Source organism: Microbacterium sp. IEGM 1404 (assembly GCF_030056775.1).
GTDB lineage: Bacteria > Actinomycetota > Actinomycetes > Actinomycetales > Microbacteriaceae > Microbacterium.
Map to the genome: position 1 here is coordinate 394,392 of NZ_JASHKP010000002.1, position 57,671 is coordinate 452,062.

A 57,671-nucleotide genomic window follows, 5' to 3' on the forward strand; every position below is an offset into this window, starting at 1 on the left:
GCCTGGGCGTCGATCGTCGCCTCCGCCAACGCGCCCCGGACGAACGGTGTCGTCGCCCCCGTTTCCGTCAGCGCATCGACCGCCGACACCGTGTACTCGTCGGCCACGGCGATCCGTCGCGCCGCCGCGTCCGCGGCATCCACGTCCGACGGCGGACGCACGGCCTGCGTCGCCGCGAGCACGGGCGACACGCGCGTGTATCCGACGAGAGCGATGCCGAGCGCGGCCCACCCGCGGTCGTCGGGAGCTCGTTCGACCAGCTCGTCGCGCGCGCGGGCGAGGGCGAGCGCGCGCAGCGCCGCGGGGTCGGCCGCCGCCACGCGCGCCTCGGCGGCGTCGACGTCGATGCCGTCGGCGTCGGCGCGCGCCGCGATCACCCGTGACCGATACGCGTCGCCCGCCGCGATACCCGCCCGCCGCAGCAGCGAGGCCACCCCGTCGAGGTCGGCGTCGCCGACGAGTCGGCCACCGCCGCCCGCGGGCAGTCCGCTGACGGCCTGAGCCGTGCGGAGAGACGACCGCGCGAGCGCGGCGGCGGTGGTCGCGGCGGGGACGGAGGAGTCGTCCACCGGTTCGGCGGACATGTCCTCGGCGTACCGGGCGAGGGCGTAGGCCTCGGTCGCGGCGGTCGCGGCACGGAGGACCGCGTCGAGATCGTCGAGGGTCTCGGGCGACCGCTCGGCGAGGCCGTCGAGAAGCCCCCCGGCGGCCTCGCGCACCCGCGCGGAATCCGCCGTCGCCTCCTCGGCGGGCGCCTGCGCCGATGCGGCGAGGGCCGCCGCGTCGGCGGCCGTCGTGGCAGCAGCGAACGCCGCTTCGGTCTCTCCCCCCGCGCGCAGGGCCGAGGCGTTGGCGAGCGCGGTGCGCGCCGGGTCGGCGAGCGCCGGGTCGGTCGCGGTCTCGAGGGACGCGGAGGCGGCCTCCAGGATCGCGTCGACGGCGGCGCCGAGCGGCCCGTCGTCCTCGGCGACGTCCACGGCCGTGGGGAGGGGCGATGGGGAGGGCGGCGGCGTGGGGAACGCCGCCTCCGGAAGGTCCTCCCCCGTCATCACGGCGTAGGCGCCGGCGATGTCGGCGACCTCGGTCACCGTCATCCCGCCGGTCGCGGCGAGCTGGTCGAGGTCGACCGTCTCGCCCTGCGCGTTCCGCACCATCCGCTGACCGGCCGGAACGAGGATCGTGTCGATCCCTCCGGCCTCGACGGCCGCGGCGACCTGCTCCGCCAGCCCTGCGACGGGTCGGATCGCGCCGAACGGGGTCACCGCTCCGGACAGGGCGACCCCCGACTGGATCTCGGTGCCGTAGTACAGCGCGAGGACGCCCACGGCGGTGACGGCGCCCGCCGCCGGGGTCGCGAGGCGCGTGTCGAAGCCGAACGTGTACGCGGTGTCCGGCCGCGCGCCGGTGAGCAGCGTCGCGGCGGTGACCGCCGTCCAGGTCGCGGACTGCGTGACCGGATCGACGCCGCTGACGTCGTTCTCGGTGATGTCGACGCTGAGGCCGGCGCCGTCCGCGGAGGACGCGGTGATGCGCTGGGCGGCGAGCACCCCTTTCTTGCCGCTCGCGTACAGCACGGGCACGGTGATCTCGCTGCCCTCGAACCGGCCGTCCGACCCGGTGCCGAAACCGAGGGAGAACTGGAGCCCGCACCCCGAGAGGACGAGGACGGACACGAGAGCGACGGCCGCGGCGGCGGTGCGTCTCACGACGGCCGCTCCGAGACGAACAGCGCGCACGTCGTGTCGTAGTAGTCGTCGGTCTCTCCGGCCGGCCGCATGCCGATGCGCTCGGCGACCGCCTGCGAGGCGCGGTTGTCGGGGTGGGTCACGGCGACCACGCGAGGGATGCCGGTCGCGTGGGCGAGCGCGAGCACCGCCGCGGCGGCCTCCGTCGCGTACCCGCCGCCCTGGGCGTCGGGGTGGAAGTGCCAGCCGATCTCGATGTCTTCGACTCGCCCGTCGCCCACACCGGCGGACCACGGGATCGGCTTCAGCAGGATCGCGCCCAGCCTCCGCCCGTCGGTCCGCGTGACGGCGCGGACGCCGAGGACCCCGTCGCCGCGGTCGCTCCACCGATCGAGCAGGACGTCGACCTCGGTGGCATCCGTCATCGTCCGACCGTCGCCGATGTACCGACGCACCTCGGGCCGGCGGTACATGTCGAACAGGAACGTCCGGTCGTCTTCCGTGCGGGTCCACTCCCGGAGCACGAGCCGCTCGGTGGCGAGGTGGGTGCGCCGCATCGGCAGGTGCGGGATGCCGTCCTCGGCGAAGGGCTCGCCGGAGACGACGAATCCGAAGCGGCCGTACCACTCGGCGAGCTGAGCCTGGGCATCGAGGAGGATCGGGATGCCGGGGGCCTCGGCATCCAGGATCCCCACGGCGACGCGCATCAGTTCGGCGGCGAGCCCCCGGCCCCGCGCGGACGCGGCGGTCGCGACCCGCCCGATGCGGGTGTTGCGGCCTTCGCGCAGCACGCGCAGGGTCGCGAGCACGGCTCCGGATTCGTCCTCGGCCCAGAGCAGCTCGGCACCGGGCTCGATGTCGCGGCCGTCGATCTCGGGGTACGCGGCCTCCTGCTCGACGACGAAGACCGACACCCGGAGCCACAGCAGACGGTAGAGGGTGAGCGGGGCGATCTCGGCGACGGGTGCGCGGTGGAACGTGACGGCCATCCCTCGACGCTATCGCGCCGTCTCGCTAGCCTGACCCTCGAGCGCCGGGCGCCCACCGCCCCACCGCCCGCCACCGAGACAGGAGTGCCGATGTCCTTCCAGGCGTACCTCGACGCGGTCGAGAAGAAGACCGGGCTGACGCCGCGCCAGCTCGTCGATCTCGCGACGGAACGCGGATTCGGCCCCGACACCAAGGCGACCCCGATCCTGGAGTGGCTGAAGACCGACTACGACCTCGGACGCGGTCACGGCATGGCTCTCGTGCACGTCATCACGAAGGGCCCGCGGATCAGCGCTACCCACGTCGGCTCCGGCGGCACGCACAGCGACCCGACCGACACGCTGTGGCTCGACGGCGCCGCGTCGAACCCGCACCGCTGACCGGACGGCTCAGCCGCCCCCGAACCGGCGCGAGGCGGCCATCTGCTCGGCGACCCGACGGAGGGCGAGAATGAGCGGTTCGACCAGCACGGTGCCGAGGACGACGTAGCGGACGGCCTCTTCAGCGGAGTCCGCGGGCGTCGCCTCGAGTTCCGCCTCGCCGATGGCGGCCAGATGCTCGACGTACGCGGCGAGCACGGGTTCCGGAACCGCGAACCCCGCACGGTCGAGCGCGTTCAGGGCGCGGGCGACGGCGGCGACCTGACCCGGCGCGCACTCGTCCGGCTCACCGCCGAAGCGGGCCACGAGCGCGCGCGCCGGCTCCAGGTCGAGGTGGGCGTCGTCGTCGGCCGGGTTCACCGCCGAGCTCGCTGCTCCGAGGAGCGCGCCGGGCGCCTCCGGGGGGTTCTCGAGCACGGCGATGACGTTGCGCACCCCGGCGATCCCGACACCGGCGGCGACGAGGGCCCGGATGACGCCGAGTCGGCGCAGGTGCGGTTCGCCGTAGGTCGCCTGGGTCGGTGACGTCCGCTCCCCCTCGGGCAGCACGCGCTCGCGGAGGTAGTACTTGATCGTCGCCACGGAGACGCCGCTGCGAGCGGACAGTTCCGAGATGCGCATCGATCCCCCCTTGACTGGATAGTTCTACTATCCAACACTGGATAGTGACACTATCCAGTGAGGACGGGCCCATGGCATCCATCAATCCGGGTCGCATGACCCACCAGCACGACGGCGAACTCGTCGTCTTCCACATCGGCATGACCGTCAACCGGTGGTGGCGGCCCGACCTGTGGCTGCCCATCTCCGCCGAGATGGGGCCGATGCTGCGTGAACTCAGCACGGACCCCGAGTCGGGACTCCTCGGGTTCACGATGCTCATCGGAGCGCGCGGCCCGTACCTGGTGCAGTACTGGTCGTCGCTGGAGAAGCTGTACGCCTATGCGTCGGCGCCCGCGCAGGCGCACCGCCCGGCCTGGACCCGATTCAACAAGCGCGCGCGGAAAGCGGCCGGCGCCGTGGGCATCTGGCACGAGACGTACCTCGTCGACCGCGCCGAGTCGATCTTCGTCGCGACGCCCGCGATGGGGCTGCCGAAGGCGACGGCGATCGTGCCCGTCGGCTCACGGCACGACCGAGCGGCGGCCCGCGCGGCCGACGGGCGCACGTCGGCGCGCCCGCCGGTCGAACCCGCGCAGTGACCGGACCGGCTCAGTACCCGCTACCCGGGTTCAGGATGCCGACCGGATCGAACACCCGCTTGATCTCGTCGTGCAGCCGCACGGCGTCCTCGCCCAGTTCGCGCCGCGCCCATTCGCGCTTGAGTCGGCCGACACCGTGCTCGGCGGTCACCGTCCCGCCGAGCGACAGCGCCAGAGCGAAGATGTCGTCGGCGGCGCGGACGGCGGTCTCGGGCAGGTCGCCCTCGCCCGGCTCGACCACGATGATCGGATGCAGGTTGCCGTCGCCGGCGTGACCGAACACGAAGATCGGCACCCCGTGACGATCCGCGATCAGACGGATGCCGCTGATCGCCTCGGCCAGCCGGCTCCGCGGGACCGCGATGTCCTCGATCAAGGGGCGACCGATGCGTTCCAGTGCCGGAAGCGCCTGACGCCGCGCGGACAGGAGGTCGGCGGCGCGCTCGGCATCCTCGGTCCACTCGTGATGGGTCGCGGTCGGAGCGACCGCCGCGAGGACGACGGCCATCTCCTCCTCGGCGCCGAAGCCGTCGGTCTGCGCGAGCAGCAGGGCCTCCCCCTGAGCGCGCAGCGCCGTCCCGGAGGCGGCGTCGATCGCCCCGAGCGTCGCGCCGTCGAGGATTTCGAGCACCGCCGGGCGCGCACCGCTCACCGCGATCGCGGCGACCGCGCGCGCCGCGTCCTCCAACGTCGCGAAGAACGCGGAGGCCGTGGCCACCCGCTGCGGCGCCGGCAGCAGGCGCACGCGGGCCGCGACGACGATGCCGAGCGTCCCCTCGGACCCCACCACGAGGCCCGCCAGGTCGTACCCGGTGACGCCCTTGATCGTCGGCCGACCGAGGCGGAGGAGCGAACCGTCGGCCAGGACCACGTCGACCGACAGCACCGCATCGCGCGTCACGCCGTACTTCGCGCCGCGCAGGCCCCCCGCGTTCGTGGCGATGTTGCCGCCGACCGTGGAGATGCCGACGCTGCCCGGATCCGGCGCGTACATCAGGCCGCGGGTGCGAGCCGCGGCATCCAGGTCGGCCGTGATGACGCCGGCCTCGACCTCCGCGGTGCCGTCCACCGGGTCGATCGAGCGGATGCGGGTGAGGCCGGAGAGATCGAGGACGATCGCGCCCTCCCCCGCGACGGCCCCGCCGGCCAGACCCGAACCGGCCCCCCGGGTGATGAGGGGGGTGCCGGCGGCCGCCGCGCGCCGGACGGTCTCCTGCACCTCGGCGACGTCGCGGGCCACGACGACCTCGGTGGGCGCGCCCACCGGTCGGAGTCCCGAGCGGTCGATCGCCCGGTCGATCTCGGTCGCGGGAGCGGTCATGCACGGACCTTTCGTTCGGCTCGGAGAGCGGGGAGGACGTGCTCGGCGATGTCCTCGAGCAGGCGCGTGCTCTCGGTGAGACCGAACTCCGGCGGGAGGAACGCGATGAGGTCTTCCGCCTCGGCGACGGCGGAGTCGGCCTCGAACGGCACGCGGGTGTGGAAGCCGACGTGCAGACCGCGGGCCGACGAGCCCGCCGAGGGGGCCGAGACCGCGAGCGCGCTCACGATGCCACCCCCGCCCGCGCGGCGTGGGCGATCTCGGCCGGCAGCGGCACGCTGCCCGGACGGTCGCCCCGGGCGGCCAGGATGCCGAGGGCGTGCTGGATCGCCTCGGCGAGCGGGACCGTCCGGCCTGAACCCCGGGCGAGCAGCACGATGTCGCCGACGAGGTAGTCGCTCTCGACGCTCGTGCCGCGTTCGAGGCTCTGCCACGTCGACAGCCGCCCGGCCACGTGGCCCGGGACGTCCTCGACCGGGAGGAACCCCTGCTCGGCGGGCGCCACGGCCAGGTCGAGCCGCGCGAAGAGCGCCTCCGCCTCGCGACGCAGCGCGTCGGTCGCGGCATCCCGCTCCGCCGCGTCGACGTCGAAGACCTCCACCACGTTGCGGAGATTGGCGAGGAGCTTCCGCCGCTTCGTGGCCGCGATGTCGTCCACCACGGATGCCGCGAAGCCCGCGCGGGCGAGATCCTCCCGCACGGCCTCGACGAAGGGCGCACCCGCGGCCGTCGCCGCGCCCACGCGCGCGACACCGATCGTCGGCCACGAGGGCGAGACGACCTCGCCCGGGCGCAGGTGACTGGCGGCGATCCCGACGGAGACGCCCACCACGGCCGCCGAACGCCGCGACGCGACGGCTTCGGCGGAGAGCCCGTTCTGCAGCGTCACCACCGGCAGATCCGCCACCGCTCCTCCCCCGGCGAGGGGGCGCCACGCGACGGAGGCCAGCGCCTGCTCGGCATCCTGCGCCTTCACCGCGAGGACGACGGAATCGCCCTCCGCCGGCTTGGCGGCGTCGACCGATCCGACCACGTCCACGACGACGGTCTCGTCGCCGTGCGGGCGGCGGACGGTCACGCCGCGCTCACGGATGACCTCGAGCGCCGCCCCGCGCGCGACGAGCACGGCGGGCACGCCCGCGGCCCGCCACTGCGCGGCCAGGAGGGCGCCCAGGGCTCCCGCCCCGACGATGAGCCGGCGTCCGGTCACGCGACGTTCCGCCGACCGAACACGACCTCGGGGTCGATCCCGCGCCGGGCGACCTCTTCGCGCACGAGCGGGATGACCAGGCGCCCGGCATCCACCGCGTCGTTCAGGTCGCCGAGCGTCGGGAGCGAGACGATGTCGGCGCCGAGCTCGACGTACCGGACGATGGCCTCGGCGATCGTCTCGGGCGAGCCGACGAGCAGCGACGATGCGCCACCGGAACCGGCGACGCCGCGCGGGGTCCACAGGACGCCGCCGTCGTGTTCCTCGGACTGCTCCGAGAGCTCGCGCAGACGCACCGAGCCGACGTTCGTGCTGTTGATGTCCTTCACCTTCTCGTAGAAGGGGCGGGCGGCCTCGAGGATGGCCCGGGCCTTCTCGCGGGCGAGCGCGTCGGTCGCGGCGACCACCGGGCGGAACGTGACCCAGAACCGGAGGCGGTCGGTGCGCCCCGCGGCACGGGCGTGGGCGTAGACCCGGTCGATCTGCTCGGCCGTCTGCGCGAGGGGCTCGCCCCACAGCGCGAAGATGTCGGCGTGCGCGCCACCGGACGCGTAGGCGAATTCGCTGGACCCCCCGAGGGACACGGGGAGCGCGCCGCCGGAGTGGGTCGCGTATCCGGGCCCGAAGCCGTCGAAGCGGTAGAACTCGCCCTCGTGCGAGAACGGCTGCTTCTCCGTCCACACGCGGCGGAGGACCTGGATGAACTCGGACGAGCGGCGGTAGCGCTGCTCCTTGTCGAGGTAGTCGCCCTGGCGGGCCTGCTCCTGGTCGCTGCCGCCCGAGATGATGTGGACGAGCGCCCGCCCGCCCGAGAGCTGGTCGAGCGTGGACAGCCCCTGGGCGGCGACGGTGGGGAACGCCGAGTTCGGACGCACCGCGACAACGGTCTTGAGCTTCTGCGTCGCGGCGAGGACGGTCGCGGCGAGCGCGTACTGATCGGCGCTGGACGAGGCGTACGGGATCAGCGTGTAGTCGAAGCCGTAGGCCTCGATGGTGCGTGCGTAGTGGCGCAGCCAGTCCACGTCGATCGGCGTGGTGAAGGTGTTCCCGCCGGGAGCCGAGGACCCGGGGGGACGACTGCCGACCATGTTGACGAATTCGACGGGCATGGGAGTTCCTTTCGCGAGAGACGGAGGTTCAGACCGTGGCGGGCACGGAGGATCGGATGCCGCGGGGATCGGGGACGGCGGCGACGAGGGAGCGGGTGTAGGGGTGCCGGGGCGTGTCGAGCACCTCGGCCGCGGTGCCGTGTTCCACGACGCGGCCGTGACGGAGGACGGTGACGGTGTCCGCGATCTGGCGGACGAGCGCGAGATCGTGCGAGACGAACAGGTAGGTCAGACCCCGCTCGACCTGCAGTCGCGTGAGCACGTCGAGGATCTCGGCCTGGACGGTGACGTCGAGCGCGCTCGTGGGTTCGTCGAGCACCAGCACGTCGGGCTCGAGGACGAGGGCACGGGCGATCGCGACGCGCTGGCGCTGGCCGCCCGAGAGGGCCGCGGCGCGGCGCCGCCACAGGTGCTCGCGCAGCCCGACCGCGGTCAGGGCGGCGCGGGCCGCCTCGCGCCGCGCGCGCCGGTCGCCCACGCGATAGCGGTCGAGAGGCTCGCGGACCAGGCTCTCGACGTGCCACGACGGGTCGAGCGACGTGAAGGGGTTCTGGTACACCAGCTGCAGATGGCGCCGCACGGTGCGCAGCTCCTTGCGGGAACGCCCGCGCACGGTGTCACCCGCGACGCGGAGGTCGCCGGCATCCGGAGTCTCCAAGCCCAGGAGGAGGCGGACGGTCGTCGTCTTTCCGGAACCCGATTCGCCGACGAGTGCGTGGGTGCTTCCGGCGGCCACCTCGAACGAGACGTCGTCGACCGCGCGCAGCTCCTCCCCGCCGACACGAAAGGTCTTCACGACGTCGGACACCTGCACGGCGGGGCGGGCGGGGTCGATGCGCCGTTCCGCCAGCACCGCCCGGTAGCGGTCGGGCGAGAGCGCGGGGACATCGGCGCGGAGCGCGGCGGCGTACTCGGAGCGCGGCGAGGCGAACACCTGCGCCACCGGCCCCGCCTCCTGGATCACGCCGTCGCGCAGCACGACGAGGTCGTCGGCGCGTTCGGCCGCGAGCGCGAGGTCGTGCGTGATGAGGAGCAGGCCGATCCCGAGGGATGTCCGGAGGTCGGTGAGCAGGTCGAGGATGCGCTTCTGGATCGTCACGTCCAGGGCGCTCGTGGGCTCGTCGGCGACGAGGAGCGCCGGCTCAGGAAGCACCGCGAGCCCGATCAGCACGCGCTGGAGCATCCCGCCGGAGAGCTGGTGCGGGTACGAGCGATACACGCGCTCCGGATCGGCCAGGCCCACGCGGTCGAAGATTTCGAGGATGGCGGCGTGGCGGCGCGCGGTATCCCGCTCCCCGGTCAGGGCGGCCGCCTCGTGCGCCTGGCTGCCGATGGTCCGGACGGGGTTGAGGGCCGACGCGGGGTCCTGCGGCACGAACCCGAGACGGCGTCCGCGCAGGGGGCGGAAGCGGGCGAGGGGCAGGCCCAGCACGTCGTCGCCCTCGAGTAGCACACGGCCTTCGGCATGACCGGAGTCGCGCGGGAGGAGCCGCAGCACGGCCTTCGCGATGGTCGACTTGCCCGAGCCGGACTCGCCGATGAGGGCGAGGCTCCGGCCGCGCCGCAGATCGAACGAGACGTCGGAGACGACCCGGCGGCCGCCGTACGACACCGACAGGTCGCGCACGGAGAGGAGGGTGTCCGTCATGGTTCAGTCCTTCGCTCGCAGCCAGCGGCTGACGCGGTTGATCGACAGCACCACGACGACGATGACCGCCGAGGGGGCGTAGACGAGCCAGGGGCTCGACACGAGGTAGTCCTTGCCCGCCGAGACCAGCAGGCCCCAGTCGGATGCCGGGGGCGGGTCGCCGTAGCCGAGGAACGCGAGTCCCGCGATGACCAGGATCGACACCCCGAACTGCAGGACGGCGAGCGACAGCACGGATCGCGAGGCGTTGGGCAGGACGTGCGTCAGCAGCACGTGCAGGCGCGACCCGCCCTGCAGCTGCGCGGCCTCGACGTAGACCGTGCCGCGCACCTTCAGCGCCTCGGAGCGCATCACCCGTGCGAAGACGGCGACGGCCGAGACACCGGTCGCGATGGCGGCGTTGATGGTCTGGAACCCCAGCGAGCTCACGACGACCACGGCGAGCAGGAAGCTCGGGATCGCCAGCAGCACGTCGACGACGCGCGCCGTGAGAACGTCGACGAGGCCGCCGAAGAAGCCCGCGACGAGCCCGAGCAGTCCGCCGACGAGCACGGCGATGCCCACCGCGATCAGGGCGCTCAGCACCGACGAGCGGGTGCCGTAGACCACGCGGGTGAAGACGTCGCGACCGAGGTTGTCGGTGCCGAACCAGTGCGCGAAGCTCGGGGCGAGGAGCTTCTCACTCGTGTCGCCGACGACGGGATCGGACGCGGTGAACACGGAGGGCGCGATCGCCCAGGCGGTGACGATGACGATCACGAGGATCGCCAGGACGACGGCGACCGGGATGCCACGACGTCGAGCGCCGAGCGCGTCCGAACCGGACAGCGCGGGGGTCAGGACAGCGGTCATCGGACGCTCGCTTTCTCGGGAAGCGCCGTGTCCGCGATCGGGGCCGGCACGGCGGTCCGGCGCGGCTGCAGCAGCGACACGCGCGGATCCAGGACGGGGTAGAGCAGGTCGGCGACGAGGTTCACGGCGACGAACACGACCGCGGCCAGCGCGACGATCGCCTGCAGGACGGGGAGGTCCTGGGTCGCCACCGCCGTCTGGACGACGCTGCCGATCCCCGCCCGACCGAAGACCGTCTCGGTGATGAGGGCGCCGCCGAGCAGCTCGCCGACGGTGAGCGCGATGATCGTGACGACCGGGAGCGCCGACGGCTTGAGCAGGTGCGCGAAGAACAGGCGCGCCCGCCCGAGCCCCCGGGCGTAGGCGACGACGGCGTAGTCCTCGCCGAACTCGTGATCGAGTCCGGTGATGAGCACCTGCGCGATCTGCGCCGATACCGGGATGCCGAGCGCCACCGCCGCGAAGAACGTGGCCACCGGGCTGTCCGGCTCGATGACCGAGAACAGGCTCAGCTGGAAGGCGAAGACGTTCAGCAGCAGCAGGCCGATCACGAAGTTCGGCACCGAGAGGAACAGGGCCGGAACCGAGCGCAGCACCTGCGCCGCCCGGCGCGGGAGCACCTGGGTGCCGTACGCGAGGGCGAAGGCGAGGACCAGGGCGACACCCAGCGCCGACGCCGCGAGAGCGAACGTCGACGGCAGGGCGTCCCCCACGATCGTGGCCACCGGCTGGCTGGACCTCAGGGAGACCCCGAGGTCGCCGCGGACGAAGCGCCCCAGCGCCTCGACCAGCTGCACCCAGACCGGGCGGTCCAGTCCGTAGAACTCCACCATTCTCTGGATCTGGTCTTCGGTGAAGCCGTTCTCGGGGTTGCGCAGGGTGCTCGTGAGCGGATCGCCGGGGAGCACGCTGATCACCACGAAGGTCAGCACGTAGGCCAGCAGCACCACGACGACCGCTTGGCCGAGGCGCTTGGCAGCGAAGATCAGATAGGCGGAGTTCATATCGGGAGTCCTACTTCTGCAGGTACGCGGTGGCGTAGTCGGCGATCGCGACGCCGTTGTAGGTGACGCCCTGGAGCTTCGGGCTCTGGACGTAGATGCGCTGCACGATCTGGGTGATCGGCACGAACAGCCCCTGCTGGAGCACGTACGTCTGCAGCTCGTCGACGGCCGCGGCGCGGTCGTCCTTGTCCGTTGCGCGGGCGATGCGGTCGCGGAGACCGTTGAGCGTGGTGTCCGTCTCGCCGAGGCCGAACCAGTCTTCGCCCTTGTTGGCGTTGGTGAGGATGCCGGCGACGGTCCCCACGTCGATGAACGACCGGGTGACCTCGTACAGCGGGGTGTTGGCACCGATCTTGACCTTCTCACCGAAGGTCGCCACGTCGTAGGTCTGGACCGTGACGTCGAAGCCGAGGTCGCCGAGCTGCTGCGAGACCAGTTCGTCGATCGACGCGGACGTGGCGAGGTACGGGTTGGCGTACAGGGTCACCGCCAGGGTCTGCCCGTCCTTGCTGCGCTTGCCGTCGGTTCCCTTGACCCAGCCGGCCTCGTCGAGGAGCGCGGCGGATGCCTCCGGGTCGTACGCGAAGTCGGCGGAGTGGTCGGTCGACTCGGGGACACCGCTCTGGATGAAGCCTTCGGCGGCCTCCCACCCGTCGGTGTAGACGGTGTCGAGGATCTGCTGGCGGTCGATGCCGTGCTGGAGCGCCTGACGCACCTTCACGTCGCCGAACGGAGCGGCCTGCACGTTGACGGCGTACCCGTTGGTGAAGCCCAGGTACCGCGGGAGGCCCGCGACGAAGCCCTTGTCGGTGAGACCGGCGATCTCGCTCGGCTGGACGTTGTAGATGACCTGCGCCTGGTTCGAGCTCAGTGCGCCGATGCGGGTGCTGGACTCGGCGACCTGCTTGTAGGTGAGCGTGTCGAGGTAGGCGGGGCCGGTGTGTCCGAGGGCCGCGGGGCCCCAGTTGTAGTCGGCGCGCTTCTCGAGCACGACGTCGTCGCCGTCGGCCCAGCTCTTGATGGTGAAAGGACCCGAGCCCGAGAAGTTGTCGAGGTTGCCCTGGTCCTGCTTGCTGAGCGCCAGCGTCTTCGGCGAGACGAGGATCGAGCCGTGGTAGCCGAGGGTCGGGATGAACCCGAGCGTCGAGGCGGAGAACGTCACCGTGACGGTCGCGGCGTCGACGGCCGTGGCCTTCTGGTACGTCTTCGGGAACAGGCCGATGGGGGCGATGCCCTTGTCCGCGCTGCCGAACGCCCAGTAGTCGAGATTCGCCACGACCGCGGCGGCGTCGAGCGGCGTGCCGTCGGAGAACGTGACGCCCTCCTTCAGGTGCAGCGTGAACTCGGTGGCATCCGTGTTCTGATCCCAGCTCTCGGCGATCCAGGGCGACACCTCGCCCTTGTCGTCGACGTAGACGAGCTTGTCGGTGACCTGGCCCCAGATGTTGCCCTGGTAGCTGGAGATCGAGCTCTCGTTGGGCACCCAGCTGGTGCCGAGCGAATTGATCAGGAAGACGACGTCGCCACCCTCGGTGGGAGCGGCGTCGGTGGGGGCGGCCGCGGTCGTGGAGCCGGCGCAGCCGGCGAGGAGGGTCAGGGACAGGGCGAGGGCGGCGCCGAGGGCGGCACGCCGTCGACGCTTCGGGGATGAGGACATGGTTGTGATCCTTGGTCGGGGACGACCGCCGGGCGCGGTCGGGAACTCTCCAGCGAGTCTCAGCGGGCCGTGGGCGAGCGTCCAACGACGACGACCGATCGGAAACGATCGGTCGTCGTGATGGATGCCGAAACCCCCGGGATCCGCAGGATTCCGGGGGTTTCGAGGTGTGGAGCGTGGATCTTGCGCCGGCGGCGGGGCCGGCGCGCATGACGCCGTGTTGCGTCAGACTCCGAGGACCCGTCGTCCGGCGGTGAGGAGCGCCTGGTCCTCCTGGGGCGGGTGCACGCGCGCGGAGAAGACGTCGCGCAGGTGGCGCTCGAGGGGGTTCGTGCGGCTGAGGGCCGGGTTCCCGAGCGCGGCCACGGCCGCCTCGACGGCGGCGATCGCCGCGCGGACGATCAGGACCTTCGCCAGCGGAACGCGCGCGACGGCTTCGGCGTCGCCCGCCACGGCCTTCTCGGTCACTCCGTACAGCAGCGTCTCGGCCTGGACGAGCTGCGCCTCGATCTCGCCCGCGACGGTCTGGATGCGGTCGGTGGTCGCGATCGGACGCCCGAGCCCCGCGGGCACGCGATCGTGGGCGAAACGGGTGAAGAAGTCCTGCGCCGCGCGGGCGACGCCGACGTACAGCGCCGCGTGCGTCAGGCCGAGGGCGCTGGCCTGCGCCGCGGGGTCGCGGTACACCCCCGTGAACGGGATCTCGAGGAAGTGGTCCGCCGGGGACTCGACCCCGTCGTAGACGACGTCGTGGGTGGAGCTGGCCCGCAGGCCCAGGTGGTCCCAGGTCGGGATGATGGTGATGCCGGGCGCGTCACCACGGACGATGAGATGTCCGACCCGCGGCTCGGGGTCGTCTGTCTTCGCCCACACCAGGTGGTAGTCGAGGCCGGTGCTGGCGGTGACGTAGGCCTTGCGTCCGGTCACGGCCCAGCCGTCCGCGGTGCGCCGGACCGTGGTGGCGGGGAGTCCGCCCCGTGCGGGCGCGCCCAACTCGGGCTCGGCGCGGGCGGTGTTGATGGAGACCGGACGCTCCGCGGTCTCGGTGACGACCTTCTCGTACAGGTGAGCCGGCCACACGTCGTGATCGATCTGGGCGACGTGGGTGGCCACGGTGTTCGCGACGATGAGGGCCACGGAGGGGTCGCCGCGACCGATCGCCTGAAGGATGCGGAGCCGCTCGAGGGCGTCGACCTGATCGCCGCCGAAGCGTTCCCCGAGCACCGCCTGGAAGACTCCCGCCCGGTGGACGGCCGCGAGACCGTCGGTGGGGAAGTCGCCGGAACGGTCGTAGCGTTCCGCGGTTTGGGCGACGGCGGCGGTGAGGGCGCCGAGGTCGACGCGCGAGAGGGTCGGAGAGGCAGTCATGCTCCCCATGCTCCGCGCGCGGGGCCACGGGCGTCCAACAGCGATCCCCGAACCGCACTCATCGGGCATTCCGATGGTCGGGGATCACGCCGATACGGCGTGGATGTGACGTCGGACGGCGAAGAACCCGTCGAGGGATGCCATCGCCGCCTGCTCCACGTCGGGTTCGAGCCCGCGCCGCGTGATGAGCCGCACGAAGATCCGGCCGAGGTCGGGGAAATCGCGGCGCACGACCAGTCCCGCGGGCGCGCGGCCGGCAGTGGGCAGGACCGCGATGCCGAGTCCGGCGCGGGCCGCGGCGATCACGCCCTCGAGGCTTCCGGACTCGGCCGCGATGTCGACGCGGGCGCCGATGTCGCCCAGCTCCTGGAGCGCGCGCTGTCGCATGCCGCACGGCTCGATGTAGGCCACCAGCGGCACGGCCTCGCCGTGCCCGGGCGGCTGCCAGGAGGGCGACGCATACCAGTTCAGGGGCAGCTCGCCCACCTCGACGCCGGCGACGGTCGAGCCGGTGTCGAGCACGACGGCGAGGTCGATCGTGCCCTTGGTCACGGCATCCGTCATCTTGGTGGAGCGGTCGATGTGGAACTGCACCTGGCGGTCGGGGAACGCACGACGGAGGGTCCCGAGGAGCTCGGGCAGGATCTGCTCGGCCGCCGTCTCGGTGGAACCGACGACGATCGTGCGGGCGCGGGTGACGTCCAGGCGCGCGAGGGCTTCATCGTGGACGGCGAGGATGCGCCGGGCCTCGGCGAGCAGCTTCTCGCCCGCAAGGGTGAATCGGGCGCGGCGGCCGTCGCGCTCGACGAGCGGCTGCTGCAGCCGCTTCTCGAGGGAGCGCACGTGCTGACTCACCGTGGGCTGCGACATGTGCAGGGCCACGGCGGCACGACCGAATCCTCCGCACTCGTCGATGGCGACGAACGTGCGGAGTTGGATGATGTCCAGAGTCTCGGCCATTCCTGGACGATAGACGGCCGGATGCCGCCCCCGCTCGGCGGCGGTCACGCGCGTTCACATGGCATCCATCGGGCGCGACGATGAGTGCTCATCACAGACCCGGCATTGCTGACCGCCGGGCGGCCTTCCTAGGCTCGGACGGTGCGCCATCCGACCGGCGCCGCCACGAGGAGTGAGAGATGAGCGACTTCTTCGACCGCGAGGGAGACCGCGCCTACACGCGGGACTACAAGGAGACGACGCCGGACGTGCTGGCCGCGTTCACGGCCTTCAACGACAGCGTGTTCGCCCCGGAGGGGCGCGAGATCCCGCTGAAGTTCCGCGAGCTCATCGCCCTGGCGGTCGGGATCACGACGCAGTGCACCTACTGCATCGACGGTCACTCGCAGGCCGCCGTCCGAGCCGGCGCCTCGAAGGCCGAGCTCGCCGAAGCCGCGTGGGTCGCGACCGCGATCCGCGCCGGCGGCGGGTTCGCACATGGCCGGCTGGCGTTCAAGCTGTCCGGCATCCACGACGCCGAAGCGGTGCACGCGCATGTCTGACGTCCTCGTCACCGCGACCGAACTGCGCGACGCCCTCGCCGCCGGTCGATTCGCCGACGGCGGTCCGGTCCGGGTGCTCGACGTGCGCTGGCGCCTCGACCGTCCCGACGGGCGGCCCGAGTACCTCGCCGGACACATCCCCGGCGCGCAGTACGTCGACCTCGACCACGACCTCGCCGCGCACGGCGAGCCCACCGAGGGGCGGCATCCGCTTCCGCCCGTCGAGGCGCTGCAGGATGTCGCTCGGCGTTGGGGCATCGACGATGGCGACACCGTCGTCGTCTACGACGACCTGAAGAACCTCTCGAGCGCGCGCGCCTGGTGGCTGCTGCGGTACGCCGGCGTTGCCGACGTGCGCCTGCTCGACGGATCGCTGCGGGCGTGGACCGACGCCGGCTTCGAGGTGGAATCCGGGGATGCCGTCGCCCCCGCGCCGGGATCGGTGACCCTGGCCTACGGCGCTCTGCCGGTGCTGCCGCTCGAGGACGTGCCCGGTTTCGCGGACGGGTCGCTCCTGCTCGACGCGCGCGCCGGGGAACGGTACCGCGGTGAGGTCGAGCCGATCGACCCGCGCGCGGGGCACGTTCCGGGAGCCGTCAGCGCGCCGACCACCGAGAACGTGGGGGCCGACGGGCGGTTCCACGATCCGGAGGCGCTGCGCGAGCGGTTCGCCGCACTCGGTGCCGCCCCGGGGGCCGAGGTCGGCGTGTACTGCGGGTCCGGCGTCACGGCCGCGCACCAGGCGGTGGCGCTCACCCTCGCCGGGTTCACGCCGCGCGTGTTCCCCGGCTCATGGAGCCAGTGGTCGAACCACCCCGAGCTCCCCGTGGCGACCGGTCCCGAGCCGCGCTGACTCAGGTCCAGAGCTCCTCGATCGGCACCGCGCGGCCGAGCACGTTCTCGGCGGCGCGGTGCCCCGACAACAGAGCGCCGGGGACGGTGGCGGGATCGTCGCCCCACGTCGCTTCGCCGGCGAGGTGCAGGACACCCCCGACGGGTACGGCGAGGTCGTCGTGGTCGGGGCCGACCGAGCCGGGCTTCATGTAGCTGTACGACCCGCGCGAGAACGGGTCGTCCTGCCATCGGGTGACGACGACGCTCTCCGGCTCGGGAATCGCGTCGCCGTACAGACGGCGCAGCTGCGTCATCGTCGAGGCCGTGATCTCCTCGTCGCTCCAGTGCCGGGTGGCGACCGCTGCGGGACCGGCGGCGAAGGTCAGCAGGGCCGCCTCGTCGTGGATCCGCCCGAGGTCGTACCAGGAGTGCCACCACTCCCCCTCGTCGCCGAACTGACGGATGCCGTAGACCCCGGCATCCCAGAATCTCTCGGGGAAGCGCAGCACGACCTTCTCGAAGGCATTGGATGCCAGGACCCCGAGCACCCGCTGGTGCGTGTCCGGCAGCGGCGGCGTGATCGTGACGTCACCGGACTGCAGGACGCCGATGGGGAGCGTGACGACGGCGCCGGCACCGTGGAAGGTTCCGTGGTCCGTGGTGACGGTGACGCCCTCACCGGACCAGTCGACGGCCGTGACGACGTGCTCGAGGCGGACGTCGAGAACCTCGGCGAGGTGGGTCGCGAGTTCGTCGTACCCGCGCGGGAAGACGACTTCGTCGCCGTTGACGGTGTCGTCGTCGAGTCCGTGCGCGCCGAGCACCGTCATGTGGACGCCGTACTGCTCCTCGGCGCGGCGGCCGTTGTACTCGCGCACGCGCTGCGCCCGTTCGGGCGCCCAGTCGCGTCCTGCGAGGGCCTCCTCGACGACGTCGGCGTACGTGGCGTCGGGAGCTGACCGGGCGATGATCTCGACGAGGTCGGCGTTCAGGGCGCGGACGTCGTCGGCGAAGGCCTGCACCTCCTCGGGTGCGAGGCGGGCGGCATCCGGACCGAAATAGATCAACGGACGGCTGTCGGGCTGGTACCCGCCGACCGTGAACTCCGCCATCGGCATGCCGAACGCGCGCGCGGCCGCCTCGACGGGACTGTCATTGATGCCGTGGATCCAGGACGCCCCGCGGTCGGTGACGCGGTGCCCGTCGCGCTGCGAGTGGACGCGACCGCCCACTCGGTCGCGGGCCTCCACGACGACGACGCGTTTGCCCTCGCGAGCGAGGAGACGGGCGGCGGACAGACCCGCGATTCCCGCTCCGACGACGACGGTGTCGAACTGCTCCTGCATGACGGCTCCCTCGAGTAGACGACCGTGTCACGAGAGTAGTCCGAGCGGGGGTCTGGCGACGTTAGTGTGAGCGCATGATCCCGTGGGAGAACCTGGTGGCCTTCGCGCTGGCCTCCGTCGTCATCATCGTGATCCCGGGGCCGAGCGTGCTGTTCGTCATCGGCCGGTCCATCGCGCTCGGTCGCCGCGCGGGCGTGCTCAGCGTGGTCGGGAACGCCCTCGGAACGATCCCGGCCGTGCTGGCGGTGGCGTTCGGCGTGGGGGCGATCGTAGCCTCGTCGATCGTGGCCTTCACGGTCATCAAGATCGCCGGCGCGGTGTATCTCGTCTGGCTCGGCATCCAGGCCATTCGGCACCGTCGAGACGCGGCGACAGGTGCCGTCGGCGGCCCCCGATCGTCGTGGACCCTCCTGCGCCAGGGCATCGTCGTCGGCATGACGAACCCGAAGACGATCGCCTTCTTCGTCGCCGTGCTCCCCCAGTTCGTCTCACCCGCGGCGGGACTCGTGTGGGCTCAACTGCTGTTGCTGGGGCTGCTGTTCCAGGTGCTCGCCCTCCTGTGCGACAGCACGTGGGCGCTCGCGGCGGGCACCGCGCGCGAGTGGTTCGCCCGCTCACCGAAGCGCATCGCGGCGCTCTCTGGTGCGGGCGGCGTGATGATGATCGGGCTCGGTGGGACGCTGGCGCTGACGGGCGCGAAAGCGTAGGTCGGGCCCGCCCCTTCCGCTCCGCGAGCAGGAGCGGTCGTACGCCTTCGCGCTTCACCAGGGCGGGACGTCGGATGCCGAGCGCGGGGGCACGTCCGCCGACCCGTCGTCGGGGAGGAATCGCACGCGGGGCGCGGTGGCGTGGGGACCCTGTTCCGTGGACGGGCTTCGTCGGTGAGTGACGCCCGCCGAGGGGTAGGGATCGGGGGTGTCCGTGTACGTGCGGCCGGTCGGGGAGGTCCATTCCAGGACCCCCGCGTCGCCCTGCCGCACGGTCCATCGCGTGAACTGCTTCTGGGTGCGGTGCCGCTGGCACAGGTGCGCGAGGTTGGACACGCGGGTGGCGCCACCGAGGTGGTGGTCGAGGGTGTGGTCGACCTCGCTCCGGATCGCGGGAGTGATGCATCCCGGCCACCGGCAGTGCCGGTCACGGGCGCGGAGGTGCCGGTCGATCGCGGCGGTGCGCGCGTAGGTGTCGGTGTGCAGCACAGCGCCCGAGACGGGGTGGGTGATGACGCGGTCCCACGGCACGCTCGTCGCGTCCGCCAGATCTCTGGCCAGGGCAGTATCGATGGGGCCGCGCCCCACGAGCTCGGCGGGGGCGGTGGTCTCGCGCGCGGGGTCGAGAACGGTCAGCGCGGGAACCACGACCTGAACGCGGGCACGGATCCTCCCGAGGGTCCCCGGACCGTCGCCGATCCGCGTCGGATCGATCGCGGGATCAGCCGTCAGGAGCATGTCGGCGAACACGTCCGCGCGCACCTGGTCCACCGACCGGGTGTCGGGTGCCTTCGCCGAACCGCTCGAGCCGACTGAGCCCCGCGCGGCCGGGCTCCGGGGCGTCGTCGCCCGAGCCGTCGCCGCCTCGTCGGGGCGGGCGTCGACGATCACGCGGGCTTGCTGCGTCAGCCGGTCGAACACCGCCTCGGCCAGCACCGTCGGCAACGTCGCGATCAGATCCGACATCCCCTCCGCCCCGGGCACGATCCGCACACACCGCCCTTCCCGCGCGGCCCGATGACGCTCGGTGATGGTCCGCGGCTGCAACGCCTCGGACGCGATCGTGAGTCGGGACTTCAGACGCCCGGGGCTGGACACCTCGCCCGCCAGCGCGGCGGCAAGGGCATCGAACTCGGCCCGTTTCTCCGCGGGGAGCTGCACCCCGACCTCGGCGATCACCCGCACGTGCCGCCGCGACACGGCCCCCGCTTCCCACGCGGCCACGACCTTCGGGAACGACTCCACCAGGGTCATCGCCTCGTCCACGTCGCGCTGCACCGCCCGGTCCGACACCCGGCACGCCGCGGCGATCTCGGACGCGACTTCTCGCAGAGCCATCTCCGCCGCACGCCCCGACGCCCGCGTTCTCGACGACGACTCCCGCGCGAATCGTCCTGCCGCCGCCAGAGCACGCACGCGCGCGACCTCGGCCGCCGCGACCACGGCCTCGGCCCGTACGACCTCCGTCACCAGGACCGACAGCACTCCCACATCCCCCGACGGGCCTGTGTCTGCGGGCGCACCCGCGAGGGGACCCGTGGCCCCGGGCGGCGGGGCGCCCGCGGACGGTCCGGCCGCAGAAGCTGCGCGGCCTACCGGCGGTTCGGCATCGCCCTCGGCGGGGCCTGACGAAACATTCGAAGACATGTTCTAAGAATAGGCCGCGACGCCGACATTCCCCAGACCAGAGGATATATCTGTGAACAACTCGCGGCGACCGACGCCTGTGTAGGAGCCGTCGACGCGACGCGGATCGCCCACGGAAGACGTCCCGACGAGTCCCCCGCCACCCGCCCCGCGCTCGCGCTCCGGAACGGTCGAACGGGCCGCCGCACGCGCGGCAGTAAGGTCGAACGGCCCGCCGCGTCCTCTCGACGCATCCCCCTCTGGAGGCTCGTGGACGTCGTCACCTCCATCGCCGACCGATACGGCACGGTCGTCGGGGTCACCGTCCTGGTGTGCCTCCCCCTCGGCATCCTCGTCGCCGTCCTGCTCGCTCGTCGGAGGATCCGACGCGGATGGTCGCCGCGGTGGGCACGCCGCTCCGCCGCCGCCGAGGTCGGGATGGTGCTCGGGACCGCGCCGTGGGTGTGGATGATCATGACGCCCACCGGCGGGGCGGGCGGCATCCGTCTCGCGCCGTTCCGAGACCTCGCTGCGGTTCTGTCGGGCGGCGACGCCGTGATCCAGGTGGTCGGCAACCTGCTGGTGTTCGCCGCACTCGGCGCACTTCTCCCCGTGCGGTTCCGCCTCGGGCCGCCCCCGCTGGTCGTCCCGCTCGTCTTCCTCATCGCGGCGGCGTGCTCGAGCGTCCTGGAAATCCTCCAGCTCCTGCTCCCCCTCGGGCGCGTCGCTTCGACCGACGACGTCCTGGTCAACGCCTTCGGTGCCGCGGTCGCATCGCTGCTCTCGTTCGCCTGGTGGCGGAGTCGCTCGTCACCGCGCGCCGCTCACCCCTGATCGCACCGCGATATCGACGCCCCTCGCCGCCCGAGCCCGCGCGTCTCCGTCGCGCCGCGGCCCGACACCCCGACACCCCGGCACTCCCGGCACCCCGGCATCCCGACGCCCCGCACCCCGACACCCCCATCACCCCGGCATCCGCCGCCGCGGGCCGCCGCCGCCCGCTCGACTCAGTCGACCTCGTCGACCGGAGCCTCTTCGTTCATCGGCGCGGGCCGCGCACCGCGGCGGCCGTACCGCACCCAGAAGTAGCCGTAGCAGAGCAGGACGAACGGGATGCCGAAGTACAGCGCCGGAGCCTGATCGGGGTCGAAAGCGATCGCGACGATCGACGCGGTCAGCAGCACGAACGCGAGGATCGGCACCACCGGGTAGAAGGGCGTGTGGAACGGCAGGTCTGCGACGTCTCCCCCACCGCGGACGAACTGCCGCCGGTGGAAGAACTGCGCGGCGACGATGGACATCCACACCGCGACGGCGGCGAAGCCCGCGATCGAGACCAGCACGAGGTACACCGTCTCCGCCGCGATGACACTCGAGATCAGCGACACCAGTCCGATCCCGAGGCTGACCAGGAGCGCGATGATCGGGATGCCGCGGCGGGTCAGGCGAGTGAACGCGCGCGGGGCGTAACCCTCCTCGGCGAGCGAGAACAGCATGCGCGCACAGGAATACAGTCCGCTGTTGCCGACCGAGAGGAGGGCCGTGATGACGACGAAGTTCATGATGTCGGCGGCGTACGGGACGCCGACGTACTCGAAGACGTCGACGAACGGGCTCGAGCTGAGGCTTGCCCGGTCGTAGGGCAGCAGGGCCGCGATCACGGTGATCGACAGCACGAACAGCACGAGCAGACGCAGCACGGTCGATCGCAGAGCGCGCGGGATGTTGCGACCCGGATCCTTCGTCTCGCCCGCGGCCACGCCCACCAGCTCGGCACCGCTGAAGGCGTAGAACACCGCAAGGGAGGTGATCAGGACTCCCCCCAGCCCCGCGGGGAGCACGCCCTCCGGAGTCAGGAAGTTGCTGAGCAGCACGGCCTCGTGCGGTTCCGGCGACAGCGGCGTGAATCCGAAGATCGCCATGCCGCCGAGCACGATGAGCGCGACGATCGCGACCACCTTGATGAGGGCGAACCAGAACTCCGTCTCGCCGAACACCCGGGCCGAGATCGCGTTGAGCGTGAAGAGGACGGCGGCGAAGACCAGGCACCACACCCACACCGCGACATCGGGGAACCATCTCTGCATCAGGATCCCGGATGCCGTGAACTCCGACCCCAGTGCGACCACCCAGCACAGCCAGTACAGCCACGCCGTCGCGAATCCCGTGGCCGGTCCCATCGTGCGGGCCGCATAGACGTGCAGCGACCCCGACACGGGATACACCACCGCGAGCTCGCCGAGGCACACCATCACGAGCCACACCACGAACGCGCCGAGCAGATAGGCGAGCACGGCCCCCAGTGGCCCGGCCTGCTGGATCGTGTACCCCGAGCTGAGGAAGAGTCCCGAGCCGATGACGCCGCCGAGGGCGATCATGACCAGGTGCCTGGCATCCATGGCTCGACGGAGCGTGCGCGGCGGCTCGGCTGTCGCGGCGGCGTCGCGGGGCAGGGGCGACGAACCCGAGGAGGAGGTCATGAGGGGGGAACTCGCAATCGTGGGAGCCGGCGGAGATCACGCGCCGGAGCCGGCGCTTCCAGAGCAGTCACGGCGCAGGCAAGAGTAATGGATGCCGGGTACCCGCGGTCGCGCCGGACTCGGGAGAGCCGCGGTCACGGGGGAACCGGACCGCCCGAACGTCGCCGCGTCCCGCCGTGCCCCTCAGCGCCGCCGGCGCCGACCGAACACCGCGAACAGTCCACGCGCGACCATCGCCACGACCGCACCGACTCCCAGCGCCGTCGCGACGATCACGCCCTCCCGGCCCCCGAACTCCCGCGTCGCATCCGGCGCCCGATGATCCGCACCGAGACGGGTCAGGGCGTCGCGCCGCTCCAACCACGGGTCCACCGGCCCGCCGCCGCACGTCTGCACGATGGAGGCCAGGGTACGCACCGAGGGCAGACCGCGACCGAGGAACGCGTCCGAGAGCACGGTGCGCGACACACCGCTCTCGGACTGCAATCGCGAGAGTGTCGGGTTGCCGGCGGACACGCGCAGCAACCGCAGATCGGACGCCAACCGCGCCACGGAGTCCTGGCCTCGAAGTCCTGTCATGCCCTCGCCCCGTCGATCGTTCGGAATCGTGTCGTCGCCGCCTCAGAGGCTCGCGGCGAACTCTCGGATCCATGGCCGAAGTGCAGGTCCCAGATCATCGCGTGCGGAGGCGAGCTGGAGGATCGCCTTGACGTAGTCCACCTTGTCGCCCGTGTCGTAGCGCGCGCCGGAGAAGACCACGCCGTAGACGCCGCCCGCGACCTCCTCGTCACCCTCGGCCGCGATGACCTGGAGGGCGTCGGTCAGTTGGATCTCCCCGCCCTTGCCCGGCGGCGTGTCCTCGAGGACGTCGAAGACGGCGGGCTGCAGCACGTACCGGCCGATCACGGCATAGAGGGAGGGCGCGGTCTCCGCGTCGGGTTTCTCGACGAGACCGGTGACACGGACGACGTCGGCGTCCGCGGTGGGTTCGACGGCCGCGCAGCCGTAGAGGTGGATCTGCTCCGCGGGCACCTCCATCAACGCGATCACCGAGGTGGAACGCTGTTCGGCGACCGCGATCATGCGGGACAGCAACCCTTCGTCCTCGCCGATCAGATCGTCGCCGAGCAGCACCGCGAACGGCTCGTGTCCCACGTGCCGCCGAGCTCGCAGGACGGCGTGGCCGAGGCCGCGCGGCTCGCCCTGCCGGACGAAGTGCACGTCGGCGAGCGTGGAGGAGCGTTGCACGTGCTCGAGCTTGACGGCGTCATTCTTGGTGGAGAGGGTGTGCTCCAGCTCCGGAACCGCGTCGAAGTGGTTGCTGATGGCGTTCTTGTTGCGTCCGATGATGACCAGGACGTCATCGAGCGCGGCCGCGACGGCCTCTTCGACCACGTACTGCAACGCGGGCTTGTCGACGACCGGCAGCATCTCCTTCGGGATGGCTTTGGTCGCCGGCAGGAATCGGGTGCCGAGTCCGGCGGCGGGAATGACGGCCTTCGTGATCATGGTGTGGCCTCTCGTTCGAATGGACGGGATGGGGTCAGTCGTGGGTCAGGATCCACGCGAGCAGATAGCTGCGGGAGTTCGCGGAATCGATGCGCGCGTCGGGAAGGGCACGCGCGTTCTGGAGTGCGGCGGCGGGATCGACGGTGGCCTGGAGCATGATGACGTAGTCGATCAGCGGCAGCTCGAGGGTTCCGGCATCCATCACCCCCGACACCAGTGCGGCGCGGCGCTCAGTGTCCGGGAGGAACGCCGTCGAAGGAGACATCGGGATGAGCTCGATCCCGAGGATCGCCGACGGCGACGCGTCGAAGAACGTCGCGTAATCGCGTTTGCCACCCCAGTTGAGCGCGAAGAACGGGGCCGTCATGCCGGTCGGCATCTCCGCACCGAGCCAGTATCGACGGGCCGTCTCGGTCTCGACGCTCAGCAGCGCGTCGGCTTCGGCGCGGAGCTCGTCCTGATCGGATGCCTCTGCCCACAGCGCGAGTCCCGCCCAGGCGTTCACCGCCTCCGAGGCCGACTCCTGATTGTTGCCGTCGACGAACGGCACCGTGCCGGAGGCCCAGGAGTGACCCTCGTACTCGTCGAACACCCGCCGTGCCGGGAATCCCGGAACGGCCACCGGCGCCGCGAGGTCGAGCGCGATGACGTCGGCCATCGGCCGGTACCTCTCGACGAGGTCGGGATCACCCTGCGCCACGACGCCGAGCGCGTAGAGGAAGTATCCGTAGTGGAAGTGGTGGTCGTTGAACTCGTCGGATCCGTACGCCGGCGCGCGCCCCGTGATCCCGCCGAGCACAGGGTCGTACACGAAGCAGCGGTCGCTGCGCCCCTGGCATCCGCGGGGGTCGAGCCACAGGTCCAGCTCCTGCTCGATCCCGGACTTGAGCGTCGCCGCGACATCGTCCTGGTCGAGGTCGACGGCGAGACGGTAGAGCATCGCCGCCCGGTAGAGCTCCTTGCCCCCCGAGTAGGAGTCCGTCGCCACGAACGGGCGCTCGGCGTCCACGGCGATCTGCGCGCGGACGGTGTCCTTCTCGTCGTCGGTCAACGAGTCGACGTCCAGCCCCGCGACGGGCTCGACGCGCGGGACCTCGAACGTGAAGTCCCGCCCGCCCACGAGAGTCGACGGCCCGTAGATGGTGTCGTAGGCGGCCCCGAGGAGTCCGGTCGAGATCTGCTGATGCGGGCGGGCGGCGAAGACGGTGTCCTGGTCGACGTCGAAATGGAAGGTCGTCGCCACCGACTCGCTCTCGACCCGAGTGGTCGCCTCGGTCCCCGTCAGCGGGACGGCACCGGCCACGAGCCGATCGATCACGTCGGAACCCGCGCCGGAGGGGAGCGCGAGCACCGCGAGGCTTCCGCCCGCCGCGACGGAGAAACCGCTGCCGCCGAGCACGGCGTCGGTGCCGACGACGAGGTACGCGACGCCGTTCACCTCGGTCCGCCAGACTCCGGACGACGTCTCGGTCGGCGTCGCGCCCCCCAACCCGATCTCCTGCGCCGTCGTCGCGCGGTAGAACGCGTAGGGCCACCCCTGGGCGAGGGTCAGCGTGCCGACCTCCGCGTCGGCGGTGCTGTAACGGAAATCGGCCGACAGCGCGTCGATCCGCGACAGCACTGTGGACGACCCCGGGACGTCGAACCGCAGGTCGGCGATGAACGAACCGAACACCGACGAGGGCGTGACCGCGACGCGCGGCAGCCCCACCTCGAAGGAGGACGCGGTCGGACGCACCGCCAGCACCCCCGTGTACACCGGGCGTTCGCCGCCGCCGAAGACCGCCGCACCGACCCAGGAGTTGGTCGGCGGCGCCACCCCCTCGGCGAGACGTGTGTCTCCGGCGTAGGGACCGGGCAGTCGGGGGAGATCGGCGGCCACCTGCGCCGCCTCCGTCGCCCACGCCGGGGCGGGCGTGGCGTCGACGGTCGGGGACTCCGGCACCTCCGGGACGCACCCGCTCGCGGCCACTCCGACGGCGACGAGGATCGCGACCGCCGCGACCGTCCGGAGGCGCCGACTCACCGGAACCCCCCGGGGACGAAGAGCTTGCCGACCTGGCGAACGACCCAGGATCCGAGGTCCTCGTCGCCGCGCAGCTCGAGGGCTGCGGCCACGGGCGCGCCCGCGAACGCCACCGACGCGCCGCCCAGGCTTTCGTCCCGAGCCACGACGACGACCTGCGGCTGCCCGTCGCGTTCCTCGCCGACGTGGAACTCCGTCAGAGCGAGCGTGCGCGAGGTCCCGTCCGGCATCCGGACGTCCACGTCGCCGCCGACCTGCATCCGGGCGTAGTCCCGGGCGTTCATGGGGAAGGACGCTTCCAGGTGGAGGGTGTTCGAGATGCCCACGACGGCGATGATCGAGTTGCCCGGGACGAACGATCCGATGTTGGCCTCGACGTCGCGGACGATGCCGTCGGCGACGGCGGTGAACACCAGCACGTCGTCTCCCTCGACGCGGTAGCCCACGCCCTCGGGGTTCAGTCGCGAGGTCTGCAGCGACTGCTGCAGGGTGGAGCTCTGCAGCCGCAGCAGCTCCTGTCCCTTCACCACGGGTGTGCCCGGCTGGATGGACATGGATGCCACGAACCCGGCGTAGGCGGTCCCGACGCTGTAGGTGTCGGAGACGAGGGTCGCCTCCGATGCGCCGACGCTGACTGCCCGCTGGTTGGCGTACATCAGTCCGCCGAGGGCGACGGCCAGCACGATCACGGACGACAGGATGAAGCCGCAGATGCGGAGGAACTTCACGAGACCACCTCCAGGGGGTCGAAGGTTCGACGCCGCGGCGCGGTCTGCAGCTGGCGACGGTTGCGGGCGCGGCGGCGGTCCTGCTGCTGCTCGCGGAACGCCACGATGATGAGACCGCCCAGGGCGACGGTGTTCACGACGTTCCAGAAGAGGGCGACGGACAGTTGACCCGTCCAGTCGAACTTCCAGACGCCGACGAGGGTGGTCGCGAGCAGGAACAGGAAGAAGAGAGTCTGCACGCGGATGTAGAGGAAGGGCGAGGTCCGCGCGCCCGCCCCGGTGACGTGCCACGTCCCGGCACGGCCCGTGACGGCGTTGAACAGCGCCTTCGTGTAGATCGGGAACGACACGGACGACAGCAGGAGGGTCTCCCAGCGGAAGGCGCCGATCGTGAAGAACGCCATCACCACCTGCATGACGTAGAAGCCGCAGTAGAAGAGGATCCACTGCCCCAGGGGGACTTCCATCGACATGGGCGTGATGTCGAGGAAGATCTGCAGCGGCGGCAGCAGGAGGAGCGCCAACGGGATGACCCCGTTGAAGTAGAAGGTGGCCGTGGCGAAGTACTGCAGCCGCTGGTCCATCGTGAGCGTGCGGCGCGGCGACAGCGGGTTGTGCGTGAGCAGGATCTCGAACGCCCCCGTGGCCCAGCGCACCTGCTGCTTGCTGAAGGACTCGATGCGATCGGGCGTCTCTCCCGTCGCCAGGTGCAACGGGATGTACACCGAGGACCACCCGGCCTCGTGCAGGAGGATCGAGGTCCAGATGTCCTCGGACTTCGACGCCGCGTGCAATCCCCCGATGCTGTCGACGGCCGCACGGCGGAACACGACGTTGGTTCCCACGCAGAACGCCGAGTTGAAGCGGTTCTTCCCCGGTTGGGCGAGCGCGTAAAACACCGTCTGCATGTAGGCCGACGCGCGGGCGATGAACCCGTCGATGTTGCCGTAGACCTGCGGGGTCTGCACGAACGCGACCCGGTCGTCGGCGAAGAACGGCATCGTCTCCTCGAGGAAGTTCGGTTCCGGCACGAAGTCCGCGTCGAAGATCGCGAAGTAGTCACCGTCGAGCTGCCGGAGCGCCGCGTTGATGTTGCCCGCCTTGGCGCCCTCGTTCCCTTCACGGGTGCGGTACCCCGCACCCAGCCGCGCGGCCAGTTCGGCGACCTCCGGGCGACGCATGTCGTCGAGGACCCACGTCCGGTGGGCGCCTCGGAGCGCGACGCACGCGCGGACCGTTCGTTCGAGCACCACGAGCGATTCGCCGTAGGTCGGGATGAGCACGTCGATGCCGACGCGCACATCGTGAACCTGCACGTCGGGGCTCTCCGGGTCGCCCGTGAACAGGCTCGCGCGCGCCGCGTGGTACGCGAACCCTCGGGGATTGTGCGTGGAGGAGAGCGCGGTCCACAGGCTCAGGAGGATCTGCAGGATCAGGAAGCTCTCGCAGACCACGACGATCGTGTAGGGAAGCGGATCGCCGACGTTCGCCGGGTTCAGGAGGAATGCCGCGTACAGCAGGCACCCGATCGTCGCGAGGACGACGAGCAGGATCAGCGACGGCGACTGCACCGTGCCGTCGCGGAAGATGTCGGATCCGGCCGAGATCCGGCTGGATGATGTGCGGTGCGTGCGTCGGCGGACGCTCCGCCGTCGCTCTGAGTGTCGGGCCATCGCCATTCCCCTCGGGTAAAGGGGGTACAGCGAAACAGCGCATTGACGCAGCGCGTGACACGGCCCCCCAGCCTGAACGGCGGGCGACCTCGGGCGGTCGCACGCCGTCGTCGTTCTGGTGACTGTAGATGAGGGCGAGACGGAAGAATTCACCCTCCGTGGACATTCCGGCCGCTATCCGGACGCGCGACCGGCAGGAATCGACACCATCGCTCGGCGAGGTTCTCGCGAATGATGCCCCTGATCTGGGTTTCCTCGGATTGGCCGACGGGGAGCTCGAAGGAGACATTCCGTTCCGGGAATGTCACCCGCGCTTCGTCCGACTTTTCCGGAGACGTCCGATCCGAACGGAAGCGGAGTCGCGCAGGGTCATCTGCCGCCCATTTTGCGACTCGTGAGCTCGCCCGCACACCCCTCGCGAGCCGAGCACGAGGCCGCTCCCGTGCGGTTGTCGCCGTCTGATGAGCCGGTGATGAGGAAGCTATGAAGCACGAAAAGGTAACGGCATCCTCTTCCCTGGCGTTACCTCACCGTTATAGAGTCATCGCACGGTGGTTGTTTTGCTGTGGCAGCTACCGACATGTGATTGCAGGACACTCTGGTGCAGGGAAAGGGCCGGTCGAGACTCCTCGACCGGCCCTTCGTCCGTTCTCGGCCCCGATCCACGACCGATCCAGCCGAACGCGGGAGGATGGGGACGTGAAAGACGAGGATCTGACCGACCCCGACGGGCGCCTCGTGCTCGTCCGCCACGGCGAGACCGAGTGGAGTCGCAACGGTCGCCACACCGGGCTGACCGACATCCCCCTCACCGAGACCGGCGCCTACAAGGCCGAGCTCGCCGGCACCCTGCTCGCCACCCGCCACTGGGACCTCGTGCTGACGAGCCCCCTGCACCGCGCCGTCGAGACCGCCGCCCGGGCGGGCTACCCGCAGGCTGCGCTCGAGCCGCGCCTGGTGGAGTGGGACTACGGCGCGTACGAGGGCCTCACGACGCCCGAGATCGACGCGCGCCTCGGTCGACCGTGGACGATCTGGCAGGCCGGAGCCCCCGCCGGCGCGACCCCCGGCGAGACGGTCGAGCAGGTCACGGCCCGCGCGGAATCCCTCCTGGCCGAACTGCGCCCCCGCGTCCGCGCCGGCGAGCAGGTGCTGCTCTTCTCGCACGCGCACTTCCTCCGCGCCCTGGCCGGTGTCTGGCTGGGCCTCACCGCCGCGGGCGGACGCTACTTCGTGCTCGGCACCTCCGCGGTGAGCGAGCTCGGGTTCGAGCACGGCTCCGAGGTCATCACGCAGTGGAACCACGTCCGCGGGCGCTGACCCGGCCGTGACCTCCGGCGCGGGCGGAGGACCGACGCCCGTCGCGCGAATCGCCCATTAGGCTCTGGCCACGGGGACTCGCCGCCGCACCCTACGATGACGCGGAGAACCGTTCCGGGGGGAGGGGGACGCATGGCCGACGTCCGCGGCGACCGTGAGCTCCTCGCCGCCGTTCGAAGCGGTGAGACCGAAGCCTTCGAAGAGCTGTGGACCCGCCACCGCGAGGCCGCGGCGAGGTACGCGCGGCGGGCGTTTCCCTCGCGGGTGGACGACCTCGTCTCCGAGGCCTTCCTCGCGATCTACCAGCAGGTCACGACGACGGCCACCGGCCCCACGGACGCGTTCCGCCCCTACCTGAAGGCCGTGATCCGCAACACGGCCCTCCGGTGGCGACGCGCGGAGGTCGACCTGAGCGATCGTCCCGTCGAGGACATCGGCACCTCCCTGGATGCGCTGACCCTCGTCGAGCGCGACGACGAGCGCTCCGATCTGTCCGCAGCCCTGGAGGGTCTCCCGCCTCGCTGGCAGCGTCTGCTGTGGTTGACCGAGGTGGAGGGGGCGGACCGCCGGAAGATCGCCGAGGAACTCGGGATCTCGGCCAATGCCGTCTCCGCTCTCCGCCGTCGGGCGACGTCGGGGCTCGCGCGCACCTGGCTCGCCCAGCAGATCCCCCCGCTCCTCCGAGACGATCCGACGCACGCCGCCCGCATCCTGCCCGACTACGTCAACCGGGCCACCGACCCACGGACGGATGCCGCCGTCCGTGCCCACATCGCGACCTGCGGGTCGTGCGCCGACCTCCTCCACGCCCTCCGCAGCAGGGCGTCTCGCACCCAGCGCACGCTCATCCTGGTCCTGATCGGCTCGGCGACGGGATCGGGCGCCGCGGCAGCAGCCGCGTCGACGGGAGGCGGGACGGTCACCGCCCTCGGCCTCGGCTCACTCGCCTCGGGAGGCCCCGCGTCCTCCACGGCGGGCGGGTCCGCGGCCGCCGGCGTCGCGTCGTCCACGGCGGGCGGGTCCGCGGCCGCCGGTGCCGGCGCCGGCGTCGGCGTCGGCGTCGGCGCCCTGAGCGTGCTCGCCGTCGGCGGTGTCACCGCATCCCTCCTTCTGCTCTCGCCCCTCCTCGGAACAGCGGCCCCCGATGCGGCCGACGCGGCGGCTCCGCCCGCGCCGCCGCCCGTCGTGAGCGCAGGATCACCGGTGCTCCCGGCGGCGGAGGACACCTCGCCGACAGAGGCCGCACCCTCCACCCCCGCCCCCGAGGCCACGACCGCCCCCCGCGTGGGGAGGGGGGTCGAGGATCCGAACCTCACGGAGGCTGCTCTCGTCCTCGATCCCGCGGCGCTCCCCCTCCCTCTGTCCGACCGGCCCACCCCGCTCGCGCAGAGCGGTACCGCCACGCCGACACCCGCTCCGACCTCGTCCGCGGGTCCGACCCCCGATCCCGCCGCTGCGACGACGGGGTACCTCGCGCCCGCACTGACCGGGCGCGGTCGACCGGGCGACACCGTCACGGTCGACGTGGACAGATCGCGGTACGCCGCCGACACGACGCCGGACGGCAGCTGGACTTTCGACGCCCGCCGCCTCTCCCTCCCCGCCGGCTCCTACCCGTACGCCGTGACGAGCTCCTCGACCGACGGCACGGTCTCGAAACGAGCGGGCAGTTTCACGATCGTGAGTCTCGGGGTCCGCGGCTTCGAGGATCTTGCGGGCATCGAGGACATGACCGTGGACGAAGCATCCACGACCGGTCTCGTGATCGAGGTGGACGGCCCACCGGATGCCACGGTGCTCGCGGTCAGCATGACCGGCCACGCGGTGCAGTTCGCGCTCGACGGCGACGGGCACGCCCGCAAACGCCTCGTGATGGCGGCGCGAGGCTGGTACTACCTCACGTTCCGCGTGGTGGACGGCGACGGTCGCTGGGGCCCCGGCACGGAGCGCGCCGTCGACGTCTACGACCCCGACATCATCTTCGATCCGTGGGGCCCCTCCCCCGAGGAGATGACGTTCGACCTCACCGAACCCTGAGCGGCTCACGCGGTGCCCGCTCATCACGAAAAGATCACGGAGACCTCTTCCCTTCCGTTACCTCACCGTTATAGAGTCATCGCACGGTGATCGTTTGCTGTGGCGGTCACCGACATGTGATTGCAGGACACTCTTGGTGCAGAGGGCCGGTCGGATGCCGCTTCGACCGGCCCTTCCTGTATTCACCGACATGGACGTGGCACCGCCCCCGTCGGGTCGGGACGCCCTACCCTGAGTCCATGACCGATCGTCGCCTCGCCGTCCAGGCATGGGAGAGCCTGTTCCGTGCGCAGCACGAGGTGTTCGAGGATCTGCGCACCGACTTCGAGTGCTCCGAGCTGTCGCAGGCCGAGTACGACGTGCTCCTCACGGTGACCCGTCGCCGGGGGATGACCGCGCGGCTGCGCGATGTCACGGCGAACATGCTCATCAGCCAGCCCAGCGTCTCGCGCCTGGTGGAGCGCATGGTCGCCCGAGGGCTGCTCACCAAGTGCGCCGACCCCGAGGACGGCCGCGGCTCGCTCGTCACGGCGACCGAAGCCGGCGCCGTCGCCTTCCGCCGTCTCGCCGCCGCGCACGCGACCTCGATCGCGGACCGCATGGCCCGACTCGACGACGCCGAGCTCGCTCAGCTCCATTCGCTGACCGCGAAGCTCCGCGACGAGCGCTGACGCCGGGGCCGCACCGCGCCGCGCTCCGCCGTGGAGTGTCCAAGACACGCCGTTCGGCGCCGATGGCATCGGCGTGTCTTGGACACGGAAGCCCGGGGACGACGCCGACCACCCGCGCGTCAGCACTCGATGACGTTGACCGCGAGGCCGCCCTCGCTGGTCTCCTTGTACTTCGTCGACATGTCGATGCCGGTCTGCCGCATCGTCTCCACGACGGTGTCGAGCGACACGTAGTGCGTGCCGTCGCCGCGCAGCGCGAGGCGCGCGGCGGTGACGGCCGTCGAGGCCGCGATCGCGTTGCGTTCGATGCACGGGATCTGCACGAGACCGCCGACCGGGTCGCACGTGAGACCGAGGTGGTGTTCCATCGCGATCTCGGCCGCGTTCTCGATCTGCCGGTTCGTGCCGCCCATCACCGCCGTGAGCCCTCCCGCGGCCATGGCGCACGCGGAGCCGACTTCGGCTTGGCATCCACCCTCGGCACCCGAGATCGACGCGTTGTTCTTGAACAGCGACCCCAGCGCCGCCGCCGTCAGGAGGAAGCGACGGATGCCACGGCGGCGATTGGCCTCGGCCACCTGCGCGTCGTCCCACCCGGCGGCTTCGTCCCGCGTGGCGGCATGACCGTGGAAGCCGAGCAGCGCGCTCCCGACCAACTCGCCGTGCGGGGTGACGGCATTGCCCACACCGAGTCCGGAATCCGCCAGGAATCGCCACCAGTACATCGCCACCGCGGGGAGGATCCCCGCGGCACCGTTCGTGGGAGCGGTCACCACGCGCCCTCCGGCGGCGTTCTCCTCGTTCACCGCGAGGGCGAACGCGCCGAGCCACTCCCCCGGGAGTTCGCGGTGCCCCTCCGCCTCGATCGCCTCGAGCTGTCCGCGGATGACCGACGCCCGGCGCTTGACCTTAAGGATGCCGGGGAGCACCCCGTCGTGCTGCAGACCGGCGTCGACGCAGGAGGCCATGGCATCCCAGATCCGGTCCAGTCCCTCGGCGATCTCCTCGTCGGAGCGCAGTGCTTCCTCGTTGCGGCGCGCGGCTTCGGCGATCGTGATGCCGTGCTCGTCGCACAGCGCGATCAGCGACGCGGCGTCGGTGTACGGGAACGGCACGGGAGCGGCGGCGACCCGCGGCGGCTCGCCCTCCCGGCGGATGAACCCGCCGCCGACCGAGTAGTAGGTCTCGTCGGCGAGGATCGCGCCGTCGGCGTCACGCGCGAACAGCGTCATCGCGTTCGGGTGGCCGGGCAGGCGCGTGCGCGGCGCGAGCACGATGTCGGATTTCGAGAACGGGATGCCATGGCTCCCAGCGAGGGCGAGCTCCCGGCCGTCGGGCCAGTCCGACCAGGCCCGGCGCACGGCATCCGGATCCACCGTCTCGGGTTCGAGCCCCTGGAGGCCCGCGACCACGGCATCCGGGGTGCCGTGCCCGATACCGGTCGCGCCGAGCGATCCGTACAGGGCGCAGGAGACGGATGCCACCCGATCGAGCGTCCGGGTGGAACGCAGGCGTGCGGCGAATTCTGCGGCGGCCCTCATGGGGCCGACCGTGTGGGAGCTCGAGGGTCCTACTCCGATGGAGAACAACTCGAACGCCGAGACGTAGGCGCTCATGGGAACAGCGTACGTCGCGCCCCCGTCACCGTCCGGACACCCGCGCGCCACGCCCGGGATGCCGTGCCGTCGGCGCCGATTAGACCTCCACCGGTTCTCCGTCTATGCTGGACCACGGCCTGCGCGCCGTTTCGCGCGGAGGCCCTGCGCCCGTAGCTCAATGGATAGAGCATCTGACTACGGATCAGAAGGTTAGGGGTTCGAGTCCCTTCGGGCGCACACTGTGTTGAGACAGTGAAACAACGGCCCCCGCTTCGGCGGGGGCCGTTGTTGTTTCCACCTGCACACTCGGACCGCACATCGGCACGGATCCCCGACGCGGTCGCGAGCTACGGTCGCGTGATCAGCGCCGGCGGAGCGTGGCCACCCGAAGATTCACACCCACCTGCGCGAGCAGCGAAGGCACGAAGCAGGCGAATACAGTCAGGGCCCTGAGCCAGCCGTTCTCGACGCCGTGGGCGAGTATCAATCCCCCGAACACCGTGAACCCGATCCCCACCACGAAGAATGCCCGCAAGCGTCTCTCGGGACGGTGAAGAAACGGAACGCGATCGGTCGGATTCCGTCGGTGGTAATCGAGCATCCCGGCGATGTACACGCTCTGCCCCATCACCACGCTCGCAACCCAGACCCACGTCATAGCGGCATCGACCCCGCCCCCTCCGCCTCGCGCGACGGTGACGACCATACGGACCGGTGGCGCCGACCGAGTGGGCTTGACGTAGCGCGAGTTGTCGCACCGACGACCTCGAGGCGAGCTGTTCGCGACACGGCTCGGGGAAGCCGGCTTGCTGCGGGCGTCGAAGTCGCCGCGGGAATACCCTCCGGCCGCGCACCATAGCCAGGCAACCGGCGTCCTGGTAGCGGGCGGCCTCAGATCGCGTCGGCGGTGATGAGCCGTTTCCGCAGGGCGCGGACCGCGTCGCGGCCGGCGCGATTGGCGCCCACCGTCGACTGCGACGGTCCGAACCCGATGAGGTGCACGCGCGGCTCGACGGCGACCTGGGTGCCCGTCAGCTGGATCCCCCCGCGCTCGTTCCGCAGCCGGAGCGGATCGAGGTGCCCGAGGTCGGGACGGAACCCCGTCGCCCACAGGATCGCGTCGACCGGGGTGAACGACCCGTCGGCCTCCCGCACCCCGTCGGGTTCGATCGCGGTGAACATCGGGCGACGCACGAGGGCTCCGCGCTCCCGAGCCGCGACCGCATACGGCAGCCAGGACAGTCCGGTGTAGGAGACGACGCTCCCCGAGGGGTTTCCCGCCTCGACGTCGGCGACGACCTTCGCGATGACCTCCCGCCCCGTCTCGGGAGTGAAGTCCCCTTCCCAGAACACGGGTTCCCGCCGCGTGTACCAGAACACGGTCGCCACCCGGGAGATCTCCTCGAGCTGCTGCACCGCGGAGATGCCTCCGCCCACGATCGCCACACGGAGACCCGCGAACTCCTCGAGCGAGACGTAGTCGCGGGTGTGCGACTGCCGACCGCGGAAGGTCTCCTGGCCGGGATAGTGCGGGAGCAGCGGGTTGTTCCACGTTCCGGTCGCGTTGATGACCGCGCGCGTCTCCCACACCCCCGACGTCGACTCCACGATCAGGTCGCCGTCGGGGTCGGCATCCGCGTAACGCACCGCGGTCACGGTCACCGGGCGCACGATCGGCGGCCGCAGGTGCTGCTCGTACGCGGCGAAGTAGGCGGGCACCGCGTCGCGGCTCGGCGCCGACTCATCGATCGCCGGCTTCGGGAAGCCGGGGAGGTCGAAGATCCCGTTCACGGTCGCCATCGTCAGCGACTCCCATCGGTGCCGCCAGGCACCGCCCGCCGCGAGTTCGGCATCCAGCACCACGAACGACGGCCCGTCCCCGTCGCGCGAGGGGTCCAGCGCGCTCACGAATCCGGCCCGGGCGAGGTGGTACGCCGCGGACAAGCCTGCCTGACCCGCGCCGATGACGACGACGCTCGCGCGACGCCGGTCTTCCGCGGAAATGCCCACGCTCGATTATTGGCGCGGATCCGCTCAGGGGCGGCTCAGCCGGTCGCGACTGCGCCGGTACTCGAGCACGACGACCGCGAGAACGACCGCGACGGCGGTGCCGACGACCGTGACCACGGGCAGGAGCGCGCAGGCGAGCACGAGCGCCGCGGCGGCGAGGAACAGCGCCGAGGCGGCCGCGGGGATCCGCCCGCGCAGGAGCACCGCCCACGTGGCCACCAGGAACACCGCGACCGGGATCGTCAGCGCGAGCGAGGCGGTACCGGCATCCAGGTGCTCCGCGGCTCCGGTGATCAGGTCGAGCTCGACCTCGATCCCCGCCGACACCGCACCGGCGGCGGCGAAGACGAAGTAGTGCGCGTACCCGAACGTGAACGCCCGACGCCCGGCACCGAGCCCGTCGCCCTGCTCGCGCGAGAAGTAGGTCCACCACATCCCCGCTGCCAGCACGACACCCGCGATCGCGAGGACGGCGAGATCGCCGGAGTGCCCTTCGGCGTTGCGCGCGTCGATGATGGCGTTCGCCGACGCCAGCAGGCTCTCCCCCAGCACGATCAGCGTGAAGAGGCTGTAGCGCTCCGCGACATGGTGCGGATGCCACGGCGTCCCCTGCACGCGCTCCGCCCACACCGGCACGAGGAACTCCAGGATCATGACCGGCCAGAACGTCCAGAACTGCACCTCGGGAGGGAACGCGATGCGCGCCACCCACAGCAGCTGCACGATCGAGATGCCCACCGCGAAGCGGATCGCGACCCTCCGCCGAGACGGATCCGACAGGGCCACCCGCACCCACTGCCCCACCATGGCCAGACGCATGACCACGTAGCCCCAGGTGACGGTATCCCAGCGACCCTCGACCATCGCGTCGTGGACACCCGCGGCGAGTATCAGGACGCCGCCCATCTGCACGATCGTCATCGCCCGGTACAGCCAGTCGTCGGTGTCGAACGCCGAGGCGAACCAGGTGTAGTTCACCCACGCCCACCACAGCGCGAAGAACACCATCGCGTAGGTCAGCGTCGCCGACGCCGCGTGCCCCTCCACGACACCGTGGTGGAGGTTCTGCGACGCCTGCGACACGGCGACGACGAAGACGAGGTCGAAGAACAGCTCGAGAGGGCTCGCCACCCGGTGATGCTGATGCGGGTCGCGCCCCGTCATCCGCACCAGGCCGGCGCGGGCCAGGATCGAGCCGCTCATGCGTGCGGCGGGATGCGGAACGAACCGATGCGGTCGCGCACGGCGGTCACGATGCCGGTGGACTCCCCCGTGAACACGCGACTGCGCCAGGAGCCGGCGTTGATGGCGTCGACGGCTCGCTGGACGACGAGGGGAACGGAGACGGGTGTCATCGGGGTCCTCCGGAACGGGGAGTGATCACCACCCGAGGACGCGGCTCCGGCGGCGGCGCGTTCGACACGCAGCGACAGAAAGCTACACGCGACCATCCGGCCGAGTCGGCCCACCGGGGCCCCTTTGTCGGTCGAAGCGGGTGAATTCGTGGGTGATACGCGATGTCGGACACGGAATCGCCGTCGCCGCGTCACCTTCGGTGCCGACCGCACTCCCCTGTGGTGACGGGGCTCCCGCATGCCGGCCCCGTCGACCCGAGGGGAGAGCCGATGTCACTGTCCGAGCCGATGGACCCTCACGTGTCCCCCTCCGGTGCGACGCGCACCGACCTCCGCGACGTCGTCGTCGCATCCCGTCATGTCTTCGCACTCCGCCACGAGCCGGACCGGATCCCGGCAGCCGTCATCGCGACCCTCGCGCGAACCCCGACCTCGGTGATCGCGCGGCTCTCCGGCGCCGAACGGTGGTACGCGGCCGCAGCCATCGCCGGCGCCCGCGCCTCGGCGGGGTCCTACGACGCCGCCGCGTCGGCCCTCGCCGCGGTCGCGTGGGAGACGCTGTCCACCCACGCGGGGATCGAACCCCGGGCTCGCGCCTGGGGCTGGCTCATCGTCGCTGAGATCTCCCTCGCCGGCGGTTCGCTGCGCCGCGCTCTGAACGCCGCGGAGAATGCCCGCGTGGCGCTCGGCGAGCACCCCGACGAGATCATGCAGCAGGAGGCGGGCGCCCTCGCCGCACTGGCGCGCGCCCTCAACGGGGAGTCCGGCCACGCCCGACGCTTCATCGACGGCGCGTCGCCGAGCCCGGCGGCCCGCGTCGAACGACTCGTCGTCTACACGCGCGCCGTGCTCGCCGCCGCCGAGGCGGACGCGCGGGTTCTGAGCGACTGCGCCGAGACGCTGCGTCGACGATCCCCCGTCCACGACACCGCCGAAGCCGCCGCGACCCTGATGGCGGCGCTCGCTCACCTCCTCGACGGCCGCGTCGACGAGGCGTCGGCGAAAGCGACGAGCATCCTGCATGCGACGGCGTACGACCGTTTCCCTCAGGTCCTGCGGGCGCTGGCGGCCACGCTCACCGCTCGCACGCTCATCGCGCGCGGCGACCACCTGCGCGCGCTGACGGTGCTTCACGAGCGATCCTCCCCCGCGGGCCACGTGGTGTGTCTCGAGTCGGTCCGGGCCTCCGCGTACCTCGGGATCGGATGGTGGCGCGAATGCCTCCGCGCCACCGACGGATGTCTGCGGATGGGCCATCAGCACGCGCTGAGGACCCTCACCTCGGTGTCGCTGAACCGCGCCGTCGCCCTGCACCGGCTCGGCCACGCGCAGGCGGCCGACGCGATGTTCGCGGACGGTGTCCACACGGCGCTGAGCACGGGAGCGATCGTGGACCTGCTCCTCCTTCCCCCGGGCGAGACCGACACCCTGTTCTCCCGAGCGGGGGAAGCGGCGGCGGGTCTGTCGCAGCGCGTCCGGGACGCCCGGACGTTCACCCCGGCCCCACGACGCGCTGCACGGGCCATCCCCGCCTTCAGCCCGAGAGAAGAGGTCCTGGCTCGCGCCCTGCTCGCGGGCACCACGATGCGCGAGATCGCGATCGAGCTGCACGTGTCCGTGAACACCATCAAGACCCAGACCCGGGCCGTGTACCGCAAGGCCGGGGTGCGCTCCCGCACCGAGCTGATCCTTCTCCTGGACGACATCGGATTCGGCGGCGCGGCGCGGCCGTCGTGATCCGTGCCGTCAGGCGGGACCACCGGCCTGCAGCTGCGCGATCTGCGCGCGCGCCGCGTCGACGAGCTCCGAATTCGTGTGGGCACGACCCCCCAACCCCCACCCGCCGTCGACGGCCTCGGTCAACAGGACCCATGTCCGGGCCGTCAGCGACGGGTCTCCCGCGGCATCCGCCACGATCCGCGTGAATTGCTCGACCACCGCGACCTGCTTTTCGCGGTCCAGCGCGCCCGCGTTCGTCAGCACCTGGACGCGCACGTAGGCGGACTCCCCCTCGACGTTGGAGAGACGGTCGTCGGTCAGTTCGTGGACGAACGCGGCGGTGTTCTCGCGGAACATCGGGATGTCGGGGACCTGTTCGATCCGCATCAGCGTCGTCGCGAGGGTCCGCGCCAGCGCGTGCGTATCGGGGAAGGTTCCGGCGGTCGCGTACACGTCGATCATGGGCATGGGTCATCTCCTGACTCGGGGAACGGATGCGGTGCTAGTGTTATGTATGACGCCCGTCATAGTCAAGACCCGGACATATACTCTCCAAGTGGTCGACAGGGGGAAAGAGAGTCCGCGAGAGGCGATGATCGGGGGCGCCGCGCGCCTGCTCGCCGAGCGCGGGCTGCAGGAGACCTCCTTCTCCGAGGTCCTGAAACTCACCGGCGCCCCGCGCGGCTCCATCTATCACCACTTCCCGGAGGGCAAGGATCAACTGGTCCGTCACGCGGTCGAAGCCGCCGGAGACCGGTTGCGCGCGCGCCTCGAGCAGCTCCGCGGGCGCCCCGCCGAAGAGGTCGCCGCCGGCTTCCTGGCCATGTGGCGGCACCTGCTCGTCGAGGCGGACTTCCGCATCGGGTGCTCCGCGACCGCGGTGACGGTGGCCACCGTCTCGACCGATCTCCTCGACTCCGCCTCGAACGTCTTCCGCGAGTGGACGGACACCCTGGCGTCACTCCTCACCGACGGCGGGATCCCCGCGGATGCCGCGCAGGGCGCGGCGACCCTGCTCATCGCGGGCAGCGAGGGGGCGGTGGTCCTCAGCCGGGCCCAGCGCGCCATCGACCCCTTCGATGCCGCCGCCCGCGGCCTGGAGAGCCACATCCGGGCCCTCGCTGCGAGCTGACCGCGGGCGGGACGCCGCGGGCTCAGGCCGAGGTCGACTTCTTCTTCTTCGGTGCCGGAGCCTCCGCCTCGTCACCGGCCGCCGCGGACTGCTCTTTCGCCCGCTTCTTCGCCTGCGAGGCGAGACGCGCGAGGTCGACCATGCGCAGCGCGTCCATGCGCGCGCGACGCATCGTGGCGTAGTCGGGATCGGCATCCGCCGTCATCCCCTCGACGTCGAGCCGCTTCGAGAGGTTCGCCTCGACGTCGCCCCACGCGGCCGCGCGGGCCGCGGCGACGAGGGCGTCGACGCGCTCGGGGTCGTCGGCGAACGCGCGCAGCTCCTTCGCGACACCGTGCGACTGACGGGCGCGGCGCCGGAGGTTGCGGGTGTCGCGGTCGCGGTAGTCGTGCGTGCCCGATGAGTCGGAGAAACGCCCCCAGGCGCGCTTGCGCTGCTGGGTCACGCGATCGGCGGCCTGGTCCTGCTCGGCGGCGAGGGCGCGGAGGGTCTCGCGGGCGAATTCGGCGAAGACCTCGCCGTCGAAGTGTCCCCCGCGGGCGATCGTCTCGACCAGGATGCGGTTGCGTACGGTGAGCCGCGCCGCGGCCGTCGCGATCGACAGCCCTTCGGCGATGGCATCCTTCGTCCGGCCCACGCGACCTCCCGCTCCAGGCTACCGTCCGAGGCGCGCGGCCGAGTCCGCGGTCAGGTCAGAGCGGCGACGATCTTACCGATGCGGCGGGCGCGCGTCTCGGGCGCCTTCGCCTCGGCCACGCTTCCCGCGTGCGCCTTGCGCGTGCTCGGGGCCAGCGCATCGAACGCCGCACGCACCCCGGCTTCGGCGAGCGCCGCGGCCAGATCGTCGGGGAGCTCCACCGTCCGCTCGGCGGTGTCCAACGTCAGCTCCACCGTGATCGCGTCGCCACCGGCGAGACCCGTCGCCTTGCGCTTGTCGGCCGAGAAGGGGATCAGCTGGCGTCCGCCCATCACGGCCATCGTGCTGGAGTACACGTACCCGTTGACGTCGACGGTGACCGCGGCGCGTTTGCCGCCGCCCAGCCCCTCGACCACCTCGGGGGGCACCTCGATGCCGGTGTTGTTGCCCATCTGCAGCAGCGTCGTCTCGAACCTCATCCGGCGAGTGTGGCAGAGACTCGCTTAGGCCAACAGCGCCGGTTTGGCAATCCCCGGGTCACGAACCGTTCGCCTGCGTAGGGTCTGATTCGTTGCGGAGGGCCTCGGAGAGTACTCGGGGGCCTTCTGTCGTATCCGGGGTCACTCGGCTCGGATGCCGACCGCGGTGTCGTGACACCCCTCCGCCGAGACCCGGATGCGGATCTCCCCGGGGCCGGTGGGCCGGACGATCGCGAGTGCACGGCCGTGGAAGAGCGTCACGGATGCCGCGGAGAACGGCTCCTCCGTCGCCGCGCGGCCGGTACCGAGGCCGGCGAGCACCGCGGGACCGTCGACCTCGACGGTGACGCGCACGTCGCGATCGCACGGCACGATGCCCTCGGCGTCCTCCAGGGCGATCCGCACGAACCCCAATGCGTCGGGATCGGCGGCGATCCTGTCGGCCTCCGCCCGGGCGGTGAGCGCAACCGCGGGCGCCGCCGTGCGCAGCGACGTCCGACCGACGTCGACGCCGCCGCGTCGAGCGATCGCGACGAGCTCGCCCGGAACGTACTCGGTCTCGAAGCGGGCGGTGTACTCGCGCACCGCTCCGACGGGAGCGACGCCGACCGACGCACCGTCGCGGAAGAGCTCGACCTCGTCGGCGTCGGCGTACACGTCGACGCTCACGGGGGCGCCCGCGGCGACGCCCCAGGTCCACGACGCGACCGTGTCGTCCCACGACCACGGCGTCACCGCGGTCGGCCGACCGTGGTGGCGGGGCGGATGGACCGCGATGAACGGTTCCCGGCGCAGACCGTAGACGATCTCGCGGAAGAACGAGACGGTCCGGCGGTGACCGGTGATGTCGAGGTCGCCGGACTCGGCCGCGAGGTACGGGTACGGTCCCGCGGTGCCGGTGTCGGTGTCGGTGTAGCCGGGTTCATCCGCGTAGTCCACGCGTCCGATCCCCGCCTCGCCGAGGTAGTCCCAGCCGGTCCAGGTGAAGTCGCCGATCACGTGGGGCTGGCTCGACACGAGCGGCCACAACGCGCCGATGCGCTCGGGGAACGTCTCCGAGCCGACGATCACGCGGTTCGGGAACAGTTCGGCATCCAGTGCGTACCGCGAGTCGGCGTAGTTGAAGCCCACGACGTCGAGAACGGCCGCGGACTCCTCGATCGACGCGGTCACGAGATCCGACGCGTTCAGCAGCGCCATCTGCTCGCCCATGGTCGCCATCAGGGTGTTGGGGTCCGAAGCCTGCGCCTCGGCCATCGCCTCGCCCATGCGGTCGAGATTCGCGATGATCCCGTTGATGCCGTTGGTCACGAAGCGGGTGCCGTCGAGCTCGCGCACGGCCTCGGCGAGGCGCCGACTCCAGATCGCGCCGTGGGCACCGGCGAGCTCTAGGATCTCGTTGCCGATGGAGTACAGCACGACGCTGGGGTGGTTGGCATCCTTCACCACCATCGCCTCGACGTCGCGACGCCAGTGATCGGCGAACCCGACGGAGTGGTCGAAACCGGTCTTCGCCCGTGTCCACACGTCGCCGAGCTCGTCCATGACGACCATGCCGTGCCGGTCGCAGGCGTCGAGCATCGCGCGGCTCACGGGGTTGTGGGAGCTGCGGATCGCGGTGAACCCGGCCTGCTTCAGCAACCGGATCCGGCGGTCCTCGGCCGCGGGGATCGCCACGGCCCCGAGCGGCCCGTTGTCGTGGTGCACGCACGCGCCCCGGAGCGTCACGCTCTCGTCGTTGATCCGCAGACCGTGCACGGGGTCGAGCCGGAGGGTCCGGATGCCGAACGTCAGCGTCTCCGCGTCGAGCGGCGTCTCGCGACCGTCCTCGACGAGCGTCGTGCGCAGACCGTACAGTTGCGGGTCGTCGATCCCCCAGCGGCGCGGATCGCGCACCGTGAGGCGCTGGCGCGCCGTCGCGCGCTCGCCCGGGAGCACCGAGACGGGCGAGTCGCCGGTGGCGACGACGGCGCCGTCGGTCGCGGTCACCTCCCATCGGACCCGGACGGTCCGCGTGTGGCGGGTCTCGTTCTCGACCACCGACGAGACGGCGACGATCGCGCGCTCGTCGTCGACATCGGACGTGACGATGCGCGTGGCATCCAGGGCCAGGTGGACGGGATCGGCGACGACGAGGTGGACCGGACGGTGGATGCCGGCTCCCGTGTACCACCGCGAGTCCTTGTGGACGCGGGCCTCGACGGTGATCCGGTTCGTGCGGCCGAAGCGGAGGTACGCGTCCAGCCGCACGGTGAAGGCCGCGTAGCCGCTCGCCTCGTGCGCCGCGCGGTCGCCGTCGACGAACACGACGGCGTCGCGGTAGACGCCCTCGAACTCCAGCAGCACCGTCTTCTCGCGCCACTCCTCGGGGACGTCGAGCTCGTGGACGTACTCGAACACACCGCCCGGGTAGTACCCCGACGTCACCCCCTGCGGGCTGCCCGGATCGCGCGGGAGGTCGCGCAGGGCGTCGTGCGGGAGCGTGACCGGGACGAACGCGGTGGCCGCGTCGCGCTGTTCGAACGCGCCGAGCTTCGGCCCCACGGTCCAGCCGTGGAGCAGGGGCTCGCGGATCACGGAGCGTCCTCGGCCACCGTGTCGAGCAGGTCCTCCAGTGCGGTCAGATCGAATCCGCGGATCGAGCCCCGGAAGTACTCGGCGAGCGCCTCGGCCATGTCGGTGGATGCGGGGTCGAGGAGCCACTGCACCTGCAGTCCGTCCATGAGGGCGATCGTGGCGACGGCCGCGCGGCCGGGGTCGAGCCCCGGGGCGAGCCGTCCGGCGGCCTGGATGCGTTCGAACGCCTCGCGCGTGCTCAGGCGCACCTGCTCGTAGCGGCGGCGGAAGTAGTCGTGAGCCGGGTGGTCCGGCGCGGTGGCCTCCGCCGACACCGTGCAGTACAGCTCCACCACTCCGGGGACGGAGGCGTTGTGTCGGGCGAGGTCGACGAGGTTGCGGAGCGTCTCGACGCCGTCGTCCGAAGTGAAGTCCACGATCGACCGGGCGAGTTCGTCGCGATGGTCGAGCACCGCCTGCAGGAGCGCGCTCTTGCGCGGGAAGTGGTGGAGGAGACCGGCTTCGCTCATGCCGACCCGCTGCGCGATCTCGCGCAGCGACCCCGAGCGATACCCGGCCTCGGCGAAGACCTCGAGCGCGGCATCCAGGATCGCCTGCCGGGTCGCCTCGGATTTCGCATACTCGCCCCGCTGTCGGCGGGGAGTCTGCGTCGTCTCCGTCATCGCATCACCGTAACGCCCACCGGACCGATCGTCGGGTGGGAGCCCTCTCACGAACCGTTCTACAACGAATTTCTAGTGGTCGCTAGTTTTTTGCTGCAAAAATCTAGCGGGCACTCGGATTTGGTGTTAGCTTCTCGCCGCAGGGCCACTCACCCGAGCCCCGCCAGAGAGAAGAGGACAAGGATGTTCCGATGGAAGGCCACAGCAGCCCTCGCCGTCGCCGCAGCGCTGACACTGACCGGATGCGCCGGTGACAACACCGGGGGCGGCGACGGAGGAGGCGCGCAGCTGACGCTCGGCGCCATCGCCGCGCCGACCAGCTACGACATCGGCGCCGGCGCCGAGTACGGCAACCGCAGCCCGTTCTTCCAGGCCGTGTTCGACACGATCCTGCAGAAGAACTCCCAGGGCGAGATCGAGCCGTGGCTCGCCACCGCCTGGGAGTACAACGACGACAACACCGTTCTGACCCTCACTCTGCGCGACGACGTGACGTTCTCGGACGGCACCACGCTCGACGCCGACGCCGTGGTCGCGAGCCTCGAGCGGTTCCGCGACGGCACCTCGCCGCAGGCGGCGACCCTGGCCGGCAAGACGTTCGCTGCCCCCGACGCCACGACGGTCACGATCACCCAGACGGCGCCGGACCCCTCGCTGATCAACCTGCTCTCCATCGCCCCCGGTCTCGTCGAGGCTCCGTCCTCCTTCGACAACCCTGACGTGTCGACGAACCCCATCGGCTCGGGCCCCTACATCCTCGACACCGCCTCCTCGGTGACCGGGACGACCTACAACTACACGGCGAACCCGAACTACTGGAACAAGGACGCCGTCAAGTACGACAAGCTCACCATCAACGTCTTCGATGACGTCACGGCGACCATCAACGCCATCAAGGCCGGCGAGCTCAACGGCGCGAAGATCGCGGACAACAACACGATCACCGAGGTCGAGGGAGCGGGTTGGACGATCGAGTCCAACGAGCTCGACTTCCAGGGCCTCCTGCTGCTCGACCGCGCCGGAACCATGGCGCCCGAGCTGGCGGATGTCAAGGTGCGCCAGGCGATCAACATGGCCTTCGACCGCGCGGCCCTGCTGCAGTCGCTGCAGACCGGCTACGGCACCGTCACCGAGCAGGTGTTCCCCGCGACCTCCGTCGCCTACGACGCGTCGCTGGACTCGACCTACGCCTACGACCCCGCCGGCGCGAAGGCGCTTCTCGCCGAGGCCGGTTACCCGAACGGCTTCACGCTGAACATGCCGACCACCCCGGCGTTCCAGCAGACGTTCGACCTGGTCGCCCAGCAGCTGTCCGACATCGGCATCACGGTGAACTACACCGACCCCGGCGCGGCCAACTTCATCGCCGACATGCTCGCCCCGAAGTTCCCGGCGACCTGGATGGCGCTGGAGCAGAACCCGGACTGGCAGCTGATCAACTTCATGATCGCGCCGAACGCCACCTTCAACCCCTTCAAGTCGGAGGACCCGAAAGTCGACGCGCTCATCTCGACGATCCAGACCGGCTCGCAGGCCGAGTCCGACGCCGCGCTGAAGGAGCTCAACAAGTACCTCGTCGACCAGGCCTGGTTCGCCCCGTTCTTCCGCGTCCAGGGCACCTTCGCCACCGACCCGAACACGAACCTTGAGTTCTGGCCGACCAACGCCTACCCGTCGATCTTCGACTTCTCGCCGAAGAACTGACCCGCCGACCGGGCCCACCCGCACTCACCGGGTGGGCCCGGTCCGCCCCGAGGGACCACACATGCTTGCATTCATCGTGCGCCGGCTGCTGTCCGGCGTCGTCCTCGTCGCCGTCATCTCGCTGCTGGCCTTCACGCTCCTCTACGCCGCGGGCGGCGACATCGCCCGCCGCATCCTGGGGGAGCAGGCCACCGCCGAGACCGTCGCCAAGAAGACCGCGGAACTGGGGCTCGATCGACCCCTGTGGACGCAGTACACCGACTGGGTGACCTCCGCCCTGACCGGGAACCTGGGTCGGAGCTGGTTCAACGGCGAGCTCGTCTCGACGAGCGTCTCCGGCCGCCTCGGGGTGACGCTCTCGATCGTCATCGGCGCCACGCTCGTGTCGGCCATCCTCTCCGTACTGCTGGGCGTCCTCGCCGCCCGACGCGGAGGAGCGGTGGATGCCACGGTGCAGTTCCTCTCGCTCGTCGGCTTCGCCGTCCCGGGCTTCCTCATCGCCCTCGTCCTCGTCCTGGTCTTCGCCGTGAACCTCGGCTGGTTCAAGGCCACGGGCTTCACACCGCTCACGACCTCCGTGAGCGGCTGGCTCTCCTCCGTCATCCTCCCCATCACGGCACTCTCGATCGGCGCGATCGCGACCGTGGCGCAGCAGGTCCGCGGCTCCGTCCTGGACGCCACCTCCCGCGACTACGTCCGGACCCTCCGCTCGCGCGGCCTGAGCGAACGCTCCGTCGTCTACAAGCACGTGCTCCGCAACGCCGGCGGCCCCGCCCTCGCCGTCCTCGCGGTGCAGTTCGTCGGGCTCCTCGGCGGCGCCGTCATCGTCGAGCAGATCTTCGCCATCCCCGGCATGGGTCAGCTGAGCGTCCGGGCGACGACCCTCGGCGACATCCCCGTCGTCATGGGACTCGTGATCGCCTTCGCCATCATCGTCGTCGTCGTCAACCTCCTGATCGACCTGGCCCAGGCGGCCCTCAACCCGAAGGTGCGACTCGCATGACCGCCATCGCCGTCCCTCCCGCCGTCCCCGTCGCCCCGGTCCGGGTCGCCCTGTTCCGCCGGCTCGTGCGCCGTCCGGTCGGGCTCGTCTCGCTGATCTTCCTCGCGATCGTCGCCGTGCTGACCTTCATCGGCCCGCTCATCGCCCCGCAGGATCCGAACTTCGCCGACATCCGCAACATCCTGTCGGGGCCGAGTTCCGCGCACCTCCTGGGCACCGACGGCAGCGGCCGCGACGTGCTGTCGCGCCTCCTGGCCGCCACGCAGACGAGCATCGCCGCCGCCCTGGTCGCGGTGGTCGTGGCCGTGCTGATCGGCGTGGTCAGCGGCCTCATCGCCGGGTACTACCAGGGCTGGTTCAACACCGTCGCGACGTGGGTCACCGAACTGACCATGGCCCTCCCGGGCATCGTCGTGCTGCTCGCGGCCCGCGCCGTCCTCGGCCCCTCCGTATGGCTGTCGATGGTGATCTTCGGCATCCTGCTCTCGCCCGGTTTCTTCCGTCTCGTCTTCGCCTCGGTGACCGCCGTCCGCGGCGAGCTCTACGTCGACGCGGCCCGCGTCTCCGGCCTCAGCGACACGCGCATCATCGGGCGGCACGTGCTGTCGGTCGTGCGGGCGCCGATCATCATCCAGGCCGCGATCGTCTCGGGCATCGCGATCGCGATCCAGTCCGGGCTCGAGTTCCTCGGCCTCGGCGACGCCAACGTCCCGACCTGGGGCTCGATGCTCACCGACGCGTTCAAGAACATCTACAAGAACCCGGCCGGCCTCGTCTGGCCCTCGCTCGCGATCGCCCTCACCTGTATCGCCCTCACACTCCTGGCCAACGTCCTCCGCGACGAGCTGGAGCGCACCGTCACCGTCCGCCGCCGGCGCCGTCGTGCGGTGTCGAGCCGGACCGGTTCGATCGCCGCCGTCACCACCTCCGTCTCCCTCAGCGGCGGCGACATCCTCGACCCGGACGAGCTCCCGATCGTGGAGAGCGACGTGATCGTGCACGCCGACGACACCCGCAGCAAGGCCACCGACACGCTCCTGCGCGTCCGCGACCTGCACGTGGGGTACGACCAGGCGGACGGCTCCCACATCGAGGTCGTCCACGGCGTCTCGCTCGACGTCCGCAAGGGCGAGGTCCACGGCCTGATCGGCGAGTCCGGTTCCGGCAAGTCGCAGACGGCCTTCGCCGTCCTCGGCCTCCTCCCCCGCGGCGGATCGGTCACGGCGGGCTCGATCCTCTTCGACGGCACCGAACTGGCCGACGCCGACGAGAAGATCTACGCGGGCGTGCGCGGCAAGCGCATCGCCTACATCCCCCAGGAGCCGATGAGCAATCTCGACCCGGCCTTCACGATCGGGAGCCAGCTCGTCGAGCCCCTGCGCAAGAACCTCGGGCTGTCGAAGAAGGAGGCGCGCGACCGCGCCCTGGCGTTGCTCGCCCGCGTCGGCATCCCCGACCCTGCCCGCACCTTCGACGCGTACCCGTTCGAGGTCTCCGGCGGCATGGCGCAGCGCGTGCTGATCGCCGGCGCCGTCTCGACCGATCCCGAACTGATCATCGCCGACGAGCCGACCACCGCCCTCGACGTCACCGTGCAGGCCGAGGTGCTCGAGCTGCTGCGCGACCTCCAGAAGGAGCGGCACATGGCGATGCTGCTCGTGACGCACAACTTCGGCGTCGTCGCCGACCTCTGCGACCGCGTGACGGTGATGCAGAACGGCGTGTTCGTCGAGCAGGGCCCGGTCCGGGCGATCTTCACCGAAGCGCAGCACCCGTACACGCGGGCGCTGCTGGACGCGATCCTCGACGAGGGTCCGGCACGGCCGCCGCTGGGCGCCGAGGAAGGGGTGCGGGCATGACCGCTCCGCTGCTCACGGTCGACGACCTGGTCGTCGAGTACCCGGGCAAGGGATTCCGCGCCCAGCCCTTCCGCGCCCTGAAGGGCGTGTCGCTGGACATCCTGCCCGGCGAGACGATGGGCCTGGTCGGCGAGTCCGGCTCGGGCAAGACGACGCTGGGTCGCGCGGTCCTCGGGCTCGCCCCGGTCAGCGACGGCACGGTCACCTACGACGGGCGCGACATCTCGCACCTCGGCCGCGCCCAACGCCGCGCGCTGAGCTCCGAGATCCAGGTCGTCTTCCAGGACCCGTACTCGTCGCTGAACCCCTCGATGACGATCGAGCAGATCCTCGCCGAGCCGCTGACGGCGTCGGGGGTCGCGGGATCCGAGGCGCGCTCTCGCGTGCGCGACCTGCTCGATCAGGTGGGGCTCCCGTCCGACGCGCGCAGCCGCCTCCCCCGCGAGTTCTCCGGCGGCCAGCGTCAGCGCATCGCCATCGCCCGGGCGCTCGCCCTCCGGCCGAAGCTCATCGTGTGCGACGAGCCGGTGTCCGCGCTCGACCTGTCGACGCAGGCGCGCGTGCTCGACCTGTTCATCGACATCCAGAACCGCACCGGAGTGGCCTACCTGTTCGTCACGCACGACCTCGCGGTCGTCCGCCACATCAGTCACCGTGTGGCCGTGATGTACAAGGGCGAGATCGTCGAGACCGGCCCCGCCGAACGCGTGACCTCGCGACCCGAGCACCCGTACACGCAGCGCCTGTTCATGGCCGCGCCCGTCCCCGACCCCGACCGGCAGGAGGAGCGTCGCGCCGCCCGTCGCGCACTCCTGGCCTCCTCGGCATCCTGACCGTCGTCCCTCTCGCACCCGGAAAGATCATCGTGACCCTGCCCTCTGTCGCCGCGCCCGCGACCGCCCACCTCCTCCCCCTCCTGGAGAGGCTGACCCTCGACCAGAAGGCGGCCCTCGTGCAGGGCGCCGACTTCTGGACGACCGTTCCGGTGCCCGAGATCGGCCTGCGGGCCATGACCCTGTCCGACGGCCCCGCCGGGGTGCGCGGCCCCCGGTGGGACGAGCGCGAGCCCTCGCTGAACATGCCGTCCGGCTCGGCCCTCGCCGCGTCGTGGGACGTCGAACTGGCCTACCGCTACGGCGCGGCGGCCGCCGCCGAGGCACGGCGCAAGGGCGTCGACGTCGTCCTCGGCCCGACCATCAACCTGCACCGCTCGCCGCTGGGCGGCCGGCACTTCGAGTGCCTGAGCGAGGATCCGGAGCTCTCCGCCGAGCTCGGCGCCGCGTACGTCCGCGGACTGCAGGACAACGGCGTCGCCGCCACCCCGAAGCACTACGTCGCGAACGATTCCGAGACGGACCGCTTCACCGTCGACGTGCAGGTGGACGAGCGCGCGCTGCGCGAGCTCTACCTCGCCCCCTTCGAACGCGCCGTGGAAGCCGGCGCCTGGTCGATCATGAGCGCGTACAACTCCGTCGACGGGGTGACCATGACCGAGAACGACCTCCTCGAGACGCCGCTGAACTCCGAGTGGGGCTTCGACGGCGTCGTCATGAGCGACTGGACCGCGGTGCGGTCGCTGGATGCCGCCACCGCGTCGCAGGACCTCGCGATGCCCGGACCCGCCCCCGCGTGGGCGGATCTCGCCGACGCCGTCCGCGACGGGCGGGTCCCCGAGGCCGACCTCGACCGCAAGGTGCTGCGCATGCTGCTCCTCGCAGAGCGCGTCGGCGCCCTCGGCGACGCCCCCGCGATCGAGCCCGCTCCCCTGGATGCCACGGCCTTCGCGCGTGAGTCGGCGGTCGCGGGCACGGTCCTGCTGGCGAACGACGGCATCCTGCCCCTCGAACCCGCCGCCGTGGCATCCCTCGCGGTCATCGGGCAGAACGCGCGGGACGCCCGCACGCAGGGCGGCGGCAGCGCGACGGTCGTCCCCGAGCGGATCGTCTCGCCGCTCGAGGGTCTGCGTCGCGCCTACGGACCCGACCGCGTCACCTATGAGCTCGGCGCCGTCGTGCAGGAGGGCGTGGCCGAGATCCCGCTCGCGCAGCTGCGCAACCCGGTGACCGGCGGACCCGGAATGCGGGTGACGTTCCTCGGCGACGACGGGGAGCTGTACGCCGAGGACCGCCGGGCGACCGCCCTGGTGTGGTTCGGCGGCGACGCGCCGATCGCGCAGTCGCGCACCGTCGTCCTGGAGACCGTGTACACCCCCGAGACGACCGGAGACATCGAGCTCGGCTTCGCCGGAGCCAATCCCGGCCGCCTCTTCGTGGACGGAGAGCTCGTCCTCGACGACTCCCCCGTCGTGGACGGAACCGACCTGGGTGCCGCGTTCCTCAACCCGCCGTCGCTGACCGCGCCCGTGCGGGTCGAAGCGGGACGGGAGATCGCGGTCCGCGCCGAGTTCGACCGCGCCGAGGGCGGCATCCCCGGGGCGATGAGCGTCACGCTCGGCATCGCCCCCGAGAACACGGATGCCGACGAGCTCATCGCCCGCGCGGCCGCCGCCGCCGCCCGAGCCGATGTCGCGGTGGTCGTGGTCGGCACCAACTCCAAGGTCGAGTCCGAGGGCTACGACCGCGAGAACCTCGACCTCCCCGGGCGTCAGGACGACCTCGTCCGCGCGGTGGTGGCCGCCAACCCCCGCACCGTCGTGATCATCAACGCCGGTTCTCCCGTCGTGCTGCCGTGGGCGGACGACGTCGCCGCGATCGTGCAGGGCTACTTCGGCGGCCAGGAGTTCGGCACGGCGCTGGCCGACGTCCTCACCGGCGCCGCGGAGCCGGGCGGACGCCTCCCCACCACGTGGCCGGCGGCGCTCGCGGATGTCCCCGTGCTCGACGTGACACCCGACCAGGGGGTGCTGCGCTACAGCGAGGGGATCCACATCGGGTACCGCGCGTGGCTGCGCTCCGAGGTCCGCCCCGCGTTCCCCTTCGGCTACGGCCTGGGGTACACGACGTGGTCGTGGGACGCCGTCGATCGCGACGGTGACGATCTCGTCGTCACCCTCACCAACACGGGTGCCCGCACGGGCGGCCAGGTCGTGCAGGTGTACGCCGAACGCGCCGACTCCGCGGTCGACCGCCCCGCGCGATGGCTGGTCGGCTTCGGCGTCGTCCGCGCGACGGCCGGGGAGACCGCCACGGTCCGCGTCGGTGTTCCCGCGCGTCGACTCGCGCACTGGGACGACGGCTGGGAGGTCGAGTCCGGCGTGTTCACGCTGCGCGTCGGCGCCTCCGTCGTGGAGACGCCGTTGAGCGTCGAGTGGGAGGCGGGCGCGTGACGGGACTCCTGCGGGGTCACGTCGACCCGCGGCTCACCGCCGCGGGCGACCGTCTGGCGGCTGCCCTCGCCGCAGACCCCGACCTGTCGTTCCAGGCCGCGGCGTTCCACCACGGCACCCCCGTGCTGGACGTGTGGGGCGGACCGCACCTCCGCGAGGACAGCGTCCTCGTGCCGTACTCGGTGTCGAAGAACACGATCGGGATCACCGCGGGCCTCCTGGTCGAACGGGGGCTCCTCGATCTGGACGCGCCCGTCGCGGAGTACTGGCCCGAATTCGCCGCGGCCGGCAAGGCGACCGTGACGGTGCGTCAGCTGCTGTCGCACCAGGCGGGCCTCCCCCAGGCGACGCCGGCCCTGGACTTCCTCGACATGCTCGACCAGCCCGCGGCCGCCGCGAGCCTGGCCGCGAGCGTGCCGTTCTGGCATCCGGGGAGCGCCTTCGGGTATCACGCCGTGACGATCGGCACGCTCGGTGCCGAGCTGGTGCAGCGCGTGACGGGCCGGAGCCTGCACGCCTTCTACGAGGAGGAGATCCGCGCCCCGCACGGCATCGACTTCTTCCTCGGCCTCCCCGCCGACCAGGAACCGCGCCGCGTCGACGTCCTGCCGATGGTTCCGCCCGCGACGGGTCCCGGCGAGCGGCAGCCGACGCCGTTGGGGGCGCTCGTCTTCGGCCCGGGACGCTCCAGCGTCGACATGGCGAACGACCGCCGCAGCTGGGGCTACGGCCACCCGGCGACCTCGGCGACCGGCAGCGCCCGCGGGATCGCGCGGCTGCTGGCCGCCGCGGTCACCGGCGTCCAAGGGCGTGCACCGTTCCTTTCCACCGAGACGGTCGCGGCGATCGGGCAGCAGCAGGTCCGCGGATTCGACGAGGTCCTCGGCCAGCCGGACCGCGCCCACGCGATCGTCTTCCAGAAGCCGTCCGCCGCGATGCCGTTCGGCGGACCCCGGGCCTTCGGGCACGACGGCGCGGCGGGCTGCTTCGCGTGCGTCGATCCCGACAGCGGGGTCGCGTTCGCGTGGACGATCGTGCGCGGCCCCTGGCCGGGCGGCGGCGACCCCCGCGCCGTCTCCCTCGCGGCGGAGATCGGCCGCGTCCTGGGGACAGGCGCATGACCGACTACCCGAACCCCCTGGTCCCCGGCTTCCACCCCGACCCCTCCGCGGTGCGCGTCGGCGACACCTGGTACCTCGCGACCTCCACGTTCGAGTACCTGCCCGGCATCCCGATCCACCGCTCCACCGACTTCGTGACGTGGGAGCTCATCGGCCACGTCGCCACGCGTCCGGGGCAGCTCGGCGTCGAGGACGTCCGCACCGCGGGCGGCGCGTGGGCGCCGACCCTGCGGCACCGCGACGGCGTGTTCCACCTCGTCGTGACGGACGCCATGGGCCGGGGCATGCTGCACTTCACCGCGACCGATCCTGCGGGGCCGTGGAGCGACGGCGACCTGATCACCGACTCCGAGGGCCGGGCCTCGCTCGACGGCATCGACCCCGACATCGCGTGGGATGCCGACGGCGTCGCCATCATCACGTACTCGGGCCTGATCCTCGGCGGCGAGGAGGCGGGACGTCACCTCGGCATCCTGCAGGCCCGGGTCGACCTCGACACGCACCGCGCGCTCGAGGAACCGCGGTCGCTGTGGTCCGGCACCGGTGGGCAGTTCCCCGAGGCGCCCCACCTGTACGAGATCGACGGGCGCTGGTACCTGCTCATCGCCGAAGGCGGCACCGAGCGCGGACACGGTGTCTCGATCGCCCGCGCCGATCGTCCCGAAGGCCCGTTCGAGACCGGCCCCGCCAACCCGATCGTGTCGGCGCGATCCACGATCCGCCCGGTCCAGAACACCGGTCACGGCGATCTCGTGATCGGTCCCGATGGCGAGTGGCTGTGCGTGCTGCTCGGTGTCCGCCCGCGCAGCATGACGCGGGCGTTCTCGGCGCTCGGCCGCGAGACGTTCGTCACCCGCGTGCAGTGGCACGCGGACGGCTGGCCCACGATGGAGCCCGTCGCCCTGAGCCCGCGCCCCGGGACGCGCGTGGACGTGACGTTCTCGCCGGAGATTCCGCTGGACGACGAGTGGATCACGCCCCGCCGACTGCCGACCGAGCTCGCCGACCTGACGACCCGCCCGGGCTGGCTGGTGCTGCGGGGCGACGGCTCGAGCCTCGACGACCCGCGCCCGGTGTTCGTGGGACGCCGCCAGGAGCATCTGACCCAGTCGACCTCGGTCGACCTCGACTGCACCGCCGGGGTGGGCGGCCTCGCCGTGCGCTACGACGAGGACTTCCACGTCGAGGTCGAGGCGGGCGCGGGGCGCGTCGTCGCCCGCGCGAACGTCGCCGGCCTGGTGCAGGAGTGGGCGGCATCCGTCGACACCGACCGCGTCACCCTGCACATCGAGTCGCGCCGCCCCGACATCGAGCGCGGGTTCGCCCGCACGAGCGACGTCTTCCACCTCGCCGCCACGGTCGACGGCCGGCGCATCGATCTCGCCGAGGTCGACGGCCGGTTCCTGTCGTCGGAGACGGCGGAATCCTTCACGGGCCGGGTCGTGGGCGTCTACGCCCGCGAGGGCAGAGTGGATGCCGCGCACTGGACCTCCGAGGGGGACGACGCATGAGCACGGTCGAGGTCGCCGTCCACGCAGATCTGCGCGAGGACACCCCGTTCGTCGCGACGACGCTCCCGCGCCTGTCGTGGCGCGTACGGACCGCGACGCCGGACTGGCGTCAGAGCAGCGCCGAGCTCACCGACGGCGTCGACACGGTCGCGCTCGCGGGCGGGGAGTCGGTGCTCGTGGACTGGCCGTTCCGCCCGCTGACCCCGGGCGAGGAGCGGGAGGTGCGGGTGCGCGTCACCGACAGCGCCGGCGCGATCAGCCCGTGGAGCCCGCCGCTCGCCGTCGCCGCGGGCTTCCTGGACGCGGACGAGTGGATCGCGGCGCCCGTCGGGCTCGCCGACCCCGTGACCGCGGCCCAGCCTGCCCTGATGCGGACCACCTTCCGGCTCGAGCGTCCGGTGCGCCGGGCGCTGCTGTTCTGGACGGCGCTCGGCGCGGCCGAGCCCGAGATCAACGCGACGCCCGTGAGCGACGACGTGCTCTCGCCCGGATGGACCTCGTACCGCGACCGGCTCGTGCACGAGACCGTCGACGTCACGGCGCTGCTCAGGGTCGGCGAGAACGTGCTCGGCGCGACGCTCGCCGGCGCCTGGTACACCGAGAAGTACGGGTTCTTCACGTTCACCGACCGCGTCTACGGCGACCAGCCGTCGTTCCTCGCGCAGCTCCGCGTGACGTACGAGGACGGCACGACCGAAACCCTCGCCGCGACCGGCCCGGGATGGGAGGCCTCCCCCGACGGCCCCGTCCGCGCGAGCGGAATCTACGCCGGTGAGGAGCAGGACCTGGGTCGCGCCGGCGAGAGCGTCTCGCACGGCGCGCGCTGGGCCCCCGCCCGCGTCGGCGCCGTCGCCCGCCCGGGGTACGAAACGGTGCCGACGCCCGAGGCGCGCATCGCTCCGCCTGTGCGGCGCATCCAGTCGCTGCCGGTGGCCGCGCGCCTGCCCACGCCGTCCGGGGGCACGATCCTCGACTTCGGACAGAACCTCGTCGGACGCCTCCACGTCCGCGTCCGCGGCGCAGCCGGAACGCGCGTCACGATCCGCCACGCCGAGGTGCTCGACGCCGGCGAACTGGCCCTGCGTCCCCTCCGCAACGCTCGGGCCGAGGCATCCTTCGTCCTCTCCGGCGGTGACGACGTGCTCGAGAGCCGCTTCACCTTCTACGGCTTCCGCTACGCGCAGATCGAGGGCATCGATGTCGCCGACACCGATGTCGACGCCGTCGTGCTGCACAGCGACCTGGTGCGCACCGGCTGGTTCTCGTCGTCGCACGGGCTGCTGGACCGGCTCCACGAGAACGTCGTGTGGGGCATGCGCGGGAACTTCCTGTCGATCCCGACCGACTGTCCGCAGCGCGACGAGCGCCTGGGATGGACCGGTGATCTGCAGGTGTTCGCGCCCACCGCGAGCTTCCTGTACGACAGCGCCGGGTTCCTCACGTCGTGGCTGCGCGATCTCGCCCTCGAGCAGGGGCGCCACGACGGCGTCGTCCCGCTCGTGATCCCCGCGGCGCTGCCGTCCTTCGCCGGCGGCGGGCCCGTCGCCGCCTGGGGCGACGCGGCCACCGTCGTGCCGTCGGTGCTGCACGAACGCTACGGCGACCGCGCGGTGCTCGCGGCGCAGTACCCGAGCATGCGGGCCTGGGTCGAGGCCGTCCGCCGCGACGCCGGAGACAGCGGACTATGGGCCGGCCGCATGCAGCTGGGCGACTGGCTCGACCCGGCAGCCCCGCCCGACAAGCCCGGCCAGGCGAAGGTGGATGCCGACATCGTCGCCACCGCGTGCTTCGCGCGGTCGCTGCGGCTCGTCGCCGACGCCGCCGCCCTCCTCGGGCACGACGCCGACGCGAAGCGGTACCGCGACCTGGCCGAGCGCGGCCGGCGCGCCTTCGTGGCGGAGTACGTCACGCCCGCGGGCCGCATGATGAGCGACGCGCCCACTGCGTACGCGCTCACGCTCACGTTCGACCTCGTCGAGGACCCCGAGACCCGCCACGCCCTGGCCGGCCGCCTCGCGGCCCTCGTCCGGGAGGGCGGGTACCGCATCGGCACCGGTTTCGTCGGCACACCGCTCGTCGCCGACGCGCTGAGCGACGGCGGCCATCTCGCCGCCGCCGAACGGCTGCTGCTGC

At 71.6% G+C, this 57,671-nt stretch carries 50 protein-coding genes and 1 tRNA gene (2 of these 51 cut by a window edge); 20 read left to right on the top strand and 31 right to left on the bottom strand.

From position 1 onward, the window contains the following. Positions 1–1,706 carry the 5' portion of a S16 family serine protease gene (locus QM517_RS07625; protein WP_283286313.1) on the bottom strand. Its footprint begins 88 nt before the window's first position, so 1,706 of the gene's 1,794 nt are visible here — the first part of the coding sequence; its start codon is at positions 1,704–1,706; the stop codon falls past the left edge of the window. Beyond that, a complete protein-coding gene (locus QM517_RS18620; RefSeq protein WP_308208896.1) occupies positions 1,703–2,674 on the bottom strand; it encodes a GNAT family N-acetyltransferase in 972 nt (323 codons plus the stop codon). Before QM517_RS18620 ends, QM517_RS07625 begins: the two co-directional genes overlap by 4 nt. A gap of 90 nt (positions 2,675–2,764) precedes the next feature. On the opposite strand from QM517_RS18620, the gene QM517_RS07640 reads away from it, so the two are divergent. Further along, positions 2,765–3,055 carry a DUF4287 domain-containing protein gene (locus QM517_RS07640; protein WP_077052434.1) on the top strand — a complete coding sequence of 97 codons (291 nt, stop codon included), beginning with the start codon at positions 2,765–2,767 and terminating at the stop codon, positions 3,053–3,055. 9 nt (positions 3,056–3,064) lie between these two features. On the opposite strand, the gene QM517_RS07645 is transcribed toward QM517_RS07640, so the two are convergent. Continuing rightward, positions 3,065–3,676 carry a MerR family transcriptional regulator gene (locus QM517_RS07645; protein WP_283286315.1) on the bottom strand — a complete coding sequence of 204 codons (612 nt, stop codon included), beginning with the start codon at positions 3,674–3,676 and terminating at the stop codon, positions 3,065–3,067. Between the two features lie 71 nt (positions 3,677–3,747). On the opposite strand from QM517_RS07645, the gene QM517_RS07650 reads away from it, so the two are divergent. Continuing rightward, a complete protein-coding gene (locus tag QM517_RS07650; protein ID WP_077052436.1) occupies positions 3,748–4,257 on the top strand; it encodes a DUF4188 domain-containing protein in 510 nt (169 codons plus the stop codon). Positions 4,258–4,267: 10 nt separating this feature from the next. On the opposite strand, the gene QM517_RS07655 is transcribed toward QM517_RS07650, so the two are convergent. The 10 genes from QM517_RS07655 to QM517_RS07700 form a co-directional block, all read right to left on the bottom strand. After that, positions 4,268–5,578 (bottom strand): FAD-binding oxidoreductase, encoded by a 1,311-nt coding sequence (locus QM517_RS07655; protein WP_283286317.1) that lies wholly within the window; start codon positions 5,576–5,578, stop codon positions 4,268–4,270. Next, complete coding sequence (locus QM517_RS07660) at positions 5,575–5,805, bottom strand: hypothetical protein (RefSeq protein WP_283286319.1); 231 nt, start codon at positions 5,803–5,805, stop codon at positions 5,575–5,577. Before QM517_RS07660 ends, QM517_RS07655 begins: the two co-directional genes overlap by 4 nt. After that, positions 5,802–6,788 (bottom strand): ketopantoate reductase family protein, encoded by a 987-nt coding sequence (locus QM517_RS07665; protein ID WP_283286321.1) that lies wholly within the window; start codon positions 6,786–6,788, stop codon positions 5,802–5,804. The genes QM517_RS07660 and QM517_RS07665 overlap by 4 nt, the downstream gene beginning before the upstream one ends. Continuing rightward, positions 6,785–7,897, bottom strand: a complete 1,113-nt coding sequence (locus tag QM517_RS07670; RefSeq protein WP_283286324.1) for an LLM class flavin-dependent oxidoreductase — start codon at positions 7,895–7,897, stop codon at positions 6,785–6,787. The genes QM517_RS07665 and QM517_RS07670 overlap by 4 nt, the downstream gene beginning before the upstream one ends. 28 nt (positions 7,898–7,925) lie before the next feature. After that, positions 7,926–9,545, bottom strand: a complete 1,620-nt coding sequence (locus QM517_RS07675; protein WP_283286326.1) for a dipeptide ABC transporter ATP-binding protein — start codon at positions 9,543–9,545, stop codon at positions 7,926–7,928. 3 nt (positions 9,546–9,548) lie between these two features. Further along, complete coding sequence (locus QM517_RS07680; protein ID WP_077052442.1) at positions 9,549–10,397, bottom strand: ABC transporter permease; 849 nt, start codon at positions 10,395–10,397, stop codon at positions 9,549–9,551. Further along, entirely contained in the window at positions 10,394–11,401 is a 1,008-nt protein-coding gene (locus tag QM517_RS07685; RefSeq protein WP_283286328.1) for an ABC transporter permease, read from the bottom strand. Before QM517_RS07685 ends, QM517_RS07680 begins: the two co-directional genes overlap by 4 nt. A 10-nt stretch (positions 11,402–11,411) precedes the next feature. Continuing rightward, a complete protein-coding gene (locus QM517_RS07690) occupies positions 11,412–13,058 on the bottom strand; it encodes an ABC transporter substrate-binding protein (protein WP_283286331.1) in 1,647 nt (548 codons plus the stop codon). A 225-nt stretch (positions 13,059–13,283) separates the two neighbouring features. After that, the gene (locus tag QM517_RS07695; RefSeq protein ID WP_283286333.1) at positions 13,284–14,426 is read right to left on the bottom strand and encodes an acyl-CoA dehydrogenase family protein; all 1,143 of its coding nucleotides are present in this window, start codon (positions 14,424–14,426) and stop codon (positions 13,284–13,286) included. A gap of 84 nt (positions 14,427–14,510) precedes the next feature. Continuing rightward, positions 14,511–15,386 carry a LysR family transcriptional regulator gene (locus tag QM517_RS07700; protein WP_077052446.1) on the bottom strand — a complete coding sequence of 292 codons (876 nt, stop codon included), beginning with the start codon at positions 15,384–15,386 and terminating at the stop codon, positions 14,511–14,513. 179 nt (positions 15,387–15,565) lie between these two features. Here QM517_RS07700 and QM517_RS07705 point away from each other — a divergent pair, with 179 nt between their 5' ends. Together QM517_RS07705 and QM517_RS07710 are read left to right on the top strand one after the other, a co-directional pair. Continuing rightward, the gene (locus QM517_RS07705; RefSeq protein ID WP_076495178.1) at positions 15,566–15,928 is read left to right on the top strand and encodes a carboxymuconolactone decarboxylase family protein; all 363 of its coding nucleotides are present in this window, start codon (positions 15,566–15,568) and stop codon (positions 15,926–15,928) included. Continuing rightward, positions 15,921–16,781 (top strand): sulfurtransferase, encoded by an 861-nt coding sequence (locus tag QM517_RS07710; protein WP_283286337.1) that lies wholly within the window; start codon positions 15,921–15,923, stop codon positions 16,779–16,781. The genes QM517_RS07705 and QM517_RS07710 overlap by 8 nt, the downstream gene beginning before the upstream one ends. A gap of 1 nt (position 16,782) precedes the next feature. Here QM517_RS07710 and QM517_RS07715 read toward each other — a convergent pair whose 3' ends face one another. Further along, a complete protein-coding gene (locus QM517_RS07715) occupies positions 16,783–18,108 on the bottom strand; it encodes a flavin monoamine oxidase family protein (protein ID WP_283286339.1) in 1,326 nt (441 codons plus the stop codon). Positions 18,109–18,182: 74 nt separating this feature from the next. On the opposite strand from QM517_RS07715, the gene QM517_RS07720 reads away from it, so the two are divergent. Next, positions 18,183–18,815, top strand: a complete 633-nt coding sequence (locus QM517_RS07720; protein WP_283286341.1) for a LysE family translocator — start codon at positions 18,183–18,185, stop codon at positions 18,813–18,815. A gap of 54 nt (positions 18,816–18,869) precedes the next feature. On the opposite strand, the gene QM517_RS07725 is transcribed toward QM517_RS07720, so the two are convergent. Further along, on the bottom strand, positions 18,870–20,300 hold the full coding sequence (locus tag QM517_RS07725; RefSeq protein ID WP_283286343.1) for an HNH endonuclease: 1,431 nt from the start codon (positions 20,298–20,300) through the stop codon (positions 18,870–18,872). A 411-nt stretch (positions 20,301–20,711) separates the two neighbouring features. On the opposite strand from QM517_RS07725, the gene QM517_RS18625 reads away from it, so the two are divergent. Further along, on the top strand, positions 20,712–21,275 hold the full coding sequence (locus QM517_RS18625) for a VanZ family protein (RefSeq protein ID WP_283286345.1): 564 nt from the start codon (positions 20,712–20,714) through the stop codon (positions 21,273–21,275). A gap of 173 nt (positions 21,276–21,448) precedes the next feature. Here QM517_RS18625 and QM517_RS07735 read toward each other — a convergent pair whose 3' ends face one another. From QM517_RS07735 to QM517_RS07760, 6 genes are all read right to left on the bottom strand, one after another. Further along, positions 21,449–22,921, bottom strand: a complete 1,473-nt coding sequence (locus QM517_RS07735) for an amino acid permease (protein ID WP_283286347.1) — start codon at positions 22,919–22,921, stop codon at positions 21,449–21,451. 183 nt (positions 22,922–23,104) lie between these two features. After that, a complete protein-coding gene (locus QM517_RS07740) occupies positions 23,105–23,500 on the bottom strand; it encodes a hypothetical protein (RefSeq protein ID WP_139340745.1) in 396 nt (131 codons plus the stop codon). A 42-nt stretch (positions 23,501–23,542) separates the two neighbouring features. After that, complete coding sequence (locus QM517_RS07745; RefSeq protein ID WP_283286349.1) at positions 23,543–24,430, bottom strand: UTP--glucose-1-phosphate uridylyltransferase; 888 nt, start codon at positions 24,428–24,430, stop codon at positions 23,543–23,545. Positions 24,431–24,464: 34 nt separating this feature from the next. Continuing rightward, on the bottom strand, positions 24,465–26,456 hold the full coding sequence (locus tag QM517_RS18630) for a glycosyl hydrolase (RefSeq protein WP_283286351.1): 1,992 nt from the start codon (positions 26,454–26,456) through the stop codon (positions 24,465–24,467). Beyond that, entirely contained in the window at positions 26,453–27,184 is a 732-nt protein-coding gene (locus QM517_RS07755) for an HlyD family efflux transporter periplasmic adaptor subunit (protein WP_283286353.1), read from the bottom strand. Before QM517_RS07755 ends, QM517_RS18630 begins: the two co-directional genes overlap by 4 nt. Further along, complete coding sequence (locus tag QM517_RS07760) at positions 27,181–28,857, bottom strand: glycosyltransferase family 2 protein (RefSeq protein ID WP_283286356.1); 1,677 nt, start codon at positions 28,855–28,857, stop codon at positions 27,181–27,183. The genes QM517_RS07755 and QM517_RS07760 overlap by 4 nt, the downstream gene beginning before the upstream one ends. A gap of 699 nt (positions 28,858–29,556) precedes the next feature. Here QM517_RS07760 and QM517_RS07765 point away from each other — a divergent pair. From QM517_RS07765 to QM517_RS07775, 3 genes are all read left to right on the top strand, one after another. Then, complete coding sequence (locus QM517_RS07765; RefSeq protein ID WP_283286358.1) at positions 29,557–30,177, top strand: histidine phosphatase family protein; 621 nt, start codon at positions 29,557–29,559, stop codon at positions 30,175–30,177. Between the two features lie 132 nt (positions 30,178–30,309). After that, complete coding sequence (locus QM517_RS07770; protein WP_283286360.1) at positions 30,310–32,214, top strand: sigma-70 family RNA polymerase sigma factor; 1,905 nt, start codon at positions 30,310–30,312, stop codon at positions 32,212–32,214. Between the two features lie 239 nt (positions 32,215–32,453). After that, on the top strand, positions 32,454–32,885 hold the full coding sequence (locus tag QM517_RS07775; protein ID WP_077052464.1) for a MarR family winged helix-turn-helix transcriptional regulator: 432 nt from the start codon (positions 32,454–32,456) through the stop codon (positions 32,883–32,885). Between the two features lie 119 nt (positions 32,886–33,004). Here the strand turns inward: QM517_RS07775 and QM517_RS07780 are convergent, their stop codons facing one another. Continuing rightward, entirely contained in the window at positions 33,005–34,501 is a 1,497-nt protein-coding gene (locus QM517_RS07780) for an L-serine ammonia-lyase, iron-sulfur-dependent, subunit alpha (RefSeq protein ID WP_077052465.1), read from the bottom strand. A gap of 146 nt (positions 34,502–34,647) precedes the next feature. On the opposite strand from QM517_RS07780, the gene QM517_RS07785 reads away from it, so the two are divergent. Continuing rightward, a tRNA-Arg gene (locus QM517_RS07785) sits at positions 34,648–34,720 on the top strand. A 124-nt stretch (positions 34,721–34,844) separates the two neighbouring features. Here QM517_RS07785 and QM517_RS07790 read toward each other — a convergent pair. The 4 genes from QM517_RS07790 to QM517_RS07805 form a co-directional block, all read right to left on the bottom strand. Next, positions 34,845–35,141 carry a hypothetical protein gene (locus tag QM517_RS07790; RefSeq protein WP_077052466.1) on the bottom strand — a complete coding sequence of 99 codons (297 nt, stop codon included), beginning with the start codon at positions 35,139–35,141 and terminating at the stop codon, positions 34,845–34,847. A 233-nt stretch (positions 35,142–35,374) separates the two neighbouring features. Then, the gene (locus tag QM517_RS07795) at positions 35,375–36,487 is read right to left on the bottom strand and encodes a flavin-containing monooxygenase (RefSeq protein WP_308208902.1); all 1,113 of its coding nucleotides are present in this window, start codon (positions 36,485–36,487) and stop codon (positions 35,375–35,377) included. Positions 36,488–36,517: 30 nt separating this feature from the next. Then, on the bottom strand, positions 36,518–37,696 hold the full coding sequence (locus QM517_RS07800; RefSeq protein WP_283286364.1) for a low temperature requirement protein A: 1,179 nt from the start codon (positions 37,694–37,696) through the stop codon (positions 36,518–36,520). Then, positions 37,693–37,848 (bottom strand): hypothetical protein, encoded by a 156-nt coding sequence (locus QM517_RS07805; protein WP_283286366.1) that lies wholly within the window; start codon positions 37,846–37,848, stop codon positions 37,693–37,695. Before QM517_RS07805 ends, QM517_RS07800 begins: the two co-directional genes overlap by 4 nt. 270 nt (positions 37,849–38,118) lie before the next feature. On the opposite strand from QM517_RS07805, the gene QM517_RS07810 reads away from it, so the two are divergent. Beyond that, on the top strand, positions 38,119–39,585 hold the full coding sequence (locus QM517_RS07810) for a helix-turn-helix transcriptional regulator (RefSeq protein WP_283286368.1): 1,467 nt from the start codon (positions 38,119–38,121) through the stop codon (positions 39,583–39,585). Positions 39,586–39,594: 9 nt separating this feature from the next. Here QM517_RS07810 and QM517_RS07815 read toward each other — a convergent pair whose 3' ends face one another. Beyond that, entirely contained in the window at positions 39,595–40,035 is a 441-nt protein-coding gene (locus tag QM517_RS07815; RefSeq protein WP_283286370.1) for a tautomerase family protein, read from the bottom strand. 88 nt (positions 40,036–40,123) lie between these two features. Here QM517_RS07815 and QM517_RS07820 point away from each other — a divergent pair, with 88 nt between their 5' ends. After that, positions 40,124–40,699 (top strand): TetR/AcrR family transcriptional regulator, encoded by a 576-nt coding sequence (locus QM517_RS07820; RefSeq protein WP_202400782.1) that lies wholly within the window; start codon positions 40,124–40,126, stop codon positions 40,697–40,699. Between the two features lie 22 nt (positions 40,700–40,721). Here the strand turns inward: QM517_RS07820 and QM517_RS07825 are convergent, their stop codons facing one another. The 4 genes from QM517_RS07825 to QM517_RS07840 form a co-directional block, all read right to left on the bottom strand. Further along, positions 40,722–41,336 (bottom strand): hypothetical protein, encoded by a 615-nt coding sequence (locus QM517_RS07825; RefSeq protein WP_283286373.1) that lies wholly within the window; start codon positions 41,334–41,336, stop codon positions 40,722–40,724. A gap of 50 nt (positions 41,337–41,386) precedes the next feature. Next, complete coding sequence (locus tag QM517_RS07830) at positions 41,387–41,815, bottom strand: YdeI/OmpD-associated family protein (protein WP_278102625.1); 429 nt, start codon at positions 41,813–41,815, stop codon at positions 41,387–41,389. 141 nt (positions 41,816–41,956) lie between these two features. Then, the gene (locus QM517_RS07835; protein WP_283286376.1) at positions 41,957–44,392 is read right to left on the bottom strand and encodes a glycoside hydrolase family 2 TIM barrel-domain containing protein; all 2,436 of its coding nucleotides are present in this window, start codon (positions 44,390–44,392) and stop codon (positions 41,957–41,959) included. Beyond that, a complete protein-coding gene (locus tag QM517_RS07840; RefSeq protein ID WP_077052472.1) occupies positions 44,389–45,054 on the bottom strand; it encodes a TetR/AcrR family transcriptional regulator in 666 nt (221 codons plus the stop codon). Before QM517_RS07840 ends, QM517_RS07835 begins: the two co-directional genes overlap by 4 nt. Before the next feature lie 183 nt (positions 45,055–45,237). Between QM517_RS07840 and QM517_RS07845 the strand changes: the two genes are divergently transcribed. The 8 genes from QM517_RS07845 to QM517_RS07880 all read left to right on the top strand — a co-directional run. Beyond that, a complete protein-coding gene (locus QM517_RS07845; protein ID WP_283286378.1) occupies positions 45,238–46,758 on the top strand; it encodes an ABC transporter substrate-binding protein in 1,521 nt (506 codons plus the stop codon). Between the two features lie 61 nt (positions 46,759–46,819). Then, positions 46,820–47,761 carry an ABC transporter permease gene (locus tag QM517_RS07850; RefSeq protein ID WP_077052474.1) on the top strand — a complete coding sequence of 314 codons (942 nt, stop codon included), beginning with the start codon at positions 46,820–46,822 and terminating at the stop codon, positions 47,759–47,761. Next, positions 47,758–49,620, top strand: coding sequence for a dipeptide/oligopeptide/nickel ABC transporter permease/ATP-binding protein (locus tag QM517_RS07855; protein WP_283286379.1), 1,863 nt, complete (start codon positions 47,758–47,760; stop codon positions 49,618–49,620). Before QM517_RS07850 ends, QM517_RS07855 begins: the two co-directional genes overlap by 4 nt. Next, complete coding sequence (locus QM517_RS07860; protein WP_283286381.1) at positions 49,617–50,453, top strand: ATP-binding cassette domain-containing protein; 837 nt, start codon at positions 49,617–49,619, stop codon at positions 50,451–50,453. Before QM517_RS07855 ends, QM517_RS07860 begins: the two co-directional genes overlap by 4 nt. A gap of 176 nt (positions 50,454–50,629) precedes the next feature. Beyond that, positions 50,630–52,906: a beta-glucosidase gene (locus QM517_RS07865; RefSeq protein ID WP_303655524.1), complete on the top strand. Its 2,277-nt coding sequence runs from the start codon at positions 50,630–50,632 to the stop codon at positions 52,904–52,906. Beyond that, on the top strand, positions 52,903–54,027 hold the full coding sequence (locus tag QM517_RS07870; RefSeq protein WP_283286387.1) for a serine hydrolase domain-containing protein: 1,125 nt from the start codon (positions 52,903–52,905) through the stop codon (positions 54,025–54,027). Before QM517_RS07865 ends, QM517_RS07870 begins: the two co-directional genes overlap by 4 nt. Then, complete coding sequence (locus tag QM517_RS07875) at positions 54,024–55,538, top strand: glycoside hydrolase family 43 protein (RefSeq protein ID WP_283286389.1); 1,515 nt, start codon at positions 54,024–54,026, stop codon at positions 55,536–55,538. Before QM517_RS07870 ends, QM517_RS07875 begins: the two co-directional genes overlap by 4 nt. Then, positions 55,535–57,671, top strand: the 5' portion of a protein-coding gene (locus tag QM517_RS07880) for an alpha-L-rhamnosidase (protein ID WP_283286391.1). 680 nt of this gene lie beyond the right edge of the window; only the first 2,137 of its 2,817 coding nucleotides appear in the window; its start codon is at positions 55,535–55,537; the stop codon falls past the right edge of the window. Before QM517_RS07875 ends, QM517_RS07880 begins: the two co-directional genes overlap by 4 nt.

Excerpts from the sequence above, each read along its gene's own strand:
- QM517_RS18620 (WP_308208896.1), bottom strand. The coding sequence starts at position 2,674 with ATGGCCGTCACGTTCCACCGCGCACCCGTCGCCGAGATCGCCCCGCTC.
- QM517_RS07640 (WP_077052434.1), top strand. The coding sequence starts at position 2,765 with ATGTCCTTCCAGGCGTACCTCGACGCGGTCGAGAAGAAGACCGGGCTG.
- QM517_RS07645 (WP_283286315.1), bottom strand. The coding sequence starts at position 3,676 with ATGCGCATCTCGGAACTGTCCGCTCGCAGCGGCGTCTCCGTGGCGACG.
- QM517_RS07650 (WP_077052436.1), top strand. The coding sequence starts at position 3,748 with ATGGCATCCATCAATCCGGGTCGCATGACCCACCAGCACGACGGCGAA.
- QM517_RS07655 (WP_283286317.1), bottom strand. The coding sequence starts at position 5,578 with ATGACCGCTCCCGCGACCGAGATCGACCGGGCGATCGACCGCTCGGGA.
- QM517_RS07670 (WP_283286324.1), bottom strand. The coding sequence starts at position 7,897 with ATGCCCGTCGAATTCGTCAACATGGTCGGCAGTCGTCCCCCCGGGTCC.
- QM517_RS07675 (WP_283286326.1), bottom strand. The coding sequence starts at position 9,545 with ATGACGGACACCCTCCTCTCCGTGCGCGACCTGTCGGTGTCGTACGGC.
- QM517_RS07680 (WP_077052442.1), bottom strand. The coding sequence starts at position 10,397 with ATGACCGCTGTCCTGACCCCCGCGCTGTCCGGTTCGGACGCGCTCGGC.
- QM517_RS07685 (WP_283286328.1), bottom strand. The coding sequence starts at position 11,401 with ATGAACTCCGCCTATCTGATCTTCGCTGCCAAGCGCCTCGGCCAAGCG.
- QM517_RS07690 (WP_283286331.1), bottom strand. The coding sequence starts at position 13,058 with ATGTCCTCATCCCCGAAGCGTCGACGGCGTGCCGCCCTCGGCGCCGCC.
- QM517_RS07695 (WP_283286333.1), bottom strand. The coding sequence starts at position 14,426 with ATGACTGCCTCTCCGACCCTCTCGCGCGTCGACCTCGGCGCCCTCACC.
- QM517_RS07700 (WP_077052446.1), bottom strand. The coding sequence starts at position 15,386 with ATGGCCGAGACTCTGGACATCATCCAACTCCGCACGTTCGTCGCCATC.
- QM517_RS07705 (WP_076495178.1), top strand. The coding sequence starts at position 15,566 with ATGAGCGACTTCTTCGACCGCGAGGGAGACCGCGCCTACACGCGGGAC.
- QM517_RS07710 (WP_283286337.1), top strand. The coding sequence starts at position 15,921 with ATGTCTGACGTCCTCGTCACCGCGACCGAACTGCGCGACGCCCTCGCC.
- QM517_RS07715 (WP_283286339.1), bottom strand. The coding sequence starts at position 18,108 with ATGCAGGAGCAGTTCGACACCGTCGTCGTCGGAGCGGGAATCGCGGGT.
- QM517_RS07720 (WP_283286341.1), top strand. The coding sequence starts at position 18,183 with ATGATCCCGTGGGAGAACCTGGTGGCCTTCGCGCTGGCCTCCGTCGTC.
- QM517_RS07735 (WP_283286347.1), bottom strand. The coding sequence starts at position 22,921 with ATGACCTCCTCCTCGGGTTCGTCGCCCCTGCCCCGCGACGCCGCCGCG.
- QM517_RS07740 (WP_139340745.1), bottom strand. The coding sequence starts at position 23,500 with ATGACAGGACTTCGAGGCCAGGACTCCGTGGCGCGGTTGGCGTCCGAT.
- QM517_RS07745 (WP_283286349.1), bottom strand. The coding sequence starts at position 24,430 with ATGATCACGAAGGCCGTCATTCCCGCCGCCGGACTCGGCACCCGATTC.
- QM517_RS07760 (WP_283286356.1), bottom strand. The coding sequence starts at position 28,857 with ATGGCCCGACACTCAGAGCGACGGCGGAGCGTCCGCCGACGCACGCAC.
- QM517_RS07770 (WP_283286360.1), top strand. The coding sequence starts at position 30,310 with ATGGCCGACGTCCGCGGCGACCGTGAGCTCCTCGCCGCCGTTCGAAGC.
- QM517_RS07775 (WP_077052464.1), top strand. The coding sequence starts at position 32,454 with ATGACCGATCGTCGCCTCGCCGTCCAGGCATGGGAGAGCCTGTTCCGT.
- QM517_RS07780 (WP_077052465.1), bottom strand. The coding sequence starts at position 34,501 with ATGAGCGCCTACGTCTCGGCGTTCGAGTTGTTCTCCATCGGAGTAGGA.
- QM517_RS07790 (WP_077052466.1), bottom strand. The coding sequence starts at position 35,141 with ATGACGTGGGTCTGGGTTGCGAGCGTGGTGATGGGGCAGAGCGTGTAC.
- QM517_RS07800 (WP_283286364.1), bottom strand. The coding sequence starts at position 37,696 with ATGAGCGGCTCGATCCTGGCCCGCGCCGGCCTGGTGCGGATGACGGGG.
- QM517_RS07805 (WP_283286366.1), bottom strand. The coding sequence starts at position 37,848 with ATGACACCCGTCTCCGTTCCCCTCGTCGTCCAGCGAGCCGTCGACGCC.
- QM517_RS07810 (WP_283286368.1), top strand. The coding sequence starts at position 38,119 with ATGTCACTGTCCGAGCCGATGGACCCTCACGTGTCCCCCTCCGGTGCG.
- QM517_RS07815 (WP_283286370.1), bottom strand. The coding sequence starts at position 40,035 with ATGCCCATGATCGACGTGTACGCGACCGCCGGAACCTTCCCCGATACG.
- QM517_RS07830 (WP_278102625.1), bottom strand. The coding sequence starts at position 41,815 with ATGAGGTTCGAGACGACGCTGCTGCAGATGGGCAACAACACCGGCATC.
- QM517_RS07840 (WP_077052472.1), bottom strand. The coding sequence starts at position 45,054 with ATGACGGAGACGACGCAGACTCCCCGCCGACAGCGGGGCGAGTATGCG.
- QM517_RS07845 (WP_283286378.1), top strand. The coding sequence starts at position 45,238 with ATGTTCCGATGGAAGGCCACAGCAGCCCTCGCCGTCGCCGCAGCGCTG.
- QM517_RS07850 (WP_077052474.1), top strand. The coding sequence starts at position 46,820 with ATGCTTGCATTCATCGTGCGCCGGCTGCTGTCCGGCGTCGTCCTCGTC.
- QM517_RS07855 (WP_283286379.1), top strand. The coding sequence starts at position 47,758 with ATGACCGCCATCGCCGTCCCTCCCGCCGTCCCCGTCGCCCCGGTCCGG.
- QM517_RS07860 (WP_283286381.1), top strand. The coding sequence starts at position 49,617 with ATGACCGCTCCGCTGCTCACGGTCGACGACCTGGTCGTCGAGTACCCG.
- QM517_RS07865 (WP_303655524.1), top strand. The coding sequence starts at position 50,630 with ATGACCCTGTCCGACGGCCCCGCCGGGGTGCGCGGCCCCCGGTGGGAC.
- QM517_RS07875 (WP_283286389.1), top strand. The coding sequence starts at position 54,024 with ATGACCGACTACCCGAACCCCCTGGTCCCCGGCTTCCACCCCGACCCC.